Genomic DNA, 57671 nt, shown 5'->3' with positions numbered 1-57671 from the left:
CCGCCCAGCAGGAGGGGGCGGTTCATCCGGTCCGTCAGCCAGCCCGCCAGAATCATCCCAGCCAGATTGACCGCCGAGAGCAGACCGAAAGCCGTGGCGGCGGGCAGCGGCGCAAAACCGCAGAACGAGGCGTAGGGAAGAAAATGTGTCTCGACGACGCCCGTCGTCGTGTAGCCGCACAGAACATAGCTCCACAGCAGGATGTGAAAAGCGGGACGCTTGACGATGAAAGCAACGTCGTGAGCCAGACTCGCCGATGGCTTCGGGGTCGGGGCCCGCTTCGGATGGATGCGTCTCGCGGCTGGTAGCAGCCGCAGGACGCCCAGAGAAAAACCCAGACAGGCGAGCCCAAGAAGCAGGAAGGACCAGCGCCAGCTCGTATCAGCCAGCAAGTAAGCGAGCAACGGCACCACCACGAATTGTCCACCGGTTGAGCCCGAGGTCGCGATGCCCATCGCGAGACCCTGGTGACGGGCGAAGCGCTGCTCCACGGCTGTCGCGACCACATGCGTCGCCACCAGGCCAAAACCGATCGCGGCAAGCAAGGCGAACGCCAGCATGAAGACCACTTGGCTCGATGTCGCCGAGATCACGAAGCAGCCGGCCGCCACGGCCATCAATCCGACCGCCAGCACATTCCGGGGGCCGTGCAGATCGACCAGCCGGCCACCCAGCGGCGCGATGCAGGCCATCACGGCCAGCGCTGCAGCAGCGGTGGCGGAAATGAAGCTGCGTGACCAGCCGAGATCCGTCACCCAGGTCATCATCATGAGTCCAAGGGCGGCCCGGGCCGAATAAGCAAGGGCGAGGGCGAGGAAGCCCAGGAGGACAACGAGCCATGGCGCTGTCTGCAGCCTCGTCGTTTCGTCGGCCATTGCCGTTATCCAGCCCCCGCCCGGTGGAGGCCTAGTCTAGGGATGGCGCGCATGGCATAAATGACGACATGTCCTCCTTTTCTGCCAATCGGCTGAAGCTGGGCCGCCGGCGCCGGGTCGCGATCATTGTCTATCCGGGAGTCACGCTGCTCGACGCGACCGGCCCGGCCCAGGTGTTCGCGGAAGTCGCTTAGATCGTCGACACGGCCGTCTCATCCTATGAGCTTGTCCTGGCATCGCGCACCGGCGGTCCCGTGACGAGCGATACTGGCATCGTCCTGGAAACATGCTCGCTGAAGCAGGCGGCGGCGCGGCCGATCGATACGCTTCTGGTCGCGGGCGGCCTCGGCGTGTTCGATGCCGTCTCGGACAACAAGTTGGTCGCCTGGCTCCGCGTGCAGGCACCACAGGCGCGGCGGGTGGGCTCGACCTGTATGGGCACCTTTTTGTCGGGGGCCGCAGGCTGGCTCCATGGCCGGCGCGCCGTGACACACTGGCGCTGGTGCGATGCGCTGCAGGATCGGTACCCGGAAGCGATCGTCGAGCGCGACCCCATCTTCCTGCGCGATGGCCCGGTCTGGTCGTCGGCCGGCGTGACCGCCGGCATCGATCTCGCTCTGGCCATGGTCGAGGAAGATCATGGCCATGAGGCGGCGCTGAGCGTCGCGCAGCGGCTGGTCGTCTATCTGAAACGCCCCGGCGGACAGGCGCAGTTCAGCGCGGCGCTGATTGCGCAATCGGGCGACCGGACCGGCAGTTTCGATGCGCTGCATGCCTGGATCGCCGACAATCTTCAGGTGGATCTACGCGTGGAGCGGTTGGCCGAGTATGCCGGCATGAGCCCGCGCAATTTTGCTCGGGTCTATGCGGCTCGCATCGGACAGACACCGGCCGAAACGGTGGAAGCCATGCGGGTCGAATCCGCGCGCCGAATGCTCGAGAGCGACCACGCCACGATCAAGGCGATCGCGGGACGCTGTGGATTCGGCGACTACGAACGGATGCGCCGCGCCTTTCTCCGGCGTATCGGCGTCTCTCCCAACGATTACCGGAATCGGTTCTCTGCTGGATACACGGCCTGATCAAGACAGAGTGTCTTCACCGAATGCCACGCGGGGTTTGGGCCGGGTAACCGCAATCCCCTGCCGGGGATCATGCGAACCGGCGGGTTCGCCTCGATCTGGCCCTCTGCCTGGACCGCCGCAGCCGGGACAGCCCTCGCGCCGGCGCAGCCGGATCTTGCGGAACACCGTCGAGAGCGCGTCATAGAGCAGCAACTGGCCCGACAGGCTGTCGCCCAGACCCAGCAGCTCCTTGAGCACCTCGGTCGCCTGCAAAGTCCCCATCGTCCCGGCCGCCGAGCCCAGCACGCCCGCCTGCTCGCAGCGCGGCACGGCGTCCTCGTCGGGCATCTCCGGATGGAGACAGCGCAGGCAGGGATGGGGCGCGCCCAGATAGGGCTTGAAGGTGGTGAGCTGCCCGTCGAAGCGCACCACGGCCGCCGAGACCAGCGGCTTCCTCGCCTTGTGGCAGGCATCGGCCAGGAGGAACCGCGTCTCGAAATTGTCGCTGCCGTCGGCGACGAGGTCATAATTCTCGATCACGCCCATGACGTTCGTCGCATCGAGGCGCAGATGATGGCGCGTGAAGGTGATGTCCGGGTTGATGCGTGCGATCGCGGCGGCCGCGCTGTCGGTCTTGGTCCGCCCGACATCCGCCGTGCCATGCAGCACCTGGCGCTGGAGGTTCGAGAGATCGACATCGTCATGATCGACGACGCCGAGCCCGCCGATGCCCGCACCGGCGAGATAAAGCAGCAGCGGCGAGCCCAGCCCGCCCGCTCCCAGCACCAGCACCCTGCTCGAGAGCAGCTTCGCCTGCCCCTCCTCGCCGATCTCGTCGAGGATCAGGTTGCGGGCATAGCGTTCGATCTGGGTATCGGAGAGGTCCATGAGCGGTTCCATGAGCGAATTCACATCGCTCGATGCCCACACGGTCGTCACCCCCGCGAAGGCGGGGGTCCATGAACACCCTCAGGAGCAAGGATGGGCGCGGTCGGTGTTCATGGATGCCGGCCTTCGCCGGCATGACAGAAAGAAAGGCTTCGCCAACCTTCCTTCGATCGTTAATCCAGACCCTCGAACAATGCCGTCGAGAGATAGCGTTCCGCGAAGGAGGGCAGGATCACGATGATGCGTTTGCCTTCCATGCCGGGCCGGATGCCGACCTCGATGGCGGCGGCCAGCGCCGCACCGGAGGAGATGCCGACCGGCACGCCTTCGAGCTTGGCGACGCGCCGCGCGGTGCGGAAGGCGGTCTCGTTGCCAATCCGCACCACCTCGTCGATCAATTCGCGATTGAGGATCGACGGCACGAAGCCGGCGCCGATGCCCTGGATCTTGTGGGGCCCCGGCGTGCCGCCCGACAGCACCGGGCTGTCCTCGGGCTCGACCGCGACCATGCGCAGGCCCGGCCGGCGCGGCTTCAGGACTTCGCCGATGCCGGTCAGGGTGCCGCCGGTGCCCACACCGCTGACGATCACATCGACCTTGCCGTCGGTGTCGCGCCAGATCTCCTCAGCCGTGGTGCGGCGATGGATGGCGGGGTTGGCGGGATTGCGGAACTGCTGCGGGATCACCGCATTGCCGATCTGCGCCACCAGCTCCTCGGCGCGGCGGATGGCGCCGTTCATCCCCTGGGCCGCCGGCGTCAGTTCCAGCTCGGCACCCAGCAGCTTCAGCATCTTGCGCCGCTCGACCGACATGCTCTCGGGCATGGTCAGGATCAGGCGATAGCCCTTGGCGGCGGCGACGAAGGCGAGCGCGATGCCGGTATTGCCGGAGGTCGGCTCCACCAGCACCGTGCCCTGGCGGATCTTGCCCTCGGCCTCGAGCGCCTCGATCATCGCCAGGCCGATGCGGTCCTTGACCGAGGCCAGCGGGTTGAAGAACTCGCATTTGCCGATGATCTCGGCCTTCGAGCCGCCTTCGCGCGCCAGCTTGTCGAGCCGGACCAGCGGCGTCGCGCCGATGGTCTCGAGGATGCTGTCATAGATGCGGCCGCGGAATTCCGGCGCGTGGGCGCCCGCCGCAGATTTGGTTGCCGTCATGATCCTTCAGTCTCCTATGCGGATGCCGGCGTCGTCGCGGCCGGATGAATCGATCGTCAGATCGTGAAATCGAGCCGCTCGGCGGCGCTGCTGGGCACGCCCGCCACCTGCGCGCGCTGGCAGAGATCCTCGACCGTGATCTTGTCGAGCTCGAGCAGCATGGAATCCTGGAGCTCGCGCCAGAGCGGACGCACAACCTGCAGCCCGATGATGGAACCGCCGCCGTCGCTCAAGGGATCCGGCACCATGTCGATCTGGCGCATGACGCGAACGATCTCGCCCAGCGTGATGCGCCGGCGCTCGCGCGCCAGGCGGTAGCCGCCGCGGGGTCCGCGCTGGCCTGTGAGGACGCCGCTCTTCACCAGATGCTGCAGCACCTGCTCGAGATAGCGACGCGGGATTTCCTGGCGCTCCGAGATCTCGCCCGACTGCACCGGCCGATTGCCGCTGTGATAGGCGATATCGACGACCGCCTCGATGGCGAAGAGCAGACGCTTGGATAGTCGGAGCATGAAAGGCCCTCCGTATTAACGGCTCGCGGCCGCGGCGGGCGCGGACCCGACCCCGGTCGATCCGAAGCCACCCGCACCGCGGGCGGTCTCGGGCAATGTTGCGGTCTCGGTCCAGCTCACGCGCGTCACCGGCGCCACCACCATCTGCGCGATCCGCGCGCCCCGTTCGACCGTGAAGGGCGCCTGGCCCAGATTGACGAGGATGACGCCGATTTCGCCGCGATAATCGGCATCGATGGTGCCAGGACTGTTGAGAAGCGTGACGCCATGCTTGAGGGCGAGCCCGGAGCGTGGGCGAACCTGCGCTTCGAATCCCGCCGGCAGGGCGATCGCGAGGCCGGTCGGCACCAGGCCGCGCTCGCCCGGCGCCAGGGTCACGGGCTTGGTCACGGCCGCCACCAGATCCATGCCGGCCGCGTTGGCGGTCGCATAGTCGGGCAGCGACAGGCCCGCGCCATGGGGAAGGCGCTGCAGCGCCACGTTGACCGGCGCTGTCATGAGGCCCTCTTCAATTCGGCCGCGATGCGGTCGGCGAGCTGCTCGGCCACCTGCTGCTTCGACATGCGCGGCCAATCCTCGACGCCATGGGCGCTGACGAGATGGACCGTGTTGTCGCTGCCGCCGAAGGTGCCGGTGTCGGGCGACACGTCATTGGCGAGAATCCAATCGCAGCCCTTGCTGCGGCGCTTGGCGGTCGCGTTCTCGACCAGATTCTCGGTCTCGGCGGCGAAGCCGATCACGAGACGCGGGCGTTCGTTCCCGGCCGCGGAGAGGCCCGCGAGGATGTCGGGATTCTCGGCCAGCGCGATCGAGGGTGCGGTCTTGCCCTTGGCCTTCTTGATCTTCTCGCCGGCGGCCATGGCCGGGCGCCAATCGGCGACGGCGGCGGCGCAGACGGCGACGTCGGCCGGCAGCGCGCTACGGCAGGCGGCCCACATCTCCGCCGCCGTCTCGATATGACGGACCTCGACGCCGGCGGGATCGGGTTCGGCCGTGGGACCTGAGACCAGCAGCGTCGTGGCACCGCGCCGGGCGAGCGCCGCCGCGATCGCATGACCCTGGCGACCGGAGGAACGGTTCGCGATGTAGCGCACCGGGTCGATGGGCTCATGCGTCGGACCGCTGGTGACGAGCGCACGCAAGCCGGCGAGCGGTGCGGAGATTCCGAAATAGCGCTCGATCGCTTCCAGGATCTCGTGCGGCTCGGCCATGCGTCCCGAACCGACCTCGCCGCAAGCGAGATCGCCGGCATTGGGACCGACCTGGCGCACGCCGCGCAGCTTGAGGGTGGCGATGTTGGCTTGCGTCGCCGCATGGCCCCACATCTCGACATTCATCGCCGGCGCCACCAGCACCGGCTTGTCGGTGGCGAGGAGGGCGGTGGCGGCGAGATCGTCGGCCAGCCCATGCGCCATCTTGGCCAGGAGGTCCGCGGTCGCGGGCGCCACCACCACCAGATCGGCTTCGCGGCTGAGACGGATATGGCCCATCTCGCTCTCGTCGATGAGCGAGAACAGGTCGCCATAGACTTTCTCGCCGCTGAGCGCCGCCACCGAGAGCGGGGTCACGAATTGCGTGCCGCCCTTGGTGAGAATGACTCTCACCGTAGCCCCCCGATCCTTAAGGCGCCGGATCAGCTCGAGGCTCTTATAGGCGGCGATTCCGCCAGCAATGACGAGAAGGATGCGCTTACCCGCCAGCATTGTCGCAATTCCCAAAAATTTCACGGTTCGCTGCTGCAGTTAACCTAGGCGCGACCCGCCTCCAGCACAAGTCTCGACCACGCCGAGACACTGGGGTGCGCCCCGGCCCCATTTCTCTCTAAATATTTGAAAAGACTTCCAAATAGAGGCAGCAGACCTGTCCGCCAGGGAGGGTTGGATCAAACCCCGGGCTTAACGGAAAAGGACCGCCCCGAGGGCCAGCGCCAGGGCCGCCCAGGCCCACCAGGGCGTGCCCAGCGGGGCCGCCAGGGAAGAGGGCGGCTTGGGGTCCGCCAATCGATCGGCGGCCTTCTCCAGGGCTGTCAGGAGCCGTGGCAGGCGGCGCATCAGGGCCACCCCGCTCTCGACGGCTTCGGCGACCCGGGCTTCGGGGCCCCGGTTCTCGCGCATCCATTCCTCGATCAGAGGCTGCGCCAGGGTCCAGATATTGAGGTCGGGGTTGAGCTGCCGGCTCACGCCCTCGGCCATCAGCATGTTCTTCTGCAGCAGCAGGAGATGGGGCGGCACCTGCATGTCGAAGGTCTCGGCCAGCTGAAACAGCTGGCCCAGCAGCCGCGCGAAGGAGATTTCGTTGAGCGGCCGGCCGAACACCGGCTCGGCGATCGCGCGCAGGGCCTGGGCCAGCATGTCACGCGATTCCGTCTCCGGAACGATCCCGGCCGCGATATGGATCTGGGCGAGGCGGCGATAGTCGCGCTCGAGCAAGCCCAAGAGCATGTCGGCGAGATAGATGCGGGTCTGCTTGTCGAGCCGGCCCATGATGCCGAAATCGACCGCGCCGATGCGGCCCTCCTCATCGACCACCATGTTGCCGGGATGCTGGTCGCCATGGAAGAAGCCGTCGCGGAAGGCCTGCTTGAAGAAGATCGCGGCGGCGCGCGTCAGCACCTGGTCGATATCCTGCCCCGCCACGAGCAGGGCCGCGCGATCGTCCATGCGGATGCCGGTGAGGCGCTCCTGCGTCAGCACGCGCCGCGCGCTGCGCGGCCAGTCGATCCTCGGCACGCGATAGGTCGGGTCGTTTGCGAAATTATGCGCGAGCTCGTCGGCGGCCGCGGCCTCGAGCCGCAGATCCATCTCGAACTCGACCTGGCGCGCGAAGCTCTCGATTGCCTCGATAGGGCGGAAGCGGCGCAACCGCGGCTGGGTCTTCTCGACGATCTCGGCCAGCCAGCGCAGCAGGTCGACATCGCGCCGGAACGCATGCTCGATGCCGGGGCGCAGGATCTTGACCGCGACCTCGCCGGTGACCCTCGCTCCTTCGACCGGCTCGCCCTCGATCGAAGGCTGCACGGGCAGCACCGCGAAATGCACCTGGGCGATCGAGGCGGCCGAGACCGGGCGATCATCGAAGCTCGCAAAGAGCACCGAGATCGGTCGGCCCAGCTCGGCCTCGATGGTGGCCCGCGCGATGCTGGAGGAGAAGGGCGGCAGGCGGTCCTGCAGGGTCGAGAGATCGGCCGCGGCCTGGGCGCCCAGGAGATCGGTGCGGGTCGAGAGCATCTGGCCCAGCTTGATGAAGGCGGGACCGAGCTCGGCCAGGGCCGCGGCCAGCCTTTCGCCCGGCCGCCCCGAGCCGCGGCCGCGACCGAACAGCAGCTTGGCGAAATCGAGGAAGGTCGAGCGCGCGCCGACGGCTTCGAGCGCGTTGGCCAACGGCTCCAGCGCGCCATGGCGGGCCAGGATATGGGCCACGCGCAGGAGCCGGATCAGATTGCGCAGACTGCGGATCAAGGGCGAGGGAGCTCCCGGGATTGCGGCGTCAGATGCGCCAGGCCGAATGCAGCGCCGCGATCCCGCCGCTCAGATTGCGATAGCGCACCTGCGCCAACCCCGCCGCCTCGATCATCGCCACCAGATCCTCCTGGCGCGGGAAGCGACGGATGCTCTCCGCGAGATAGCGATAGGAGGCCTCGTCCTTGGCGACGACCCGGCCCAAGGTCGGCAGCACCGAGAAGGAGTAGATGTCATAGAGCCGGTCGAGCATCGGCAGCACGACATGGCTGAATTCGAGACAGAGGAAGCGTCCGCCGGGCTTGAGTACGCGCCGCGCCTCGGCCAACGCGCGGTCGATATGGGTGACGTTCCGCAGGCCGAAGGCGATGGTGTAGGCATCGACGCTCATCGATTCCAGCGGCAGCGCCTCGGCATTGCCGGCGATCCATTCGATCCCGCCGAGATGGCCACGGTCGACGCCGCGGTCGCGGCCCTTGGCGAGCATCGCCGGAGTCAGGTCGCAGACCAGGATGCGGCCGCCGCTGGCTGCCGCTTTCTCGGCTCCGCCCCAGCGCTCGAGGATGCGGAGCGCGATGTCGCCGGTGCCGCCGGCCACGTCGAGCATGGTCTGGCCGAGGCGCGGATCGAGCCAGTCGATCATCGCCTTCTTCCAGAGCCGATGGATCCCGCCCGACATCAGGTCGTTCATCAGGTCGTAGCGGTCGGCGACGCTGTCGAAGACGCCGCGCACCAGGCCCGCCTTCTCCTCGGCCGCCACGGTGCGGAAGCCGAAGGAGACCTGCTCCGCCTCCGGCGTGGGGCTGTCGGTGGTGGCAGAGGGAGGGCCCTGTTCGGCCGGATGGCGGGGTTCGGCGGGTTGCATGGCGGCGAACATAGCGTGGCGCTCCCAGCCGCGCTACGCTCCCGCCCCGATCCCGAGCTACCCTCCCAACCGCCCGAGTTGTTCCGCTTTGCCTGAACTCCCCGAAGTCGAGACCGTTTGTCGCGGCCTGGCCCTGCGCCTCGAAGGGCGTCGGCTCGCCCGCGTGCAGCAGCGCCGCAAGGATCTGCGCTTTCCCCTGCCGCGCGGCTTCGTCGGCCGGCTCGAGGGACGGCGCGTGGTCAAGATTGACCGGCGCGCCAAATACATCCTGATCCATCTCGACAGCGACGAGATCCTGCTCTGCCATCTCGGCATGAGCGGGCGGATGCTGATCGGCATCGGGCCCGTGCTCGAGCCCGAGCCTCATGACCACATCATCCTCGAGACCGACGATGGCGGGCATGTGCGCTTCAACGATGCGCGCCGCTTCGGGATGATGGATCTGGTGAGCGAGGCGAGCTTCGCGCGTCACAAGCTGATCAAGGGGCTGGGGCCCGAGCCGCTCGACGAGGCCTTCACCGGCGCCGTGCTGGCCGCGCGGATCGAAGGCAAGGCCACCTCGATCAAGGCCGCGATCCTCGATCAGCGCGTGGTCGCGGGCATCGGCAATATCTACGCCTCCGAGGCGCTGTTCCGCGCCGGCCTCTCGCCCAAGCGCAAGGCGGGCACGGTGCAGGGCGGCAGGGCCGACAAGCTGGTCGACGCCATCAAGGCGGTCTTGAGCGAGGCGATTGCGGCCGGCGGCTCGTCGCTGCGCGATTATGTCCAGACCGACGGCGAGCTGGGCTATTTCCAGCATCGCTGGGCCGTCTATGAGCGTGAGACCAAGGCCTGCCCCGGCTGCGACTGCGACTTCACCGCCACGGGCGGCATCCGTCGATTGACCCAAGGCGGCCGTTCCACTTTCTACTGTCCCCGTCGCCAGCGCTGAGGTAAGGAACCGGATCATGGTTCATCGCCAGACGCCTTCCCGTTCGCCGCGACGCCGGGCCCGCTGGGTTCGGGCCTCGTTGCTGGCCCTGACGATCGCCGCCGGCATCGCGATGGGAAGTGCCGCGCCGCCGCTGGCTTCCGCTGCCGCGGCCGACAATGGCGGCTTCGTCGCCGGCGTCGAAGACCTGCCGCTGATGCCGGGCCTCACCGAGCTCTCCGGCTCCGGCTACGCGTTCGATTCTTCCACGGGGCGCATCGTCGAGGCCTATGCGGCCGGCGATCTCAGCCAGCAGCAGGTTCTCGATTTCTACAGCTCGACCTTGCCGCAATTGGGATGGGAGGCCGCGACCAGCCACAGCTATCGCCGCCAGGGCGAACGGCTCGCCATCGAGTTCGTCAAGGGCAGCGGTCCCTTGACCGTCCACTTCACCGTCACGCCGGAATAATCCCAGGGCCGGGAAGGATCCCTCGACCGGGGTCCCATCCGGCAGAACATCCGCTCCTATCGGGCGAAGGAAAAATCATGGGCTATCAGAACATCATCGTCGAGAAAAAGGGCCGCGTCGGCCTTATCACCTTGAACCGGCCCAAGGCCCTGAACGCGCTCTGCGACGCATTGGTGCAGGAGTTGGGCAAGGCCCTCGACGAGTTCGAGAGTGACGCGCATGTCGGCGCCATCGTCATCACCGGCAGCGAGAAGGCCTTCGCCGCCGGCGCCGACATCAAGGAGATGAAGGACCGCAACTTCGTCGACGTCTATGTCTCCGACTTCATCACCAAGGGCTGGGAGCGCGTGGCGCAATGCCGCAAGCCCGTGATCGCGGCGGTCGCCGGCTACGCGCTGGGCGGGGGTTGCGAGCTCGCGATGATGTGCGATGTCATCCTCGCCGCGGAAAACGCCAAATTCGGCCAGCCCGAGATCACGCTGGGCGTGCTGCCCGGTGCCGGAGGGACACAGCGCCTGACGCGCTTGGTCGGCAAGGCCAAGGCGATGGAGATGTGCCTGTCGGGACGCATGATGGATGCGGCCGAAGCGGAACGGTCGGGCCTGGTCAGTCGCGTTCTGCCCGCTGAACAGCTGATGGATGAGGCCATGAAGCTGGCCGACCGGATCGCGTCGATGTCCACGCCCGTGGTGATGATGGTGAAGGAATCCGTCAACCGCGCTTATGAATCCACGCTGGCCGAGGGACTGCGCTTCGAGCGCCGGCTGTTCCATGCGGCCTTCGCCACCGAGGACCAGAAGGAAGGCATGGCGGCCTTCGTCGAGAAGCGCCAGCCGGACTTCAAGGATCGCTGAACGCAGGGCTTAGAAAGCCTTGTGGCAGGCCCTGTTTTCGGGCCTTTCGCGAGCCTTGACGGAGCCTGGGGCAGGGGCTATAACCCGCCGCCCCCGAAGATGAGGGGGAGCCCCTTCCCGCATGTAAGAGAGCAGGCACTATGGCCCAGCACAAGTCGGCGAAGAAGCGTATCCGCCAGACCGAGCGTCGCACGGCAGTGAACCGCGCGCGCGTGAGCCGTGTGCGCAACTTCATCAAGAAGCTCGAGACCGCAATCGCCACCGGCGACAAGACCGCCGCCCAGGCCGCCTTCAAGGAAGCGCAGCCGGAAATTCAGCGCGGCGTCCGTACCGGCGTCCTCGAGCGCAATACCGCCTCGCGCAAGCTGTCGCGTCTGAACGCGCGCATCAAGGCGCTCTGAACCATCTATCGTGTTGAAGGCAACGCGCGCCACCATCGGTGGCGCGCGTTGTCGTTTTGCGCGTCCGGATCCGTGCTTCTCTGCCGCGCCTGCGAGAACCGTGCGGCGTCGCAGGCGCGAAGGATCGCGAGCGCCGATGCCGACTGTCGCCTCATGCCGGATATTGCCCCTGCGTCATTTTTCAAGCGCCGCCATCGCGCGAAACCGCAGCCGTGCCGATGTGCAACGCAAGCGTTTTTTTTCTCGCGTCACCTATCGGACATATTGCGTGGCCCATACCCACTGAGTAGAGTCGGCGCCCGGTGGTCGACGGGGAGGCTCAGCGGGTTCGAGCGTGCGGTAAAAAAAATTCCACGAGACCGCACTTCGACACTCGGCGAAAACGAACAATCCTCTGGCGCAGAATTACAAGAACGCAGGGAAAGTTCGGGTCGTATCCACTGATCGGTTTCGGAACATCGCTCCGCTCGTCGTAACGGGGATGTGTTCAAGATTTCGGTGACTCTGACGCTACAGGGGGCGTCGAGCCAAGGTCGGGGCGACAAAAAATGAGCTACGCCGGAGACGTCTCCCCATCGCAAGCATGGCAGATGCTGAGCCAGGACAAGCCTGCGCGGCTGGTCGATGTCCGCACGCGGCCCGAATGGGGCTTTGTCGGCGTGCCGGATCTGTCGGGCCTGGGTAAGAAGACCATGTTCCTATCCTGGCAGGACTATCCCGCCATGCAGATCAATGCCGCCTTCGTCGCCGAGGTCGCCAAGGCGATCCCCGACAAGGACGCACCCATTCTCTTTCTGTGCCGGAGTGGCGCCCGTTCGAAGGCAGCCGCCATGGCCCTGACGGCCGCCGGCTATAGCCATTGCTTTAATGTCAGCGAGGGGTTCGAGGGGGCCCTCGACGCTGAGCACCATCGTGGTCGCGCGGGCGGATGGAAAGCCGCAGGACTGCCCTGGGTGCAGGAATGAGAACGGTTTTGAGTGGGGGCAGCATGAAGGCTAGCGGGCTCGACAGCCAGCTCAATGCGAAATGGGCGCGTGTGCGCGGGCGGCTGCGCTCGGAATATGGCGAGCAGGCCTATCGCAGCTGGTTGAAGCCCCTGACCCTGGTGGGCCACACCAATGGCGAGTTCCGCATCGCGGTGCCGACCCGCTTCATCCGCGACTGGGTGATGCAGCATTATTCCGACCGGCTGCGCCAGCTCCTGGCCGGCGAGGTCAACGAGTTCCGCGCCGTCGAGATCGTGGTCGACAGCGCCCGCGCCCCGGCCGATACCGAGGCGAACCAGCCGATCTATGTCCAGGCGCCACCGGCGGCGGTGGCCGAGATCCATTCGCCGGGTCCGGGCGCCGACGATGTCAGCGCGCCGCTCGATCCGCGTTTCACCTTCGAGAATTTCGTCGTCGGCAAGTCGAACGAGCTGGCCTATGCGGCCGCCCGGCGCGTCGCCGAGAGCAAGACCGTGCCCTTCAACCCGCTCTTCCTCTATGGCGGGGTCGGGCTCGGCAAGACGCACCTGATGCATGCCATCGCCTGGCATATCAAGAAGGCCCAGCCCGAGCGGCGCGTGATCTATCTCTCGGCCGAGAAGTTCATGTACCAGTTCATCCGGGCGCTCCGGCACAAGAACACCATGGCCTTCAAGGAGCAGTTCCGCTCGGTCGACGTGCTGATGATCGACGATGTCCAGTTCATCAGCGGCAAGGATTCGACCCAGGAAGAGTTCTTCCACACCTTCAACGCGCTGGTCGACCAGAACCGCCAGGTGGTGATCTCGGCCGACAAATCGCCCTCCGATCTCGAAGGCCTCGAGGAGCGGATGCGCTCGCGCCTCGGCTGGGGGCTGGTGGCCGACATCCATCCGACCACCTACGAGCTCCGGCTCGGCATCCTGCAGAACAAGGGCGAGCAGCTGGGCGCGGAGATTCCGCCCAAGGTGCTGGAGTTCCTCGCCCACAAGATCCTCTCGAACGTGCGCGAGCTCGAGGGCGCGCTCAACCGCATCGTCGCCCACGCGACCTTGGTCGGCCGCCCGGTCACGCTCGAGACCACCCAGGAAGTGCTGCACGATCTCCTGCGCGCCAACGACCGGCGCGTCACGATCGAGGAGATCCAGCGCAAGGTGGCCGAGCATTTCAACATCAAGATCTCGGAGATGCAGTCGGCCCGGCGCGCGCGCGCCGTGGCGCGGCCGCGCCAGGTGGCGATGTATCTCGCCAAGCAGCTGACCTCGCGCTCGCTGCCGGAGATCGGCCGCAAGTTCGGCGGGCGCGACCACACCACGGTCATGCATGCCGTGCGCAAGGTGGAGGAGCTGCGCTCGACCGACAGCTCCTTCTCCGAGGATGTCGACCTGCTGCGCCGGATGCTCGAAGCCTGAGCTGCTTTCCGGCGCCCGCCCGGGTGCCGCCCCGCGGATCCGCTCTTTCGCGACTCGGAGGCCTGAAAACCGTCCCCGCGGCGGGTGTTTTCGGCCCGCCGCGGGCTGTCGCTTCGGGCAGCTTCCGGAACACCGCCGGGAGGCCCTGATATCAGGGGCTTTTTCGGCCCCGGGCGGCCCCCGGTAAAACCGGGAAATCGCTTCCCAAAACAAGGGCTTGTGATAGTATATCCAACCGTCCTGCCGCGCCCGCGGCGAGGCCCGGCTTGGGCGCATTTCGCCCGTTGGCGCCGGCCCGCCCCGAAGCCTCATTTCCGGCCGTTGCCGGACGGTCGTGAAGAAGACGGCGCAAACGGAAATCCCAAGAAACAAACCATGAAACTGACCATCGAACGTGGTGCCCTTCTCCGGTCCCTCGGCCATGTGCAGAGCGTCGTCGAACGGCGCAACACCATCCCGATCCTCTCGAATATTTTGATCGAGGGCGCGAAGGATGCGCTGCATGTGACGGCGACCGACATGGATCTCAGCATCGTCGAGCGCACCCCGGCCTCGGTCGGGCAGTCGGGCGCCACCACGGTGCCGGCCCATACGCTTTACGACATCGTCCGCAAGCTGCCCGAAGGGGCGCAGGTCGAGATCGACGGCTCCAGCGATGCGGGCCAACTGGCGTTGCGCGCGGGCCGCGCCCGCTTCTCGCTCGCGACCCTGCCGCGCGAGGATTATCCCGCGGTCAATGTCGGCGAGCTGCCGCATCGCTTCCATATTCCGGCCGAGGAGATGCGCACCCTCATCGATCGCACCAGCTTCGCGATCTCGACCGAGGAGACGCGCTATTACCTCAACGGCATCTATATGCACGCCCATACGCAGGGCAAGACCAAGTCGCTGCGCGCCGTCGCGACCGACGGCCATCGCCTGGCGCGGGTCGAGCTCGGCCTGCCGCAGGGCGCAGGGGAGATGCCGGGCGTGATCGTGCCGCGCAAGGCCGTGGCCGAGCTGCGCAAGCTGATCGAGGAGATCGATGGTGCCGTCGAAGTGGCGCTGTCGGACACACGCATCAGCTTCGCCTTCGCCGATGTGCTCCTCACCTCGAAGCTGATCGATGGCAGCTTCCCCGACTATCACCGCGTGATCCCGACCGGCAACGACAAGATGCTCACGGTCGACCGCAAGAGCTTCATGGAGGCGGTCGATCTGGTCGCCACCATCTCGAGCGAGAAATCGCGCGCGGTGAAGCTGGCGCTGAAGGAAGGCCATTTGACGCTCTCGGCCTCGAGCCCGGAGAACGGCACGGCGACCGAGGAGCTCGAGGCGGCCTATGGGGGCCAGCCGATCGAGATCGGCTTCAATTCGCGCTACCTGATCGACATCCTCCGCCAGATCCAGGGCGACAGCGCCGAGATCGCGCTGGCCGACGCGGCCTCGCCCACGCTCATGAAGGATCCGGCCAACGGCACGGCGCTCTATGTGCTGATGCCGATGCGCGTCTGAGTGAGCGTTCCACGAGGCAACGAACCCTGACTGTACTGGCTAAAACCGATCCGACCGTCCTCGCAGAGCCGCTCACGGCCCGACCGGTGGCGGCGCATCTGACGCGCATCGCGCTGGCCGAGTTCCGCTGCTATCGCGAGGCCGTGCTGGAGATCGACGCGCGGCCGGTGGTGCTGGCGGGTCCCAACGGCGCCGGCAAGACCAACCTGCTCGAGGCGATCTCGTTCCTGGCGCCGGGCCGGGGCCTGCGCCGCGCGAAGCTGACCGAGATCGAACGCCGTCCCGTGGACGCGACCTCAATAGCGGCGCCCACCGCCTGGGCCGTGGCGGCGCGACTGATGAGCGGGGCGGGCCCCGAGACCGAGATCGGCACAGGCCGCGATCCCGCGGCGGCCGAGGGTGTTTCCGAACGCCGGGTCGTGAAGATCGACGGCACCTTCCAGAAGAGCCAGGGCGCGCTGGCCGAACGGCTGGCGCTGGTCTGGCTGACGCCGCAGATGGATCGCCTGTTCCTCGACGGCGCCGGCGATCGTCGGCGCTTTCTCGACCGGTTGGTCTATGGCTTCGATCCGGCCCATGCCAGTCGCGTCTCGGCCTATGAGCAGGCGATGCGCGAACGCGCGCGGCTGCTGACGAACGGCGCCTGGTCCGGACAGGGCGCCTGGCTCGACGGGCTCGAGGCGCAGATGGCCGAGCTCGGGGTCGCGGTGGCGGCGGCCCGGGGCGATCTGGTGGCGCGGTTGCGCGCCGCGGCGGCCGATGGTTTCGGGCCTTTCCCCGGCGCGGCTCTCGCTCTCGTCGGGCTCGTCGACGAGGCCCTCGCGGCCATGCCGGCCCTCGCGGCCGAGGACAGCCTCAAGGCGCGCCTCGCCGAGACCCGGGCCCTCGACGCGCAGAGCGGCGGGGCCTCGGTCGGCCCGCATAAGAGCGATCTCGCCGTGACCCATCTCGGCCGCGGCCGGCGTGCGGGCGACTGCTCGACCGGCGAGCAGAAGGCGCTGCTGCTGGCGATCGTGCTGGCCTATGCGCGGGCGCTGACCGACGCGCGCGGCCATGCGCCGCTGATCCTGCTGGACGAGGTCGCGGCCCATCTCGACCGCGCCCGCCGGCAGGCTTTGTTCGAGGCGATCCTGGCGACCGGCGCGCAAGCCTGGCTGACCGGCACCGATCTCGAGACTTTTGCCGAGCTGGGCGATGCCGCCCGGTTCGTCGCGGTCGAGGAGGGGCGACTGCGGCCCCTCTCGGGCGCGAACCCGATGTGACGAACCCATGAGAGACGGGGCGCGACCGTAATCCCGAGGCTCCGCGCCCGCTCGATCACCGAACTCGATTTGAAAGACACGAAGATCATGACCCCTGAAGCCCAGAAGATCACCAACCCCAGCCCCGAGATTCCGACGGCCGCCTATGACGCGGACTCGATCAAGGTGCTGAAGGGCCTCGATGCCGTGCGCAAGCGGCCGGGCATGTATATCGGCGACACCGATGACGGCTCGGGCCTGCATCACATGGTCTATGAGGTCGTCGACAACGCCATCGACGAGGCACTGGCCGGCTATTGCGACCAGATCTTCGTGAAGCTCAACGGCAACGGCTCGGTCACGGTCTCGGACAATGGCCGCGGCATCCCCGTCGACATCCACAAGGAAGAGGGCGTCTCGGCGGCCGAGGTCATCATGACCCAGCTCCATGCCGGCGGAAAATTCGACCAGAACTCCTACAAGGTCTCGGGCGGCCTGCATGGCGTCGGCGTGTCGGTGGTGAATGCACTCTCCTCGATCCTCGATCTGCGGATCTGGCGCGACGGCAAGGAATACTCCATGCGCTTCCGCGACGGCGACCCGGAAGCGCCGCTTGCGGTCGTCGGCGAGGCCAAGGGCAAGCGCGGCACCGAGATCACCTTCACCCCCTCGACCGGGACCTTCACCAAGACCGCGTTCGATATCGCGACGCTCGAGCATCGCCTGCGCGAGCTGGCCTTCCTCAATTCCGGCGTGCGCCTCACCCTGGTCGATGCGCGCGGCGTCGAGCCCAAGACGGTCGAGCTCCATTACGAGGGCGGCATCGAGGCCTTCGTGCATTATCTCGACCGCAGCAAGACGGCGCTCCATACGCCCGCCATCGTCATGAAGGGCGAGCGCGAGGGCATCACGGTCGAAGTGGCCATGGAATGGACCGACAGCTATCACGAGACCATGCTCTGCTTCACCAACAACATCCCGCAGCGCGACGGCGGCACGCATCTCGCCGGCTTCCGCGGCGCGCTCACGCGCCAGATCAACCAATATGCGGGCGACAGCGGCATCGCGAAGAAGGAGAAGGTGGCGCTGACGGGCGAGGATGCGCGCGAGGGCCTCACCTGCGTCCTCTCGGTCAAGGTGCCCGACCCGAAGTTCTCCTCGCAGACCAAGGACAAACTGGTCTCCTCCGAGGTCCGGCCGGTGGTCGAGAACATCATCAACGAGAAGCTGAACCAGTGGTTCGAGGAGCATCCGGGCGAGGCCAAGCGCATCGTCGCCAAGGTGGTCGAGGCCGCGGCCGCGCGCGAGGCGGCGCGCAAGGCCCGCGAGCTGACGCGGCGCAAAGGCGCTCTCGACATGGCTTCGCTGCCGGGCAAGCTCGCCGACTGCCAGGAGCGCGATCCGGCGCTGGCCGAGCTCTTCATCGTCGAGGGCGATTCGGCCGGCGGCTCGGCCAAGCAGGGCCGTAACCGCAAGTCGCAGGCGATCCTGCCCTTGCGCGGCAAGATCCTCAATGTCGAGCGCGCGCGCTTCGACAAGATGCTGGGCTCGCAGGAGATCGGCACGCTGATCGCGGCCTTGGGGACCGGCATCGGCAGCGAGGAGTTCGATCTCGACAAGATCCGCTATCACAAGATCATCATCATGACCGACGCGGATGTGGACGGCTCGCATATCCGCACGCTGCTCCTGACCTTCTTCTACCGGCAGATGCCGACGCTGATCGAAAAGGGCTATCTCTATATCGCCCAGCCGCCGCTTTACCGTGCGAAACGCGGCAACTCGCAGCGCTATCTGAAGGACGATCGCGAGCTCGAGGCCTATCTGATCGATGGCGGGCTCGACGGCGCGATCCTGAAGCTCGCCGATGGCAGCCAGGTGGCTGGCACGGACCTGCGCGAGCGGGTCGAGCGCGCCAGCGTCGGGCGCAACCTGATGCAGCCGCTGATCCGGAAAGTCGGCAGCAGCGCGGTGGTGGAGCAGGCGGCGATCGTCGGCGCGCTCAATCCGCAGCTCATCCCCGACCAGGCCAAGGCGGCCCAGGCTGCCGAGGCGATCGCGCACCGGCTCGACGGGCTCTCGCCGGTGACGGAGCGCGGCTGGACCGGCAAGGCCGAGCCCGATGGCGGGCTCTCCTTCTCGCGGCGCCTGCGCGGCGTCACCGAGTATCATCTCATCGACGGTCCGCTGATCCGCAGTGCCGAGGCCCATCGCCTCGACAGCATGGCTGGCGAGTTCCAGGCAAGCTTCCAAAAGCCTGCTGTCCTCATTGCCAAGGACAAGGAGACGCCGATCGCGGGCCCGATCGAGCTGATCGAGGCGATCATGGAGCTCGGCAAGCGCAATGTCGCGATCCAGCGCTATAAAGGGCTGGGCGAGATGAACCCGGAGCAACTCTGGGAGACGACGCTCGACCCCAACAGCCGCGCCATGCTGCAGGTCCGCGTCAGCCATGTCGACGAGGCCGAGGAGGTGTTCTCGACCCTGATGGGCGACCTGGTCGAACCGCGCCGCGACTTCATCCAGCAGAATGCGCTTTCGGTGGCGAACCTGGACGTGTAGAGCGGGGTACCGCGACAGTGCTGCTTCGCCCGGCGTCTCGCGTCAGCGCCGGTCGGCGGGCTTGGAAGGCCGGTGCGAGGTCCAATTGTGGATCTCGTCCGTCGCGTCGCGGCACCATCGATAGAACGCGTCATAGAGCAGCATTCCCGCTTCGAGCTGCTCCAGATCATCCGCATACATGCGCGACAGCCCCAGCGATGCGGCCAGCAGGCCCGGCGCTTCGGGCGCGAGATCGAGACGGCCGGTGTCGGCGCTGCGGACGATGACCGCGAGCCGGGCGAGAGCTTCGATCGAAGCGAGCCCGAATTCCTCGACCATCACGTCGAAGGTGCAGCGCTCGCCACGGTGACTCCAGAAGGTATCCGGACTCTCGATATCGAACGGCGTGGCATTGAACCGATCGGCGACGCCCTGCACTTCAGACGGCGTCACGAAAAGGAACACGGCGCTCGGATCGACAAAGCGGCGGATGAGCCAGGGGCAGGCGATGCGGTCGATCTTGGGGCGCGCGCGGGTGACCCACAGGGTCCGATTCTGGCGATCGCGCGCGGGCAGCCGGACCGCGGGCACCATGGGAAGCCCCGCTTCCCGCCAGGCGATCGCCCCGCCCTCGAGCGATTCTGCCGGTACGCCCGCATGCCGCAGCCAGGCGGCGACACCATGGCTCAGCTTCAGACCCTTCTGGCAGACGATGACGGCGTTGCGCGCCCGGAATTCCGCGGCCCAATCGGCAACGCTGGCAAAGGGGCGCCGGACGGCACCCGGAATCAAGTGGGGATCCGCCTCGAAATCCTCATCCGTCTGGACGTCGATGATGGCGGGACAATTGGGCGTCCCGATCAGGCGTACAAGTTTCTCGACGGGAATGCTGTTGAGCGTGGGCATGCTGCGTCCTCATGAAAAACGGGACGCGATACTTCAGCATGTCGCCTCATGGGGAGATCGCAGGGTCCCCATAGGCTTAATCATCTCGCGGGCATGCCCGACCTGTCAACCGGGCTTGCATCGTCCCAGAAAACCGCCCGATGTGGCTCTCGCCACCCCGTATTCGCGACGCAGGTGCAGCGCGGTAAGGAGATCATCTGGCGGCGCCCAGCTTCGACCACCGGCCGCCCTCCCCTGGCGCGCGCGGCCGAGGAACATTCCGGCACCCATGAACCGTGGTTCTGGCGGGGCGAAAGGCAGGGCGGCGGTGTGCTTTCCGATTTGATGGACCCACAATGTCGAGATGCCCGCCACCTTCTGACGGACCCCGGTGCGCCGCTTCGGTCCTCACTTAAGTAAGATGACCAATCAACCTTGCCGACGCGGCCGACATGGCGGATTTCCTTGATGCCAATTTAATCGCTTGCCTACAATCGATGCCGTCAAAAAAGGCAGGGAGGAAGAAATGTTGCGTCTCACCAGGCTTGCGCTTTCGTCCGTCGCCGCATTGGCGATATCGGCGTTTTCAGCCAGCGCCGACGACTTCAAGATCGGCCTTTCGAATGGCTGGGTTGGCTCCGAATGGCGCACCCAGATGATCGAGGAGGCCCAGGCGGCGGCGGCGGCATGGAAGGCAAAGGGCCAAAATGTCGAAGTCGTGGTTCAGAGCGCCAATGTCGACGTGCCCGGCCAGATCGCCCAGGTCCGCAATTTCATCAATGAAGGCGTCAACGCCATCATCATCAATCCGAACAGCCCGACGGCCTTCGACCCCGTCTTCGCCCAGGCCAAGGAAGCCGGCATCCTCGTCATCGCGACAGACGCCGAAGTCTCATCGCCGGATGCGATCTATGTCGGGATCGATCAGAAGGCCTGGGCCGCCGCCAGCGCCAAATGGCTCGCCGAAACGCTTGGCGGGAAGGGCAACGTTGTGGCGATCAACGGCGTGGCCGGCCATCCCGCGAATGAAATGCGCGTCGCTGGCTACCGGGACGTGTTCAGCCAGTATCCGGGCATCAAGATCCTGAACGAGGTCAATGCCAATTGGGATCAGGCGCAGGGTCAGCAAGCCATGCAGAACCTGCTCGCCACCTATCCGGACATCAACGGCGTGTGGGTGCAAGACGGCATGGCAGCGGGCGCTTGGAAATCGATCATGGACGCGGGGAAGACCGCAGACATCGCGGCGACGGGCGAGATCCGCAAGGACTTCATCGACATCTGGAACAAGGACAAACTGAATTCCGGCGCTTCGGTCAACCCTCCCGGCGTCATGGCCTCGGCATTGAACGTCGCGGTCCTGATGCTGCAGGGCAAGGCGCTCAAGCAGCCCGCCACGGCCGGCCAGTACAAGAACGCCCTGTATCTGCCGATTCCGTTCATCGACGGCAAGAACCTTCCGCAAGTGACCGCCGCTCTGGAGGGCAAGCCGGGCTATTATTCCTACACCAGCCAGCTTTCGATCGAGGACGCCGAGGCGCTCTTCAAATAACATCCTCCCGGCCGGGAGCGCGGTTCCGGTCCGCGCTCCCGAATCCGCGGACCAGGGAGGCTTCATGTCCAGGCTGAAGCTCAGCGGCGTGAGCAAGGCTTACGGCGCCACCGTGGCGCTGAGCCGCGGTGACCTCGAGATCGAGGCCGGCGAGGTCCATGTGCTGATCGGCTCGAACGGTTCGGGCAAGAGCACGCTCAGCAAAATCGTGGCCGGCAGTGTTCGGCCTGATGCCGGTCGGATGCTGCTCGACGAGAAGCCTGTAGACATTTCGGGGCCCCAGGCCGCGCGAGCGCTGGGCATCGGCATCTTCTACCAGGAACTCAGCCTCGCCGCGCATCGCACGGTCGAGGAAAACATCTGCCTCCCCGACTTGCCGAGGAAGGCCGGTTTTTTCGTCGATCGTGCGGCGCTGTCGCGGAAGGCCGCGCGCTACATCGCCATGTTCGAGGGAGTCGCCGGCGAGGGTTTTACGGCCGAATCGACCATGGAAGGCCTTCGCGCCGATCAGCGCCAGCTTGTCGAGATCATGAAGGCGCTCGCCAGCGAAGCGCGCATCCTCATCTTCGATGAGCCGACGTCGGCCCTCGACAGGTCGCAAGTCGATCGCTTCTTCGAGATTCTGCGCCGGCTCAAGGGTGAAGGCCGCGCTGTCGTCTTCATTTCGCACCGCATGGATGAGATTTTCGCTATCGGCGACCGGGTGACGGTGATTCGCGATGGCCGCACCGTCGGCACCTCGCGCATTCCCGACACCACGCCGGCAGCCATCATCCGGCTGATGGTCGGCGAGCAGGAGGAGCTCGTCGCGACAGCGCCCGCTGCGGTGGGCATCGGCGAAACCCTGCTTTCGGTCCGCGACCTGGCGGGTCCGGGCTTCTCCCATGTCGGTTTCGAGGTCGGCAGGGGCGAGATTCTGGGCCTCGGCGGATTGCACGGGCAGGGCCAGTCGTCTGTCTTGCGCGCCATCTTCGGGGCCTTGCCGCCGGCGTCGGGCGAAATCGCGCTGAAGGGCGAACGGCTGGCGGCAAAGACGCCGCGCGATGCGATCCGCCGCGGCGTCGCCTATGTCTCCGGCGATCGCAGCCGGGACGGCGTCATCCAAGGCCGCTCCATCATCGAGAACCTCATGCCGATCCATTATCTGCGCGGCAGACAGTTCATCGCCCGGCCCGCGGACCTGTATGCCAGGGCAAAGCCGGCGGTCGAGGCCCTGCACACCAAGCTCGCCCACTTGGGCGATTCCATCAACGCGCTGTCAGGCGGAAACCAACAGAAGATCGTCATCGCGCGCTGGTTGATCGATCGGCCGGACGTGCTTCTTCTCGACGATCCGACCAAGGGCATCGACCTGTCGACCAAGGCCGATCTCTATGCGCTGGTCCGCAGCCTCGCCGCCAACGGCCTCGGCATCCTGCTTTACTCGTCGGAAGATGCCGAGCTCCTCGCCAACGCCGACCGCATCCTGGTCTTCAATGGCGGGCGGGTGACCCGCGAGTTGGCCGGTGCGGAACGCACCCGCTACAACCTGTATCAAGCCGCGTACGAGGCTGCATGATGGCCGTCGTTGCGGCAGCGCCTTCGCACGGGGTCCGTCACGTAAAGCGCGCTTTCCAGCGCTTCCCGTTCCTGCCGGCGCTGATCATCCTCATCGTCCTGCTCCTCCTCAATGGCCTGTATCAGCCACGTAGCGTCGGCCTTATCGGCATAACGGGACTGGTGAAGACTTATCTGGCCCTCATGCTGCTGGCGGTCGCGCAGACCTATGTCGTCTATGCGGGAGATATCGACCTGTCGGCCGGCTCGATCGTCTCGCTGGTCAATGTCGTTATCGTCGTTCTCATGGAGCAGTGGGGCGGCGGCGGGATTGCGGTGCTGGGAGCGACCGGCATCGGGCTTTGCGTCGGACTCGCCTGCGGCATCGCGAACGGCATCGTCGTAGCGGCTTTCCGTTTGCAGGCGATCGTCGCCACCTTCGCGACTTCGATCTTCTTCGCCGGATTGGCGCTGTATGTGCTTCCGGTCGCCGGCACGCCGGCCCCGGCGGCCTTCTGGCGTACCTTTGGTGGCAGAGTCTTCGAGATACCGTTCGTGTTCTACGCCGTGGTCGCCCTGGCTCTCGTGCTTTACGGACTCGCGCGGACGCGCCTGTCGACGCAGCTGCTCGCCGTCGGCGACGATCGGCAAGCCGCTTATCAGAGCGGATTGCCGGTGACCGCGATCCGCATCAAGGGCTATGCACTCTGCGGATTGTTCGCAGCCCTCGCCGCTTTCTGCGTGACGGGCGACACGGCGAGCGCCGATCCGCTCGTCGGCGGCAAGATGACGCTATTTTCCATCGCGGCCGTGGTGCTTGGCGGCAGCGCGCTGTCGGGTGGATTCGGGACGGTCGCAGGGTCGGTCGTGGGGGCGCTGATCATCGGCCTGATCAACTCGCTGGTCTATTTCGTCGGCACGCCATCGGAGTGGCAGAATCTTGTGCAAGGCCTGGCCATCCTGATCGCATTGATGGCCGGCGTGATCGTCGGGCGAAAGGCGCGGGCATGACGGCGGCCATGGACCTCGCGAAACGGCCGCTCCTGGTCGCGTCGGCGCTGATCGTGGCGCTCCTCGTCGTCGGCGAGGCGATCTCGCCGGGCTTCGCCGCGCCTCAGCAGATCCTGCGGCTGCTCATTGTCGCGGCACTCCTCGGCATCGTCGCCGCAGGCCAGAACCTCGTCGTTCTCGGCGGGCGCGAAGGCATCGATCTCTCCGTTGGCGGCGTCGTGTCGCTGTCGGCGATCATCGCCGGCAATGTCATGAACGGCGCCGATGCGGGCATCCCCCTTGCGCTCGTCGCTTGCGTGGCGACAGGGGCGCTGTTCGGTCTCGTCAGTGGGCTCGGCGTGACACTGCTTCGGATCCCGCCCTTGGTGATGACGCTCGGCATGCTGGGCGTGTTGCAGGGTCTGCTGGTTGTGATCCGCCAGGGCATTCCATCAGGCCGCGCGGCACCGGGATTGTCGGAATTCGTCACACGGTCGCTTGTCCTCGGTGTTCCCGGCATCATCTGGCTCTGGCTGCTGATCGGCATCCTCATGGTGCTGCTTCTGACGCGCACGGTTTTCGGTCATCGCATCTATGCGATCGGCTCCAACGAGCGGGTGGCCTATATGGCGGGCGTGCCCGTCAAGCGCGTACGCATCGCGCTGTTCATGCTGTCGGGCATGTTCGCAGCGATCGCCGGCCTCTGTCTGCTCGGCTATTCGGGTTCGTCCTTCGCCAATGTCGGCGAGCTGTACATCCTTCCGTCCATCATCGCGGTGGTCCTCGGCGGGACACCCTTGTCCGGCGGCAAAGGCGGCTATCCCGGCACCATGGCGGGCGCCTTGCTGCTCGTCATATTGCAGAGCATCCTGACAACCGTGAACATCGCTGAATCCGGCCGCCAGATGGTGTTCGGTGCGACGCTTCTGGTGCTGATGCTCTTCTACGGGCGCGGGAGGGCGATGCGCGCATGAGCGGCGCGGCCCAAAGTCCAATGGTTTCGAGAACGGAGGTTTCATCATGAAGGATTTCCCGAAAGACAGGCTGCGGGTCGGCTTCGTCGGCAGCGGCTTCATCGCCCATTTCCATCTGAAGGCCATGCTGGGCGTGCGCCATGTCGAGGTGACCGGCGTCCATAGCCGCAAGCCGGAGAACCGGGCGCGCATCATCGCGGCAGTGGCCGAGCTGGGGCTCGGGAATTGTCGCGGCCATGACAGCCTTGAATCGCTGTTCCGGGCCGACGATGTCGATGCGATCTGGATCCTGTCGCCGAATTATACGCGGCTCGATGTGATGCGCGCGCTCCACGCGGAGATCAAGGCCGGGCGGTCGAAGGTGTTCGCCGTGGCCTGCGAGAAGCCGCTCGCGCGGACCGTGGCGGAGGCTCGCGAAATGCTGCATCTCGCGGAGGATGCCGGGCTCAACCATGGCTATCTCGAGAACCAGGTGTTCGCGACGCCGGTGCAGCGCGGCAAGGAGATCATCTGGCGGCGTGCGGCCTCGGCAACCGGCCGCCCCTACCTGGCGCGCGCGGCCGAGGAGCATTCCGGCCCGCACGAGCCCTGGTTCTGGCAGGGCGACAAGCAAGGCGGCGGCGTGCTGTCCGACATGATGTGCCATAGCGTCGAGGTCGCCCGCCACCTGCTGACGGAGCCCGGCGCGCCGCGCGGGTCGCTCAAGGTCAAATCCGTCAACGGAACCGTCGCCCATCTCAAATGGACCCGGCCGCACTATGCGAGCGATTTGAAGAAGCGTTTCGGCGCCGAGGTGGATTACCGCAACCGCCCGGCGGAGGATTTCGCGCGCGCCACCGTGTCGCTCGAGGATGCCGAGGGCAACGCCTTGATGATCGAGGCCACGACCTCCTGGGCCTATGTCGGCGCGGGCCTGCGCATCCAGCTCGAGCTGCTGGGGCCCGAATATGCGATGGAGTTCAACTCGCTGGCGACGGGTTTGAAGATCTTCATGTCGCGCGCGGTGACTGGCTCGGAAGGCGAGGATCTGGTCGAGAAGCAGAATGCTGAGCAGGGTCTGATGCCGGTGCTGGAGGACGAGGCGGGCGTCTATGGCTATACCGACGAGAACCGGCACATGGTCGAATGCTTCCGCAAGGGGAAGACGCCGCTCGAGACCTTCCATGACGGGCTGGCCGTGGTCGAGATGCTCATGGGTCTCTACCGGTCGGCCGAGACTGGCCGGACTGTCACCTTCCCCGATCCGGAACTGGAGACCTACATCCCCGTGGTCGCGCGGCGGTCGTCCCCGTCCTGAGTCTCAGACCCGATTGGTCAGGACGTTCAGCACGGTCTGACGGGTGAGGAGCCCGATGACGCCGCCCTGCCCGTCAATGACGGCGGCGTCGCCGCCGCTGTCGATCAGGGCGGCAGCGACCCCTTCGATCTTGTCGGAATCTTTGACCCGAGCCGTCGGAAGAGCACCGCCCTGTGCCGGCCGCATCACCGCGCGGACGCTCAAGACCTTCGCTCTCGGCACGTTCCGGGTGAACTCGCGCACATAGTCCGTCGCGGGCCGCATCACCAGCTCCTCAGGGGTCCCGGTCTGGACCACGACGCCGTCGCGCATGATGGCGATCCGGTCGGCCAGTCGAATCGCCTCCTCGAAATCGTGGGTGATGAAGACGATCGTCTTGCGCAGGACGGCCTGCAGGCGCATGAGCTCGTCCTGCATCTCGCGCCGGATCAGCGGGTCGAGCGCTGAGAACGGCTCGTCGAGGAACAGCACTTCCGGATCGATCGCCAGCGCCCGCGCGATTCCGACGCGCTGCTGCTGTCCGCCCGAAAGCTCGCGCGGATAGAAGCTCTCCTTCCCGGAAAGCCCGACCAGCTCGATCATTTCCATCGCGCGCGCTTCGCGCTTGGCCCGGGCGACACCCTGGATCTCCAGGGGGAAAGCGACATTGCCCCGGATGGTCTCATGCGGCAGCAGGGCGAAATGCTGGAACACCATCGCCATCTTGTGGCGGCGAATGTCGTTCAGCGCCGCATCCGGCAGTGTCAAGAGATCCTGGCCGTCGAGCAGCACGCGCCCCGCCGTCGGCTCGATCAGGCGCGACAGGCAGCGCACCAGGGTCGATTTCCCGGAGCCCGACAGGCCCATGATGACAAAGATCTCGCCGCGCCGGACCGTCAGCGACACATCGCGCACCGCGGCGACAAAGCCGGCGGCCAGGATTTGCTCCGCGGTCGGGGGCGAGGTCCGATGTTTCAGGAACGGCGCCGCGTCGCTGCCGAACAGTTTCCAGACGCCTTCGCAGACGATCTTGACGGGTTCGGCCGCATTCATTCGGCGGCACTCTGCGGCATGGCGGCACCCGCATCGTCGGCGGTCTGCAGAACCTCGAGGCCTGTCGAGGCGAAGCGGCTCAAGGTCTCGTCGTCGCGGCAATCGGTAATCAGAAGATCGATATCGCCGGCGCGAAGCGCCGTGATGCGGTCGCGCTGGCGCAGCTTGCGCGCGGTCGCCAGCACGGCCGTCTTCCGCGAGCGGTCGTGCATCAACCGGGCCAGGGTCGCGTCGGTCTCGTAGGAATAAGTCAACCCGTCCTCGACGGTGAAGCCTTCTGCCGCGATCAACGCCAGATCGGCATTGAAGGCGGCCAGCATCTGCTCGGCAAAGGCGCCCGAGGTGCCGAGCGTCCGGTGCCGGAGATTGCCGCCCAGCAGATAGACGCTGACGCCGGGACTCTCCGACAGAATCGTCGCCACATTGACGCCCGGCGTGACCACGGTGAGCCGCATCCGCGCCGCCGCGATCTCGCGCGCGACCGCCAGCATGGTCGAGCCGTCATTCATCAGGATCGTGGTGTCGGGTTCGATCTGGCGCATCGCCATATGCGCGATCGCGCGCTTGGCATCGGTGTCGACCTGCTCGCGCAAGGCGAATTCCTGATCGGCGCCGCGGGGCGCCTCGACGATGGCACCGCCATGGGTGCGCCGGATCAGGCCTTCTTCCTCGAGCAGGGTGAGATCGCGCCGGATGGTCGCGACCGACGCGCCCAGCATGCGCGACAGGGCCTCGACCGAGACCGCCCCGGCCGTCGTCAATTGGCGCTGGATCTCCATGCGCCGGGCCGCCGGATTATGGATGCGTTCGCTCATGGCCTCAGTCTATGCGACGTTTTTCGAGTCGAAAACAAGCAAATTCGATCATTATAATGTCATTTTATGATTGATTTTGAGCGCTCGCTGGAGAATCCTCCTCTGGCATGGGACGGCCGCAAAACGGGCGCCCCGCTGGGAGACCACAAGAAAGAAGCGAGGGAGACAGGCCATGAAGAGGGGGAAGCGAGCGATGCTGACCGCTTGCGCGATCGCAACGGCGATCGCCTGGGGCGCCATGAGCGTGCCGGCGCGCGCGGCGGTGCCGGAGTCGGATCAGCCGATCAAAATCGTGATGATGGGTTACTCCGGTGACAACATCATCATGTACATCTACGGCAAGATCATCGAGAAGCTCGGCTACCGCATTGAATACACGCCGGCGGATTATCTCGGCCAGTTCGCCGGCATCGAGACCGGCGATCTGGATATCGGCTCGCCGGGCTGGGACACCACCGCCAAGGCCGCACTGAAGGCGGCCTTCGACACCGGCAAGGTCCTGAACATGGGGGATATGGGAATCCCGGTTCAGGAGGACTGGTGGTATCCGCTCTATGTAAAGGATGTCTGTCCGGGTCTGCCGGATTGGAAGGCGTTGCTGAAGCCCGACTGTGTCAAAGCCCTGTCGGTGGCGGAGACGGCACCCAAGGCTCGATTCCTGTCGGGCCCGATCGAGTGGGGCGGACATGATGCCGAGCGCATCGAAGCCATGGGATTGCCCTTCGACGTTATCCATGCCGGCAGCGATGGCGCCCTGACGGCCGAGATCGTCGCGTCGATCAAGCGCAAGCAGCCGATCATCGCCTGGACCTGGGAGCCGTTCTGGGTTCCCGCGCAGTATCCCGGCGAGTTCGTGAAATGGCCGGACTATGAGGATGCCTGCTACGACGATCCGAAATGGGGGATGAATCCCGACAAGGCCTTCGATTGCGGCCGGCCGAAGGGGAAAATGTGGAAGACGGCCTGGGCGGGTGGCGAGACCATCTGGCCGAAGGCCTACGACGTGTGGCGCAAGATGCAGCTCGATACCAAGACCATGGGCGAGCTCGTCTATAAGAGCGACGTCGAGGGCGTGCCGACGGAGCAGGTCGCGGAGCAGTGGATCGAGCAGAACGAAGCGGTCTGGAAGCCCTGGGTCCAGTGAAACAGGCAGGCGCGAAACGGTTGGCGTGAGGCCGCCGTTTCGCGCCGGCATTTTTCACGGATGGCAGGCAATCGGGATGACTTCCGCATGATCGGCGTCGCGGGGCGCAAGCCCTCCTCCGCGGGCGGAATGCTGCCCGCTTTCACATTGCTGACGCTGTCCCTGAAGGGCGCGCTGCCTTTGCTGCTGGCCGTGGCTGTGACGCTGATCCTGATGCTGGCGGCGTCGCGTCTCCCCTGGGCGGTCGCCTATCCCAAGGACTGGATCATTCCCTTCGACCGCTGGCTCGGGGCGGCGATCAACTGGCTGCTGCGCAAGGCCGACCTGGGACCCTTCATGGTCAAGGATGTGACGCGAGCCTTCGGCGCCATGCTGGATTTGCCGACCTTGCTGCTGAAGGGCCTTCTCGCCAAGGGATTCGAGATCCGGTTGGGCGACAGCGTGTTGCGCATCCCGCCCTTGTCCTGGGTCGGCGTCACGGCGGTCTTCGTCGCCATCGCGATGAGTCTCAAGGATCGGCGGCTCACGCTGATCACCTTGGGCTCCTTTCTTTACGTCGCGGTGATCGGACTATGGCGCAGCACCATGGAGACTTTCGCCACGGTCATCGTCGCCGTCATCATCGGCATCGCCGTTGGCTTGCTGCTCGGTATCGCCGCCTATCGGTGGCGCAAGGTCGATCGCGTCCTGACCCCGATCCTCGACTTCATGCAGACCGTGCCGGTCTTCGCCTATCTCGTGCCGGCGCTGATGCTGTTCGGGTATGGTCCGGCGGCCGCCCTCGTCATCACGCTCATCTACGCCATGCCGCCGATGACGCGCATCACCACGAACGCCCTCGCTCAGGTCGATCGGGAGATTCTCGAGCTGGGACGCATGACAGGCTGCTCGCGTCGCCAATTGATGTGGCGCGTCCTGCTGCCTTCGACCCGCTCTCGCCTGATGGTCGGTGTCAACCAGGTCATCATGCTGACGCTCAATATGGTGATCATCGCCTCGATGATCGGCGCCGGCGGGCTCGGCTACGACGTCTGGCAGGCGTTGAAATCGCTGCGGATCGGGCAGGGCGCGGAAGCGGGTATCGCCATCACGCTTCTTGCGATCGTTCTCGACCGCCTGAGCCAGCGCTATGCGTCGCGCTGGCCGCTTCACACCGAACGCCGCGGCTCCTTTCTCGCACGCCATGGCATCCTGGTGGCGGGTCTGCTGGTGGCTCTCGTCACCACCATCGGCGGCATCTGGCTGCCCTGGCTCGAGCATTATCCCGAGACCGCGACGCTCTCCACCGGGCGGTTCTGGGACGACATCGTCGACTGGGTGAACATCAATCTCTTCACCTATATCAGCGCGGTTCGCGACTTCCTCTTCATCTATCTGCTGCGGCCGACCAAGGATTTCCTGCTGGCCCTGCCCTGGCCGGGCGTTCTGGCGCTCCTCGGCGCTTTCGGTTGGCGTCTGGGCGGCCTGAGGCTGGCGCTGCAAGTCGTGATGCTGGCACTCTTCATCGCCGTCGTCGGTCTCTGGGAACAGGCGATGACGGCGGTCTATCTGGTCGGCGTCTCGGTCCTGATCGCCGCCGCCATCGGCCTGCCGATCGGCGCCGCCGCGGCGGCCAATGACAGGCTGCACCGGGTGCTGCAGGTGGTGCTCGATACGCTCCAGACCTTGCCGACCTTTGTTTACCTCATTCCGGTCATCATGCTCTTCAGCGTTGGAGACTTCTCCGCCATGGTCGCGGTCGTTCTCTACGCGATCGTGCCGGCGATCCGCTATACCGACGCGGCTATCCGGCAGGTGCCATCGCATGTCGTGGAGGCAGGCCGCAGCTTCGGCTGTTCGCGCCGGCAGCTGCGGCGGCGGATCATTATTCCGCTGGCACTCCCCGACATCGTGCTCGGTCTCAACCAGACGCTGATGCTGGGCATCAGCATGCTGGTGATCACGGCCCTCGTCGGCACGCGCGACCTGGGGCAGGAAACCTTGATCGCGCTCTCCAAGGTCGATCCCGGGCGCGGCGTCATCGCCGGTGTTTGCGTCGCCTTCATTGCGATCATCGCCGACCGGCTGCTGCGCGCCTGGGCGGAGAAGCGCCGCCGGGAACTGGGGCTCGATGACGCCGCGCGCTGAAACCAGGGCCGGCGATCATGCGCCCGCGGTCGCCGTCATCGGCGGGGGCGCCACCGGCTGCGCAGTGGCGCGCGATCTGGCCTTGCGGGGCCTGCGCGTGACGCTGATCGAAGCCGGCGATCTCGGAACCGGCACCAGCAGCCGCTTCCACGGGATGCTCCAGAGCGGCGCCCGTTACGCCGTCAGCGATACGGTCTATGCGGCCGAATGCATGCGCGAGCGCCGGACCGTGGCGGCCTTGATTCCCGGAGCGGTCGAGGCCGTCGGCGGGCTGTTCGTGGCGCTGCGCGAGGATCCGCCGGAGTTTCCAGATCGTTTCGTCAAAGGATGTCAGGCGGCGGCGATTCCGGTCGAGGAGATCGATCCCGCGTTGGTAATGCGTGAGGAGCCGCATCTGAGCCGCGACATCCGGCGCGCCTTCACGGTTCCCGACGCAACCATCAATCCCTGGCGGCTCTTGAACGCGCTTGCGGCCGATATCGAAGCGCATGGCGGCCGCGTGTTGCGCCGCCATCGGCTGCTGGCGGTCATGACCCAGGGCGGCCGGGTCAGGGGCGTCGAGCTGGAAAGCGTCGAGGGCCGCCGCGTCATTCCCGTGGATGCCGTCGTCAATGCCGCGGGCCCCTGGGCGGGGCGGATCGCGACACTCGCGGAACAATCGATCGGGCTTCAATTGACCAAGGGCTCGATCCTGGTTCTCGCCCATCGGATGGTCGGCAGGATCGTCAATCGATGCCGGCCGCCGAGCAGCCATGACATCATCGTGCCGACGGGCACCGTCGGGCTGTTCGGGACGACATCGGAGGTCGTCGAGGATCCGGGAACAACCTATGTGCGGCCGGAGGAAGTGCAGGCGCTTCTCGACGGTGCCGCGCCGCTCATTCCGGAGATCCGCTCCTTTCGTGCCTTGCGCGTCTGGGCGGGGGTGCGGCCCCTGGTGAAACCGGAAGCCTGGCCGGAGAACCAGCCGCTGCCGCGCCGTCATCAGGTGATCGATCACAGCGCCCAGGGCCTCGGCGGCTTCTTCACCGTCTGCGGTGGTTCGCTGACGACCCATCGTTCGATGGCGGCGGATGCGGGCGATCATCTCTGCCGCCAGCTCGGCTGGAATGCGCCCTCATCGAGCGCGACGACGCCGTTGCACGGCGCCGGGACCGAAGCCTGGCACCCGGTCGCCGGCCATGCCCAGTCGGAAAAGGCGCAGGCCTTCTCGCGCCAGCTTTGCGAATGTGAGGCGGTCCAGGCCGGGGAGGTCGACCGCCTGCTCGGCGAGAATCCGGACATCACGCTCGACGATCTGCGCCGGCGCTTGCGGGTCGGCTTCGGTCCCTGCCAGGGCACCTTCTGCGCCCCTCGCGCTGCGGATCTGCTGGCCGCCTTGCGCCCCGATGCCGACGCGGCCGGCGAGCTCCATGGTTTCTGGCAGGAACGGCTCAAGGGAATCGCGCCCGTCGCCTGGGGCCCGCAGGCGCGCCAGCTGCTGCTGAATGACAGCGTCTATGAACGGACCCTGGGTCTGCGTCTACCCGACAGGATGCCGACGTGAGAGAGACGGACGCGATCGTTATCGGTGCCGAGCTGGAGGCGCTGTTGGCAACCCTGCGCCTGCTGCAGCAGGGTGCGAGCGTGCGGTTGCTCGCAACCGGCGGCGGCTCACTGCCCTATGCGCCGGGTGGCCTGCAATTGCTCGGCCGGGATCCGCAAGATCCGGTCCGCGCGATCGCGAACCCATTCGAAGCGGTGGAGCGCCTTCCGCTGCAGCATCCCTTGCGTCATGTCGGTCGCGAGCGCATTGGGCCAGCCCTCGACTGGTTCCTCGATCTGATGGAACGGCTTGGCGCCGCATGGCAGAGGGAGCCGCAGAATCGGCCTGTCATCGCCATGGCGGGAGAAACCCGCAGCGTTCTCGCCAGGCCGCAATCCCAGGCCTCGCTCGACGCGCTCACCGGGCATCGCATCGCGGTCCTGGCCTTCGAACGCTTCAGGGATTTTCCCGCCGCTCTCATCGTTGCCGGCTTGCGTCGACAGGGCCTCGACGCGATCACGGTACGGGTCGATCCCAAGCTCGACTGTCCGGACAGCGTGAGATTCGGTCAGGCGCTCGATCGTCCGGGAGAAGCGGCCGCCTTGCTCGAAACCGTGCGCAAGGCACTTCCGGCCGGCCGGGATCTGGTGCTGTTTCCGGCCATTCTCGGCATCGCCCGGCATCGGCAGATCTTCGATCTGGCGCGGCAAGTCCTGGACGCGCCGGTGTTCGAAGGCGCCACCCTGCCGCCCTGTCTGTTCGGCGTCCGGTTGCATCACCTGCTCATGCGTGAGATCTCGCGCCTCGGCGGCCTGGTTCAGCCCGGCATGAGAAGCTTGCGGGGGCTGATCGAGGCGGGTCGCTGCCAGGGCATCGGCGACGGCGAAGGCCGGCATCATCGAGCGTCGCACTATATTGCGGGCAGCGGCGGCGTACTCATGGGCGGGCTGGAGGTCGATTCCCGGGGTCACATCGCCGAGACGATTTTCGGCCTGCCCATTCATCAGACCGATCCGCTCGGGCGGCGCTCGCCCGCGGAGACCATCGACGCCTTGCATCGGGCGGGCGTCGAGACCGATTCCTCGTTCCGGCCGACCGGCGGCGACGGGGCCGTCGTTGAAAATCTTCGGGTGATCGGCGCGACCTTGGCTCATTGGAACCCGACGCTCGAAGAATCATCCGAAGGTGTCGCGATCGGCACGGCCTGGGCGGCCACCGGGAATGCAGCGGGAGCTTCGCACTGATGGCCGGTCTCGTCCTCGGTATCGATCATGGCGGCAGCACCACGACGGCGATGCTGCTCGAGCCGGGCCGCGGCCCTCTCGGCAGCGCCTCCGTGCCGATGCCGAAACGCACGCCCTGTCCCGATCATGTCGAGCATGACGCGCAGGATTTCCTGACCAGCAGCCTGGCCGCGGCGCATCGGGTGCTCGATCAGGCCAACCGAAGCTGGAGCGATGTCTCCGCCATCGGAATCGCCAACCAGGGCGAAACCAGCATGGCCTGGTCCAGTTCGAGCGACGGGGTCTTCGGCCCGGCGCTTTCCTGGGAGGACCGCCGGACCGCGGCGCTCTGCAGGAACCTCGCAGCGCATGGCGTCGATCGGCTCGTCCGCGATCGCACTGGAATCATCCTCGATCCCTATTTCTCGGCGTCGAAATTCCACTGGCTCACTCATGATGTCGCGGCGGCCAAGGCTGCGCGCAGTGCAGGAACCCTGCGGCTGGGCGGTACCGACAGCTTTGTCATCGACCGGCTCACCGGTAGCCAGACCCACGCGACGGATCCCGCGACCGCGTCACGCACCGCCCTCTTCGACATCCGGAAGCGATGCTGGGACGAGGATCTGCTCGCGGCTTTCGACATCGACCGGGACGCCATGCCCGAGATACGGGACACCACCGCGGATTACGGCCGGGTTCGGCATCCGGACGTTTCCGCGCCCGAGGCAAGGATCACGGCCGACGCCGTCGATGCCCATGCGGCGCTGTTCGCGCAAGGCTGCTGGGACCGCTCCAGCGTCAAGGCGACTTACGGCACCGGCGCCTTCATCGAGGTCAATAGTGGCGAGGAGATTATCGAGCCCGACGGAAAGCTTCCAGTGTTTGTCGCCTGGCAGATCGATGGCAGGGCTAACTACACGATCGAGGGGAGCGTCTTCTCGGTCGGTTCGGCGATCGACTGGGCGGTCCGCACCGGCCTGATGCCATCGGCAGCTGAATCGGCCGCACTCGCAGCCAGCGTCTCCGACACCGCCGGCGTGGTGCTGGTGCCGAGCTTCACGGGCATCGCGGCGCCGCACTGGATTCCAACGGCGCGCGCCTGCCTGCTCGGATTGGGCCTCGACACGACCCGTGCGCATATCGCGCGGGCGCTGTTGGACGGAATCGCGTTCAGTTGCGCCGAGGTGATCCGGGCCCTCGACGAACGTCTGGGCGGCAGCCTGAGGCTGGTGAAGGCCGATGGTGGGCCCAGCCGCAATGGCTATCTGATGCAGCGCCAGGCGGATCTGCTCGGCATGCCGGTCACGGTCGCCGAGGAAGCCGACATGACGGTGCTGGGCGCGGCCTTGCTGGCGGCGATCGGCGCCGGCGCCCTGACGATGGCGGATGTCCGGGACATGCCGCGGCGCGGCCACAGCTATGAGCCCCGGATATCGACGGATGAGCGCGAGGCGGCCTGGGCCGGTTGGCGCAAGTCAATGGCACCTCTGCTGGAAGGAACCGCCTCATGACGGCGCCAATGACGACATCGTTCATTCGCGAGAATGAAGCCGGCGGACCTCTGGCGATCCTCGCCACCATGGACAACTGCACCAAATGCGGAATCTGCCAGACCTATTGCCCGGTCGCGGCGGTGACGAGCGAATTTCCGGGACCCAAGGTGGTGGGACCGCAGGCGCAGCGCTTCCGCGCGATCGAAGCGATTGCGGAAAGCGCGATCGGGCTTTGCAGCGGTTGCGGCGTCTGCACCAGCGTCTGCCCGAACGGCGTGGCGATCACCGACATCATCGCGATTGCGAAGGCGGCATCGGTCGAGAACGGAAACAAGCCGGCCCTCGGCTTGCGTCTGCTCAATCGCCCCGATCTGGTCGGGCACCTTGCGGGCTCCCTGCCTTGGCTCGCCAATTCGCTGTTCGCGAGCCGACCCTTGCGCCGTCTCGCGGAGAAGGTTCTGGGCATCAGCGCCGACGCAGCCCTGCCACATATCGAAGGCGGGGCTTTCAGGCGCTGGTTCTCCCAGCAGGAGCAACCGAACGGGCCGGCCATCGCCTATTTCACGGGGTGCACTGTCGAAAACTATGAGGCCAATGTCGGCAAATCCGTGGTGCTGCTCCTCAATCATCTGGGTTTCCGCGTCGAGCTGCCGACGGATCTTTGCTGCGGGCTTCCCCTGCTTTCGAACGGCGAATGGCCACCCGCTCGCGAAAGGGCACAGCATCTGACGAAGGCGCTGGCGCCATCGGCAAGAACGGCCCAGGCGATCGTTTCGAGCTCGACGAGCTGCAGCCTGACCCTGCGCAAGAAATATGCCGCCTATCTCGACATGAAGGATGGCGAGAGTTCCGAGGTCGCCACGGCGACGATCGATATCTGCGGCTTCTTACGCGACCTGCCGGCGGAGCCGCTGGAGTCGCGTCTGAAGTCAATGCGCCATACGGCGCTTTATCATGGCCCCTGCCAGCTGCGCGGCCATCAGATGGGCTGGCCTGCCGTCGAGCTTCTGTCCCTGATTCCGGGTCTCCAGCTGCAGCTGTCGTCGGCCGTGTGTTGCGGAACCGCCGGAACTTACGGCTTCGATCGCGACAAGCGCGCCGTGACCGATGCCGTTGCGGTCACGCTCTTGGATCAAATCCGCGTGTCGAAACCCGATTTCATCATCTGCGACAGCGAGACCTGTCGCTGGCATATCGCCGCGGAAAGCGGCCTGCCCTGCTTCCACCCCGTCGAGATTCTGCTGGCATCCATCGAGGGAAGGGGCCCGCTTGCGGATTGAGGGCCGTTTGGGCTCCTCGCAAGGAACCGCAGCCGTCAATCCTAACCCGCGATCGCGATGATCTCCGGGCTCGTGGCCGTCGCGGGCGAGCGGTCCCAATTGCCGTACCAGGCGATGTCCCGGAATCCCGCCTCGGCGAGGAAGCCCGCGAATTCCCTATGGCTCATGAAGCGCAGCGTGTGCGGCGCCACCACGATGTCGTCGGGGCCGAAGCGGAAATGGGTTTCGAAGGTCACGAGCTGGCCCACCTCCGACCGGATGTCGTAATGCACCTCGACCTTGCCGATGCCGGGGACCTCGAGCGTCTCGCGGGTCTGGCCGGGCTTCCAGCTGTCCCAATCCCGCAGCTCGGGGTTCCGCGTCTCCCCTCCGGCCCCGGGGAGCTTGGGCGCCGGGTTCCCGGGGCGTCAAGTTCCCGGACGAGAAGGGGGTCGATTGCTACCGTCCGGCCCGAGACCGACCCTATCGGGCGAAGACTTGCGGGCCGGTGCCGCCGAGCCAGCCTTCGAGCAGCTGGAGACGGTCATTGCCGAAGAAGAGCTTGCCGCGGCAGATGACGGTGGGGACGCCGAAGACGCCATGGCCGATCGCCTCGCTCGTGTTCGCTTCCAATCGCTGGCGATAGGCGTCGTCGGCGACGGCGTGGGAGATCTCGGCACCGTCGAGGCCGCAGGCGGCGCCGATCCGGGCCAGCTCCTCGAGGCTCGAGATGTCGCGCTCCTCCGACCAATAGGCGCGGAAGACGGCGAGCGTGAATCCCTTCGCCTGGCCCAGCTCGTCGGCGCGCAATACGGCGCGCAGAGCCCGGGCGGGCCGCAGCGGATAGTTCGGGTGATAGCGCAGCGAGAGGCCGTAGAGCGCGGCCCAGTCCTGGAGGTCCTGCTTGTACCAGGCGAGGAAGGCCGCGTTCTCTTCCAGCGGCCGCCTTCCGTCGATCGCCTCGATCAGGCGGGGCAGATGCAAGGGGCGCCAGCGCACCGCCATGCCATGGCGCGCGGCCAGCGCCTCGATCTGGGTCGCGGCCAGATAGGCCCAGGGGCTGTGGAAGTCGAACCAGAAATCGAGGGTCTCGGCTGCCATCAGCGGGCGTCCTTGGGAGGGAGCCGTGCTCATGTCATCGGCTCCAGCTTGCCGGCCAGCGCCAGCTCGCGCAGTGCGGTCTTGCGGATCTTGCCGCTCGCCGTCATGGGGAAGGTCGCGACGCGAAAGAAGCGGCTCGGGATCTTGAAGCGCGCGATGCGCCCATCGCAGAACTTCGCGAGGCTCTCCGGATCGACAGGCGCGCGCGCCTGCACCGCCGCGACGACGACCTCGCCGTAATAGGAGTCGGGCATGCCGAACACCGCGATCTCGGCCACGGCGTCGTGGCCGCGCATCAGATTCTCGATTTCGACCGGATAGATGTTCTCCCCGCCGCGGATGATCATGTCGCGCAGCCGCCCGCCGGCGATAGCGAGGCGACCTTCCGGCGTCAGATACCCCAGATCGCCCGTCTGGAGCCAGCCGTCGGCGTCGATGGTTTCCGCCGTCTCCGCCGGCTTCTTGTAATAGCCGCGCATGACCATGCCGCCCCGAGCCTGGATCTGCCCCACACCGCCGGTATCGAGAACGATGCCGGTCTGCGTGTCGGCGATGCGAACATCATAGCCGGGCAGGGGCCGGCCCGCCGTGGCGAGACGATCCTCGTCGTCGAACTCGGGACAGGCGATGAGCGTGCTCGATTCCGTCTGGCCATAGACCTGCGCCAGGCGCGGCATCGGATATTCCGCGACGCAGCGTTCCAGGACTGCGGGATCGACATCGGCGCCGCCGCAGGTGCCGGCCTTGAGCGAGGAGAGATCGAATTCGCGCCGCCGCGGATGATCGAGCATGCCGGCATAGGAGGTCGGCACGCCCGATAGGAGGGTGCAGCGTTCCTGCTCGATGACCTCGAACATCGCCACCGGATCGAAGGCCGGCACGCCGACATAGGCACCGCCGCATTGCAGACTGCCCAGCAGATTCATGATGCAGCCGGCGCAATGGAACAGCGGGATGATCGAGGTCCAGCGGTCCCCGGCAACAACGCCCAGCCGGTTCGCCGTGCCCCAGCTGTTGCCGAGCATGCCGAGATGGGTGAGAAGCGCGCCCTTGGGAAAACCGGTCGTACCCGAGGTGTAGAGCAGCGCCGCGACGTCGCTCGAATTGACCGCCGGCAGATCGCCGCCGACGTCGCGGCCTTGCGCGATCAGCGCGTCGAAGCCGACAGCGCTGCCCTCGGTACCATCGAAGCAAACGACATGGCGCAGCAGCGGCAGGCGCGGACGCAGGCCCTCCACCATCTCGAGATAGGGGTTGGAGCGGAAGCTGCGCGACAGCAACAGCGCGCGGCTGTCGGACTGATCCAGCGCATAAGCCAGGTCGTCTTTGCGCGAATGGCTGTTGATCGGCACCATGACCAGGCCCGCCAGCGCCAGAGCGAGCTGAGTCACGGGCCATTCGAGGCGATTCTCTGCCAGCAGCGCCACATGCTGGCCCGGCTCCAACCCCTGCGCCAGAAGTCCGCGCGCCAGGCTTTCCGCCTGGTCGAGCCAGCCGGCGAAACTCAGCCGCGCGCCCGCCAAGGGAAAGCACAGCGCCCCGGCATCGGGACGCCGCGCCGCATGATGGCGCAGCGCCGCACCGGGGGTCTCGAAAGGGCTGGGATAGGAATCGGTCATGGCGGGCATCGGTGCCCGCCACTTTATGTGATGGGTTTTGCCCGGTGCAATGCGGCAGTCGCGGCCGCCGTCTTGCCCGACGGCCGTTACGGCAGCCCCAACACCTTCTCCATCCGGTAATTGATGAAGCGCTGGCCGCGTATCGACACGGTCTGCGGGGCGAGGAGATGGAAGCCGCGGCGCTCGAAGAAGGGTTTCGCCGTGATGCTGGCCTCGGTATGGAGGCAGTCGATGCCCTGATGGCGGGCCGAGCTTTCGACTTCGGCGAGGAGGGCGCTGGCGACGCCACGGCCCTGATGGTCCGGATGGACGAACATCATGTCCAGATGGCCGTCCGGCTCGAGGTCGCTGAAGCCGACCAGCGCGCCGTCGATCTCCGCCACCCAGGCGGGCCGGCCCGCATATTGCTCGGCCCAGTCTGTCCGATCGATCTCGTCGGGCGCCCAGGCCAGGACCTGTTCCTGCGAATAGTCGCGCCGCGCCACCTGGCGGACCGAGGCGCGGAAGATGTCGATCAGCGCGTCGACATCGCCCGGGCGATAAAGGCGGATATGGCCCCGGAAGGCCGGCCGTTGGCTCAAGACTGTCAATGTCCCCCGCGTCGGGCTGCGGCCCTATTGCCCGCCGACACATTGCTCCGCGATCATCCGGCCGATGGGAATTGCCGAAGTCGCGGCCGGCGACGGGGCATTGCAGACATGTAGCATCCGGTCGCTCTTCAGGAACATGAAATCATGGGATAGGCCGCCATTGCGCATGACGGTCTGGGCCCGGATCCCGGCTTCGATGGGACGCAAATCCGCGGCTGTCAGGCTCGGGCAATATTTCCGGCATTCCGCCAGATAGGCGGATTTGACCAGCGAGTTGGTCAGCTCGGTGACGCCCGATTTCAGGTTCTTGCCGATCAGGCGCCAGAAGCCGGGGAAGGACATGAACTCCGCGACATCTGCGCCATTGAAGGAAAATTTTCGGTAACCCTCGCGCGCGAAGCCCAGCACCGCGTTGGGACCCACGGTCACGCTGCCATCGATCATCCGGGTCAGGTGGATGCCGAGGAAGGGCAGGCCCGGATCGGGGATCGGGTAGATCAGATGCTTGACGATGTCGGACTTGGCCGCCGGCAGCTCGAAATACTCGCCCCGGAAGGGCACGATCTGATGCTCGATCTTGAGGCCGGCCAGCCGCGCCAGCCGGTCCGACTGGAGGCCGGCGCAGGCCACGAGCTGGCGCACCTGCCATTGCTTCTCACCGGCGCGGATCGAGACCTCCGATCCCGTCTCGCCGATTGCCGTGACCGCGGCGCCCGTCTCGATCCGGCCGCCCGCCTGGCGGATCCGGCGCCCCATCGCCTCGCAGACCTGCTTGTAGTCGACGATGCCGGTGGTATCGACATAGAGGGCGCCGATGCCGACGATATGCGGCTCGCGCCGCCGCAGCTCCTGCGCGTCGAGACGTTCGAATTTGATGCCATGGGTCACGGAGCGTTCGGCCAGCGCCGCCATGCGTTGCAGCTCGAGCGCATTGGTCGCCACCAGCAGTTTGCCGCAGATCTCGAACGGGATGCGTTCCTCGGTGCAGAACTCCTTGACCGCCAAGGCGCCTTCCTTGCAGAGCTTCGCCTTGAGGCTGCCGGGCGCGTAGTAGATTCCGGAATGGATGACGCCGCTGTTATGGCCGGTCTGATGGCGGCCCAGCGCCGTCTCCTTCTCGATCAGGACGATGCCGGCACCCGGGCGAAGCGAAGCCAGACTCATGGCGGTGGCCAAGCCGACAATGCCGCCGCCAATGACGCCGAAGTCATAAATCATCGGATAACTACCGCTGTGGAAGGGATGAGGGACGCGCCGGTCAGGGCGCCGGGTGAGGGCTGAAACGCGGGGCGTCGGTGAGCAGGCGGCGGGTCTCCTCCGCCTGCGGTTGCTCGAGAACCGCGCGCACCGAGCCGAGCTCGACGATGCGCCCGCTCTGCATCACCGCGACCTGCTGCGCGATGCTGCGGACGAGCGCCAGATTGTGGGTGACGAAGAGCATCGTCAGTCCCTGCTCCTGCTGCAGCTGACCCAAGAGCTCCACGATCACGGCCTGGACCGAGACGTCGAGCGCCGAGGTCACCTCGTCGCAGACCAGCAGCAGCGGCTCGGCGATGAGCGCGCGCGCGATCGCGGCACGCTGGCGCTGACCGCCGGAGAGCTGATGCGGGAATCGTTCCGCCGTGCGCGTCGGCAGGGCGACGCGTTCCAGCGCCTGCGCCACGCGCTCCTGCGCGGTGCGGCTCGAGACGGGCTCGAACTCGTGCAGCGCGATCGCGATGGAATCGCCGACGCTGCGGCGCGGATTGAGCGAGGCATAGGGATTCTGGAAGATATACTGGATTCGCCGGCGCGCCTCGGCGCTGCGGCGCCGGGCGCCTGCCGCGATCGGGGCGCCCTGGAATTCCATGACGCCGTCGAGCTCGCGATGAAGCCCCGCGATGCAGCGCGCGAGCGTGGTCTTGCCCGATCCGGATTCGCCCACCAGTGCCAGACAGCTGCGCGCGGGCAGATCGAGCGTGATGCCATGGAGGACTTCCTTGGCACCGTGGAACGCGCGGAGATTTCCAATCCGGAAGAGCGGTGCCGCCGTCGAGCCCGGGGACTCCAGGAGCGAGGCGGCAGACGAGGGAGAACATTCCTGCTCGCCGCTGCGGATGCAACGGACCTCGTGGCCGGCGGCGATCGGCGTGAAGGGCGGGGGTGCCGCACGGCAGGCCTCGATCGCCAGCGGACAACGGGGCGCGAAGCTGCAGCCGGCCGGCCGCCGGCCGGGATCGGGCGCCTGGCCCGGAATGCCCTGGAGCCGCAGGCTGCCATCGAGATCGGGCACGGCGCGGATCAGTGCCCGCGTATAAGGATGGACGGGACGGTGCAGCACCTGCGCGGTCGGGCCCATCTCGACGATGCGGCCGGCATACATGACCGCGACCCGCGTCGCCAGCGAGGCGATGACGGCCAGATCGTGGCTGACATAGACGGCGGCGACGCCATGGCGCGCGCAAAGCTGGCGCACCGTCTCCAGCACATGCGCCTGGGTGGTCACGTCGAGGCCGGTGGTGGGCTCATCCATCACGATCAGCCGCGGCCGGTTCGCGAAGGCCATGGCGATGGCGATGCGCTGCTGCTGCCCGCCCGACATCTGGTGCGGATAGGCGTCGAGGAACGCCGGCGTTGCCGGCAGCTTGACCTCGGCCAGGAGATTGAGAAGCGCCGCCTCCCGGCCCGTGGCTGGTCCCTTCAGGCATTCGCTCATCTGGGTACGAATGCGCAGGCCCGGATTGAGCGCCGTGCCCGGATCCTGCGGCACATAGCAGACCAGCTCGCCCCGGAGGTCGTTCACGGCCGCCTCGGGCAGCCTCAGCAGGTCCTGGCCGGCGATCAGCACCGAGCCGCCCGCGATGGCAAGACCGCGGCGGCAATGTTTCAGCAACGCCAGCCCGACCGTCGTCTTGCCCGATCCGGATTCGCCGACCAGCCCCAGGATCTCGCCCGGCACCAGATCGAAGCCGACCTCGTCCACCACGTCGGCAGCCGAACTGGCGATGACGACGCGCAAGTCTCGCACCGCGATACTCTCAGGCACGCCGGCATCGATGGGGCTGGTGGCGAGCACGGATGTCATGCGGTCGGCTCCGCCGGCGCGATCGGCGAGGTCGCCGCCGCCGGTTCCTCGACCTCGCCGCCGGAGAAGCCCATGGCGGCGCGGGCGAGCGCGTCGGTGAAGAGATTCATGCCGATGGTCAGAAGCGCGATCAGCAGGATCGGCACCACCACGGGCCAGGGGTTCTGGCCCATGCCAATGCGATTCTCGTTGATCATCAAACCCCAGTCGGCGGCCGGCGGTTGCTGGCCGAATCCGAGGAAGCTCAAGCCGGCGATGAGCGCGATCGAGTAGGTGAAGCGCAGGCCGAACTCGACCATCAGCGGATTGACGATGTTGGGGAAGATCTCGCGGGTCATAATCTTCCAGCCCGACATGCCGATCACCTCGGCGAAGCGGACGAAATCCTCCTCCACCACCCACAAGGTCGCGGCGCGGGCGACGCGTGCCACCTGCGGCGCATGGATGACCGCGACCAGCAGCGTGATCAGCCAGAGCTTGGGCCCGATGATGCTGACGAAGAGCAGCGCCAGGATGGTCTGGGGGAAGGCCATCGCCACGTCGAGCAGGCGCATGGTGATCTCGTCGAGCAGGCCCTTGAGATAGCCCGCCATCATGCCGAGGAGGGCACCGCCCATCACGCCGAGCATGGTGGCGATCGCCGCCAGCGCCAGGATCTTGTAGCCGCCATCGAGCACGCGCGAGAGCGTGTCGCGCCCGAGGATGTCGGCGCCCAGGAGCAGGCCCGGGGCCGGCGGCTGGAACGGGATGCCGACGAACTCGGTCGGCGTGTAAGGCATGACGAAGGGGCCGATCAGAGCGAGGCCGGCGACCGCGAGAACGAGGATGAGGCCGACCGAGCCCAGCCCGCCCGAGCTCGCGCGGCGCAGCAGGCGCAGCAACTCGCTGCGCCTGGGGGCCTGGGGCGCCGGGGTCACGACCGCTGCCATGTGCCGGTTCTCAGGCGCGGTGTCACCAGCACCGCGATCAGGTCCGCCAGGATGTTGATCGCGACATAGAAGGCCGCGAGCAGCACCACGACGCATTGGATGGTCGGCACGTCGCGCGAGGTGACGGCGTTGATCAGCCCCTGGCCGATGCCGGGAAAGCCGAACACATACTCGACCACCACCACGCCGCCGGCGAGATAGGCGAAGGTGAGGGCGATGACCTGGACCGTTGGGGCGATGGCGTTCGGCAGCGCGTGCAGGAGAATGACGCGCCGGCGCGAGATGCCCTTGAGCTTGGCCATCTCGATATAGTCGCTCTCCAGCACCTCGATCATCGAGGCCCGCATCATGCGGAAGATGTAGGGGAAGCAGACGATCACCAGGGTCAGGACCGGCAGCACCAGGATCTGGGGCCGCGCCAGCACCGATCGTCCGGGCGGCACCATCGAGACCGGCGGCAGCCAATGGAACACCACCGTCGAGAGCAGCACGATCAGTCCGATGCCGATGACGAATTCCGGTGCTGCCGCCATGGCGAGCGCCACCACCGAGGTCGTGGTATCGAGCCGCCGGCCGCGCCGGATCGCCGCGGCGATCCCGAGCGCGATCGAGGGCGGAATGCCGAAGGCGCCCACCAGCAGCAGCAAGGTGGCGGAGTTGGCGATGCGCGGCACCACCTGGTCCGCGACCGGCTTGTTGTTGACCAGCGAGGTGCCGAGATCGCCCGACAGCGCCTGGGTCAGCCAGAGCCAGTACTGAGTCACGGCCGGGCGGTCGAGATGGAGCTGGGCGCGCAACTGCTCCAGCCGCTCCGGCGTCGCCGAGCGGCCGAGGATCGCGTTGGCCGCGTCGCCCGGCAGGACCTGCGTCGCGGCGAAGACCACGATCGAGACCAGGAACAGCGTCAGCAGCCCCAGAAGGACACGCCGGACCAGGAGCCGGGCGATCACGCTGCGTCCGAGGAATCTCATGGGCATCGCTGCTCGTCGATGATGTCCCGTGGGGGAGCCCGGCGATGCAATCGCGTCAGCGGCCCCCTTGTCGTCACGGAACGAAGGTTGCAGACCAAACCGGCGCGGGGCGATGCCGGTTTCCGACATCGCCCGCACCGGCCGTTTGCCGCCGAACCCCCCGGAACGGCGGCAAGGCTGGGTTCACGCCAGCCAAGCCTTGTTGAAGCCGTAATTGCCCATCGAGAAACCGGTGGCGCTCTGGCCCAGGCCCTGCACGTTCTCGGTCAGGAGGTCGATGCTCTGGTTGTAGGACCAGATGATGTAGCCGCCCTGCTCGAAATCGATCTTCTGCATCTGCTTGATGATCTCGCAGCGCTTGCCGTCGTCGATCGTCGCCAGCGCCTCGTTATAGAGCTTGTTGTAGTTGGCATCGTCCCAGTGGGTTTCGTTATAGGCAGCGCCGGCCTGATAGCCCTGCGCGACCTGGCTGAGATAGGGGTTGTAGTTCCAGAAATCCTGGGCGAACGGCCATTTCAGATACTGGTCGCCATAGAAGATGTCGCCCGTCACCTGGCGGACATTCACCTTCACCCCGGCCTTGGTCGCCTGCTGCGCGAAGACCTGGGCCGCCAGCAGCACGCCCGCGGCGAAGTCCGAGGTCACCAGCTCGACCTCGAGATTTTCCTTGCCCGCCTTCTTCAGCAGGAACTTCGCCTGGTCGATGTCCTGGTCGCGCAGCAGCGACTTGTCATAACAAGGATCCCATTGCGAGAAGACGTCGTTGCCGATGGCGCCATAGCCGCTCAGCGCCAGATTGATCATCTGCTTGCGATCGACCAGCAGACGGAAAGCCTGGCGGACATTGACGTCGTCGAACGGGGCCTGGTCGACGCGCATGGTGAAGGGCGTCCATTGGCCGGGCTTGGAGACCAGCGCCTGGATCGGCCCGCCCTCCGTGACCTGCTTGGCCAGCGCCAGCGGCGCGAAGGCGAAGGCGTCGACCTCGCCGCCCTGGAGCGCGTTGAAGGCGGCGGTGTCGTTGGCGAAGGAATCGATCACCGTGACCGAATCCAGATAGGGCAGCCCGTCCTCCCAATAATCGTCGAAGCGGGTAAAGACGCTCTGCTGGCCCGGCGTGAAGCTCTCGAACTTGAAGGGGCCCGTGCCCACCGGCTTGGCCGGGTCGTAATCGGCCGGCACGATGGCGAAGAAATAGATCGGCGCGATGGCCTCGGGGAAGGTCGCGAAGGGCGCGTTCATCGGAATCCGCAAGGTGCGGTCGTCGAGCGCCTTCATGTTCTTGAGATCGACGCGGGCGAGCGTGCCGGCGCCGAAGAGCGGCTTGTCCGGACTGCCGATGCGGTTGAAGGTGAAGGCGACGTCGGCCGCGGTGACTGATTTGCCGTTGTGGAACTTCGCGTTCTTGCGCAGCCGCACGGTCCATTCCGTGGCGGTGGCATTCGGCTCCAGCGATTCCGCGAGCGCGTTGACCAGCTTGGCATCGTTGTCGAGCTGCACCAGGCCGTTATAGAGCAGCGCGTTGCGGCAAAAATCCGGCGGAACCACGCCGACATGCGCATCGAGCGTGTCCGAGGAGCTGCCGCCCAGCATGGCGACGCGCAGATTGCCGCCCTTCTTCGGGGCCGCGGCAAAGGCGCTTTTGCTGCGGCCCGCGAGCCATGACGCGCCGAGCGCGCCGGCGCCGGCGATCATGCTGCGTTTGAGCAAGTCGCGTCGGCCCAGCTGGTGCTTCAAGAGCAGCCGGTCGAGAATCTCGTCGTCGTTACGCTGACCCATGATCCGTCATCCTCCCTGTTCGTCCCGCCTTCGGCGGGCGGATTGGCTTCGAGCCGGTCGCGCGCGCGGTTCTCCCACGTTCGTGCGCCGGCCGATCTTTTCTTGAGCGCGCCAGAGACGGGCGCCATGGCGCCGCAACTCTCCTGTACCCGAAAGAACTGGAGGTCATGTTGACATAATCAAAAAACAGATGCTACTTTTTTGATAGAGAAATAATCCTGTGCCGTTCCTCCTCGCCCGCGCCGGCCCCGCCGGCGGGACGGATCGGCCCATGAAGCCTTGCGTCTTCTGTCAGAGAGATCGGGTGCGATGACGATGACCGCGTTCAAGAACATCTTTCAGCCGCTCACCATTCGCGGCTGCACCATCAAGAATCGAATCCTCTCGACCGGCCATGACACGACCCTGCCGACCGAGGCGGCCGTCAACGAGCCGCTGATCGCCTATCAGGAGGCGCGTGCGCGGGGCGGCGTCGGGCTGATCGTGGTGCAGGTGGCGGGCGTGCATGAGACCGCGCGCTACACCAACCATATCCTGATGGCGACCGACGACAGCGCGATCGACGGCTACCGGCGCCTGGCCGAACGCGTCCATCACTACGGCACCAAGATCTTCGGCCAGCTCTTCCATCCCGGCCGCGAGATCCTGGAATCCCATGGCGGGCTGCTGGCGGTTGCCTATGCGCCCTCCGCCGTTCCCAACGAGCGGTTCCATGTGATGCCGCGGCCGATGAGCCGGGCGATGATCGCGGAGATCGTCGCCGGCTATGGCGACGCGGCGCGGCGTATGCGCAAGGCCGGGCTCGACGGCGCGGAAATCGTCGCCAGCCACGGTTATCTGCCGTCGCAATTCCTCAATCCGCGCGTCAATCAGCGCACCGACAACTATGGCGGCGATCTGGATGACCGCCTGCGCTTCCTGAGGGAGGTGATCGCCGATATCCGGGCCAAGACCGACGACCGGTTCGTGGTGGGCTTGCGCATCTCGGGCGGCGAGATGGACCATGAGGGGTTGACGGGCGACGAGGCGCTGGAGGCGATCGTGCGGCTCGAATCGTCGCTCGATTATGTGAGCGCGGTCGGCGGCACCTCGGCCACCTCGGGCGGTGCCGTCCATATCGTCCCGCCCATGACCATCGCCAACGGCTATATGGCGTCCTTCACCGCGCAGGTGAAGAAGCGGGTGAAAATCCCGGTCTTCCTCGCCGGCCGCATCAACCAGCCGCAGATCGCCGACAAGCTGATCGGCAATGGCGAAGCGGATGTCTGCGGCATGACCCGCGCGCTGATCTGCGATCCGGAGATGCCGCGCAAGGCCCAGGAAGGCCGCAGCGAGGACATCCGCGCCTGCATCGGCTGCAACCAGGCCTGCATCGGTCATTTCCATAAAGGCCAGCCGATCTCCTGCATCCAGCATCCGGTCACGGGCCGTGAGCTCGAGCTTGGGAAACTGGCGCCGGCCGGCAAGCGCAAGAAGGTGATGATCGCGGGCGGCGGGCCGGCCGGCATGAAGGCCGCTGTGATCGCGGCCCAGCGGGGCCATGACGTCACCCTCTTCGAGGGCAGCGCGCGGCTGGGCGGGCAGGCGCTCCTGGCGCAGCTGCTGCCCCATCGCGCCGAGTTCGGCGGGCTGGTGACCAACCTGCGGCGCGAGCTGGAGCTGGCCCAGGTCACGATCAAGCGGAACACCAGGGTCGACCGCAAGCTGGTCGAGCAGTTCAAGCCGGACGCCGTGGTGGTGGCCACAGGTGCCTTGCCCTTCCGACCGGACTTCACCAATGACGGTGATCTTCAGATCGTCGATGCCTGGGATGTCCTGACCGAGAAGGCGAAGATCGGAACCTCGGTCGTGGTGGTGGATTGGCGCTGCGACTGGATCGGCATCGGCATCGCGGTGCGGCTCGCCAAGGCCGGCTGCCGGGTCCGCATGGCGGTCAACGGCACCCTGCCGGGTGAGATGATCCCGCTTTACGTGCGCGATCAGTCGAACGCGGAGCTGCAGGATCTCGGCGTCGAGGTCACGTCCTATGCGCGGTTGTTCGGCTGCGACAGCAGCAGCGTCTATCTCCAGAACACGGTCAGCGGCAAGCCGATCGTGATGGAAGGGGTCGATACGCTCGTCCTCTGCACCGGCCACAGCCCGATGACCGAGCTGACCGAGGCGCTCGCCGATTACGAGGGCGAGGTCCAGGTGGTCGGCGATTGCATGGCGCCGCGTACCGCCGAAGAGGCAATCTACGAGGGATTCAAGGCCGGCGCCGCGATCTGACGGCGGCAGGGCTTCAAGAGATCGGACAGCAGGGAGATTGAGGGACCATGACCATCGATGTGCGAGACCCGCGATTTGAAAGCTTGATCGACAAGACGGCGAAGCTCGAGACCGTCGCCAACGGCTTTCGCTTCACCGAGGGGCCGGTCTGGTATGCGGAACAGCGCAAGCTGGTCTTCAGCGACATCCCGGGCGATCAGATGCATTGCTGGGAGCCCGGCGCCGGCGTCAACAGCTATCGGCGCCCGAGCCATATGGCCAACGGCAATTATCGCGACCGCAAGGGCCGGCTGCTGACCTGCGAGCATGCGACCTGCATGGTGACGCGCGAGGAGCTTGACGGGTCGCGTACGGTCCTGGCGACGCATTATGACGGCAAGCAGCTCAACAGCCCCAACGACATCATCGAACGGCGCGACGGCAAGATCTTCTTCACCGATCCCACCTATGGCCGGGTCGCCGAATATGGCGTCGAGCGGCCTCCGGAACTGACCTATCGGGGCGTTTACCGGGTCGATCCCGACGGCAACCATTTGACGCTGCTCGCGGATGATTTCATCCAGCCCAACGGCCTCTGTTTCTCGCTCGACGAGAAGAAGATCTTCGTCAATGACAGCGAGCGCTACCATATCCGCCTGTTCGACCTGACGCCCCAGGGCGACTTGCGCAATGGACGGGTCTGGGCGGAGACGAAGGGCGAGGGGCTCGGCAGCCCCGACGGGCTCAAGATCGACAGCCAGGGCAATGTCTATTGCGCCTCGCAGGGCGGCGTCCATGTGTTCGATCCCGACGCCAAATGCCTGGGCGTGATCCGGGTGCCCGAGGAGACCGCGAACTTCGCCTTCGGCGAGGACGACAAAAAGACGCTCTTCATCACGGCCTCGACCTCGCTCTACAAGATCCGGCTGCGGGTTCCCGGCCTCTGAAACCCGGGCCTGCCCTTGCCGGTTACAGGGTAGATACCAGGCGAGATGCGGGCCGGCGGGGCTGCGGCGAAGCATCCCTGCCCGGTCCTTGAGGATTCGTGGTATCCGCTAGAATATCTCCGCGAATCCTCAAGCGAGTCGAACCGCCGATGCCGCAAAAGCCGAAAAAGAAGAAAACCCGGGGCCGAATCCAGGTGGCGATGGCGGCTCCCCGGGCGGCGCCGGCGGCCGGCAATGGCGGCGTCCATGTGCTGCGCGGCGGCAAGCGGCCGCTGGCCGGCAATGACCGCTCGGTCTTCATCGGCTCGCGCATCCGCGAGATGCGCAAGGCGCAGTCCCTGACGCTGCAGCAGCTGGCCGACCGCAGCAACCTGTCGCCGGGTCACCTGAGTCAGCTCGAGCGCGACCAGGCCAGCCCCTCGATCACGGCGCTGGCGGCGATCGCGGAGGGGCTCAAGGTCAATCTCCACTGGTTCTTCGCCAGCGAGAGCCTGGTGCGCGAGGACAGCGAGATCAATTATGTGGTCCGCAAGCATGAGCGCCGGCGGCTGGTCTATCACGGCGACATCATCGATGAATTGCTGAGCCCCAATCTCGCGCGCAAGATCGAGTTCCTGCATTGCATCATGCCGCCCGGCACCGGGACCGATGACGACGCCTATTCGCATAATGGCGAAGAGGCCGGCTATGTGCTGGAGGGCAAGCTCGAGCTCTGGGTCGGCGCCCGTCATTTCCTGCTGAACGAGGGCGACAGCTTCGCCTATTCCAGCGACGAGCCGCACCGCTACCGCAATCCGGGCCCCGGCCAGACCATCATCCTCTGGGTGATCACGCCGCCCACTTATTGAGCGGTTTCGGAGTGGGTGCAAACCGCTTCGCCGTCCCGTCTCGATCAGTTGCTCTTCGCAAATAGCTTGCGAAACAGTCGCTCCGCTTCACGCAATCCGTCGTCGGAGAACTCGACCGATTTCGCCTTGCTTGCGGGGTTCGAGATGTAGCCTTTCTGGTGAAGGCGATCCATCGCGGTCCAGTCGAGTCCCTTCCAGGCGCGAAATTGCTGGTGTAGCCCGAGATAGAGCAGCGCCAGAACCGCTTCGTCGACCCGATCTTCATCGATATCCATCGATCCCTCTGTCTGAAGGCCCGGTCAGCGATGCCGCAGCGCCGCCGTCATCACCCCGGCGCCGATCAGGATCGAGCCGCCGATCCGGTTGAACAGCTTGAGCGCCCGGGGCGTCGCCGCGATCCGGCGCGTACGCAGGGACAGCAGCACGAAGCCCGCCAGCATCGCCTGCGACAGCAAGAGGAAGGTTACGCCCAGGATCAGCATCTGCGGCACCGCAGGCTCGCTGCCGACGATGAATTGCGGCATGAAGGCGGTGAAGAACAGGATGCCCTTCGGATTGAGGAAGGTCACCAGGAAGGCCTTGCCGATCAGGCCGCGCGTGGGCGGCAGGACGGCACTTTCGCGCAGCGGCGTCACCGGCGCGCGCCACAGCTTGATGCCGAGATAGAAGAGATAAAGCGCGCCCGCGAATTTCAGGACCATGAAGAGCTCGGCGGAGAGGGCGAGCAAGGCACCCACGCCCAGGAAGGACAGCGTGATCGCGGCGATATCGCCCAGCGCCACGCCGATCATGCTGAGGAAGGCGGCCCGCGTGCCGGCGGAGAATCCGAACCCCACCACCAGCAGGACGGTCGGGCCGGGGATCATGATCAGGCCGGCCGCGGCCAGGGTGAAGGCAAGCCAGAGCTCGAGGGTCATGCGGGGTCTCGCTTTTCGGCCGTCGTCGGACGATGCCAGTAAAGCAAGCCATGGCCGGACTGGGGCTGTAAAGCCTCGTTCTGACACCGGCCTAATCCCGTGTTTCGGCCTGTTCGGTGACGAAGCGTTCGAGATCGGCGATCGGGCCGGGGTCGTCATAGACCGCGGTCCGGCGCGCCTCGATCTTCCCGCGCAGATGACGGCGGTGCTCGGCATCCCTGCCCAGCGCCACGGCGAGCGCGACATAGCCGTCGGCATCGGCCGCCACCGTCTCCTCGAGCCCCATCATGCCGAGGAACGCCAGCGCGTGGCGCCCGCGCATCTCGGGGCCAGGCCAAGTGACGATCGGCAGGCCGCAGGCGATCGCTTCATGCGCGGTGTTGTTGCCCGACCAGAGGATGCCGTCGAGGAAGACGTCGCTGTCGAGATTGAGACGGAAGAATCCGGCCGGCCGCAGCGTCCCGTGGAAGCGCAGATGCCGCGCGGGATCGAGCCCGAGGCTCGCGAAGGCGAGGCCGAGGCGCTGCCGCAGCCTTTCGATGCGTCCGGCGTTCTCGCCCAGGAAATGGAACTCGGCGGCGGGCAGCTCGGCGGCGATACGGGCCAGCAGCAGGTCATGCTGCGGCAGGTATTTGGAGAGATTCTGGGCGCAGAGGAATCGCACCCGCGACGGATCGCGTTCCTCGCGCGCCGGCGGCGTCGCCTCGAGCTGACGGGCGAGGCGGGCCCAGCCATAGGCCGAGGCGCTGCCCGAGAGCCGCACCAGTTTCTCGCTGTAGTGACGATCGCCGTCCGCGGGCTCCATGCGGGCGCTGGTCAGCGCATGGCTGAAGCTCGGCATGCCCGAGGTGATCGGATGACCCAGCCCGTTCGCCTGCACCGGCGCCAGCGGTAGCGCCGCCACCAGCTGCAGATCCAGCACCATGCCGTGATCGAGATAAATGAGGACGTCGAGCCGGTCGTCGGCGATCAGCGGCGCCAGTTTTGCGGGGTTCAACTCGTGGCGCCAATGATCGGCCGCCGCGCGCACGAGATCCGTATAGCCGGCTTCGTCGCGCCGGCCGGCGTAATAGACATACTTCTCGATCTCGCGGCTGCTGGCCGTTATCCAGGCCGAGTGGGTCTTCCAGATCGAATGCTCGTGGAAATAGGCGGAGATGAAGCCGACCCGGGGCCGACGCCCGCCGGCGCGGGGGCTGCCGTCACGCTCCGGCCGTTGCGCCAGCGCCGGCCAGCGCGCCGCCGCGATCCGCGTGAGCACGCCGCCATAGAGCTCCTGCTCGCGGCGATTCTCGACGCCGCGATAATGCAGGTGGAAGTTCGAGGTCTCCTGGGCCGCGGCGGCCGCTTCGTTGATGCGCTCGGGCGTGTCGAGCCTGAGATCGGCCGCGAAGGCCGTGACTGCCTCGCGCCAGCGCGCGCGCTCCGGCTCCACATCGGCTTCGCGCTCCAAAACCGGCGCCAGCAGATTGGCGGCGAACCATCTTGTCCGGAAGCTCGCTGGCTTGAGCGCCACCGCCGCCTTGCCGAGGGCGACCGCCGCCGCGATATCGCCGCGCTGGGCCGCGATGCGCGCCGCCAGAAGCTCGGCCTCGCCGCCGCTGCCGGGGCGCTTGGCCGCGGCTTGCGCATCGGCGAAGGCCGGCTCCAGATTTTCCTGCCGGAACCGGGCCCGGGCGCGCCAGATCAGCGTTTCGGCACTGGTCTCGCCGGCATCGATCGCGCGGGTGAAGTCGCGCTCCGCATCGGCATAGCGCGCCTCGTTCATCGCCGCCTGGCCCAGCATGAAGTTCGCCTTGCCGGCCGCGCGCGGCTCGATCCGCATCGCCTCCTTCGCCAGCTTGGTGGCCTCTTCGCTCCGGTTCTGCTGAACCCGCACGCGGGCCAGCCGCAGCATGGTGCCGGCCCGCTTCGGCGCGCGGCGCAGCACGGCCTCATATTCCCGGGCTCCTTCCTCGAGCTGCTCGAGGCAGCAGAGCGCGGTGCCGAGATCTTCCCGTTCGGACAGGGCCGCCGGGTCGATCGCGAGCGCGCGGCGAAAGCTCGCCGCCGCATCGGAGAAGGCGCCCTGCGCCGCCTGGACCCGGCCGAGATCGCCGAAGATCACGACGTTCTGCGGTGCGCGCCGCGAGGCCATCTCGAGCGTCGCGACCGCGGCCGCGCCATAGCCGCGCTTGAATTCCAGGAGGCCCTTGAGATGGAGCGTCGCCGCATCCTGCGGCGCCGTGCGCAGCCGGGCCTCGATCAGGTTGGCCGCATCCGCCAACCGTCCGGCGGCCAGCGCTTGCTGCGCGGTGAGGAGCGGATTAGCGGCCATGGCGGATCGCAGGGTGCGGGTTCATGAAGGCAGCACCGGTGCCGACGCCGCCAGCCGCTGGAAGGCCTCGCCATCCATCGTGCAGTAGAGCGCCTCGGGGTCCTCGGTCGCGAAGCGCGCATAATAGTGCCGTGCGCGCTCGTTCGATTTGAGCATCGGCCACCAGAGCCCGCCGGCGCCGCGACGCCGCCCGCAGCGCGCGACCTCGCCCATCAGTGCGGTGCCGATCCCGCCGCCGCGTCCCTCCGGCAGCACATAGAGGTCGGAGAGCGCGATGACGGATTCCGCCTCCTGCGTTTCATAGGTGAGCCACGACATGGCATAGCCGAGCGCATGGCCGCCGCGCTTCGCGATCAGGATCTCGAAGAAAGGCTCCGGCCCGAAACCGTCGCGCGCCAGCCGCGGCGCGATCTCGGGCGGCGGCGGCTCGTCCATGTCGGCAAAGAGGTTTTTCAGAAAGCGCGTCAGCAGCGGTACATCCGCGAGCGCTCCTTCGCGCATCGTGACGCCCATGGGCAGGGGCTGGCGGCAAAGCCGGTCGAAGCCCTCGTCATCGACGCCCCAGAGGCTCATGGCGGTGTTCTCGACGCCGCCGATACCGCGATAAAACGCGCGGGCCAGGGGGTTGCCTTGCAACACCCCCCAATAAGCCAAGGTTGCGCCATAAACCCTACCGGCCGCCGCAGCCGAGGCCATCAGGGCCCGACCGATGCCACTGCCGCGCGCCGTGTTTTCGACAAAAAGATCGAGCACATGGACGCAGCGTTCCAACCGATCGGTATCGTAGTCCCGCTTATGCAGCGCATAGCCCACCGGCCGGCCCTCCTGCTCCGCGATCAATCCTGCGAAGAGGGCATCGGGCCCGCAAGCCCGGCGACGGAAATCCTCGCCCGTGAAGGCCGGCGGCGGCGCGCCCTCATGGGCGGAGAGGGCGGCGCAAAGCCGCGCCACCGTGTCGCCGTCCTGCGGGCCCGCCGCGCGGATATGAAAGCGCCGATTCGTCATGACGGGCGCGATCATGCCGGGCGCCCCGGCGGCTGGCAATTCCCGCAGTTTCCCGGACTTTGCGGCCCCAGGCTGGCCCTCGACTCGCGAATCACTTAGAGAGTGACCATGGCCGGTCGCGGGAAAAAGAAGGACAACGGACGCAAGCCGAAGCGCAAGGGCGGCGGGTCCTGGCGCCAGCGCCACGGGCTGCTGCTGGACGTTGCCAAATGGGGCCTGGTGGCGACGGTCTGGAGTTTCTTCCTCGGTCTCTGCTTCGTCGGTTGGCTCGCCTATGACCTGCCCGACGTGTCCCGCCTCAACGAGATCGAGCATAAGCCCAGCGTCACGCTCCTCGCCGCCGATGGCTCGATCCTCGCTTCCTATGGCGATCTCTACGGCAAGACGGTCACGCTGCAGGAGCTGCCGGGCTATCTGCCCCAGGCCGTGATCGCGACCGAGGACCGGCGCTTCTACAGCCATTTCGGATTGGATCTGCGCGGTCTCGCGCGCGCGGTCTATGTGAATCTGCGATCGGGCGGCTGGGTGCAGGGCGGCAGCACCATCACCCAGCAGCTCGCCAAGAACGTCTTCCTCACGCCGGCGCGCACCCTGCGGCGCAAGGGCCAGGAGGTGCTGCTCGCCTTGTGGCTCGAGCATAATTTCACCAAGGACCAGCTGCTCGAGCTCTATCTCAACCGCGTTTATTTCGGCGCCGGCACCTATGGCGTCGATGCCGCGTCGCACCGCTATTTCGGCAAACCGGCCTCCGAGGTGACACGTTACGAGGCAGCCTTGCTGGCGGGCCTGCTGAAGGCGCCCTCGCGCTACAGCCCGTTCAACGATCGCGACCTGGCCGAGGCGCGCGCCAAGCTCGTGCTCGGCAACATGGTCGCGGCCGACTATATGACGAAGGACGAGGCCGACGCGGTGGCGGCCGAGGGCTTCGGCCACAACACCCCGGCGCGCAGCGGCCCGCTCGGCCAGTATTTCGCCGACTGGGTGCTCGACCAGCTGCCGGGCTTCGTCGGCTATTCCGATCGCGATCTGGTGGTGACCACGACGCTCGATCCGGTGCTGCAGCGCCAGGCCGAGGCCAAGCTCACCGAGATCTTCATGAAGGAAGGACCGCCGCAGGATGCGAGCGAGGCGGCGCTGGTTTCGATGACGCCCGAAGGGGCGGTCAAGGCCATGGTGGGCGGGCTCGATTACGGCAACAGCCAGTTCAACCGCGCGACCCAGGCGCAGCGCCAGCCGGGCTCCGCCTTCAAGCCGTTCCTGTTCCTCACCGCCTTCGAGAACGGCTTCGATCCCGACAGCCATTTCACCGACGCGCCGATCTCGATCGGCAATTGGAAGCCGGACAATTACAACGACCGCTATTACGGCGACGTGACGCTGCGCGAGGCCTTCGCGCGCTCGCTCAACAGCGTGGCGGCGCAGCTGATCCAGCGGGTGGGGCCCAAGCGCGTGGCGCAGACGGCCGAGCGTCTCGGCATCAACAGCAAGCTCATGGCGACGCCGAGCCTGGCGCTTGGGACCAGCGAGGTGAATCTCCTGGAGATGACGGGCGCCTATGCGGTCTTCGCCAATCGCGGCGAGGGGGTGTGGCCCTATGCGATCGCCGAGGTGCGCGACCGGGAAGGCACACTGCTCTATGCGCGCGAGGGATCGGGCCCGGGCCGCATCGTCGCGCCGCGCTATGTGCTCGAGATGCAGGACATCATGTCGTCGGTGATCGAGTGGGGCACCGGCAAGGCGGCCCAGATCGGGCGGCCGGAAGCGGGCAAGACCGGCACCACGCAGGATTATCGCGATGCCTGGTTCATCGGCTACACCGCCGAGCTCGTCACCGGCGTCTGGGTCGGTAATGACGACGGCCATCCGATGAAGAAGGTCGCCGGCAGCGGCCTGCCGGTCAAAATCTGGCAGGGCTTCATGGCGGCCGCTCTGGACAAGGAACTGCCGCGGCCCTTGCCCTGGCCCGGCGGCAACGAGCCCCTGGTCGCCGGCGTGCCCGACGGCACGGCCGATACCGCCTCGAACGACGCGTCATCGGGAACCATCGTGGCCCCCGATCCGGTGACGGCGGCCAAGGAAACCGGCAACGATTCCTTCGCCAACTTCATCGAGCGGCTGGTGAATCAGCGGGACAACAAGAAATGACGGTGTAACGCAGATCGGACGCCGATCTGCGCTATACCGTCACCCCGGCCCGAGGCTAAACTCCGGCCGGGGGTCCATGAACACCCATTGAGAAGAATTGAGAACGGTCTGTGTTCATGGATGCCGGCCGTAGCTTGTCCTCGTGCGCGCCTACGGCGCGACACGGGGGCCGGCATGACGAGTAACGTCGCCTACCCGTCCTGCTTCTGCCAGGGCCGCACCAGCGTCCAGTAG

At 66.6% G+C, this 57671-nt stretch carries 50 protein-coding genes (1 of these 50 running past the window's edge); 26 read left to right on the top strand and 24 right to left on the bottom strand.

Annotated features, from left to right (window positions below):
* Positions 1-875, bottom strand: the 5' portion of a protein-coding gene (locus ACREE8_RS05135) for an MFS transporter (protein ID WP_431571903.1). It extends 361 nt beyond the left edge of the window; 875 of the gene's 1236 nt are visible here — the first part of the coding sequence; it begins with the start codon at positions 873-875; its stop codon lies off the left edge, out of view.
* A gap of 68 nt (positions 876-943) precedes the next feature.
* Between ACREE8_RS05135 and ACREE8_RS05130 the strand changes: the two genes are divergently transcribed.
* The gene (locus ACREE8_RS05130; RefSeq protein WP_431571902.1) at positions 944-1069 is read left to right on the top strand and encodes a hypothetical protein; all 126 of its coding nucleotides are present in this window, start codon (positions 944-946) and stop codon (positions 1067-1069) included.
* Positions 1070-1957 carry a GlxA family transcriptional regulator gene (locus ACREE8_RS05125; protein WP_431571906.1) on the top strand — a complete coding sequence of 296 codons (888 nt, stop codon included), beginning with the start codon at positions 1070-1072 and terminating at the stop codon, positions 1955-1957. It begins immediately after the preceding gene.
* Here ACREE8_RS05125 and ACREE8_RS05120 read toward each other — a convergent pair whose 3' ends face one another.
* From ACREE8_RS05120 to ACREE8_RS05090, 7 genes are all read right to left on the bottom strand, one after another.
* Complete coding sequence (locus ACREE8_RS05120) at positions 1958-2827, bottom strand: HesA/MoeB/ThiF family protein (protein ID WP_431571901.1); 870 nt, start codon at positions 2825-2827, stop codon at positions 1958-1960. It lies immediately after the preceding gene.
* 173 nt (positions 2828-3000) lie between these two features.
* Entirely contained in the window at positions 3001-3984 is a 984-nt protein-coding gene (gene cysK / locus ACREE8_RS05115) for a cysteine synthase A (RefSeq protein WP_431571900.1), read from the bottom strand.
* A 56-nt stretch (positions 3985-4040) separates the two neighbouring features.
* On the bottom strand, positions 4041-4496 hold the full coding sequence (locus ACREE8_RS05110; protein WP_431571899.1) for an RrF2 family transcriptional regulator: 456 nt from the start codon (positions 4494-4496) through the stop codon (positions 4041-4043).
* Positions 4497-4511: 15 nt separating this feature from the next.
* Positions 4512-4994 carry a dUTP diphosphatase gene (gene dut, locus ACREE8_RS05105; protein ID WP_431571898.1) on the bottom strand — a complete coding sequence of 161 codons (483 nt, stop codon included), beginning with the start codon at positions 4992-4994 and terminating at the stop codon, positions 4512-4514.
* Positions 4991-6199 (bottom strand): bifunctional phosphopantothenoylcysteine decarboxylase/phosphopantothenate--cysteine ligase CoaBC, encoded by a 1209-nt coding sequence (coaBC, locus tag ACREE8_RS05100; protein WP_431571897.1) that lies wholly within the window; start codon positions 6197-6199, stop codon positions 4991-4993. Before coaBC ends, dut begins: the two co-directional genes overlap by 4 nt.
* A 192-nt stretch (positions 6200-6391) precedes the next feature.
* A complete protein-coding gene (ubiB, locus tag ACREE8_RS05095; RefSeq protein WP_431571896.1) occupies positions 6392-7954 on the bottom strand; it encodes a 2-polyprenylphenol 6-hydroxylase in 1563 nt (520 codons plus the stop codon).
* Positions 7955-7982: 28 nt separating this feature from the next.
* Positions 7983-8831, bottom strand: coding sequence for a class I SAM-dependent methyltransferase (locus tag ACREE8_RS05090; RefSeq protein WP_431571895.1), 849 nt, complete (start codon positions 8829-8831; stop codon positions 7983-7985).
* Between the two features lie 76 nt (positions 8832-8907).
* Here ACREE8_RS05090 and mutM point away from each other — a divergent pair, with 76 nt between their 5' ends.
* The 9 genes from mutM (at position 8908) to gyrB (ending at position 19127) form a co-directional block, all read left to right on the top strand.
* Positions 8908-9750 carry a bifunctional DNA-formamidopyrimidine glycosylase/DNA-(apurinic or apyrimidinic site) lyase gene (gene mutM, locus ACREE8_RS05085; protein ID WP_431571894.1) on the top strand — a complete coding sequence of 281 codons (843 nt, stop codon included), beginning with the start codon at positions 8908-8910 and terminating at the stop codon, positions 9748-9750.
* A 16-nt stretch (positions 9751-9766) separates the two neighbouring features.
* Complete coding sequence (locus ACREE8_RS05080; protein ID WP_431571893.1) at positions 9767-10198, top strand: hypothetical protein; 432 nt, start codon at positions 9767-9769, stop codon at positions 10196-10198.
* A gap of 77 nt (positions 10199-10275) precedes the next feature.
* A complete protein-coding gene (locus ACREE8_RS05075) occupies positions 10276-11052 on the top strand; it encodes an enoyl-CoA hydratase (protein ID WP_151180083.1) in 777 nt (258 codons plus the stop codon).
* A gap of 140 nt (positions 11053-11192) precedes the next feature.
* The gene (gene rpsT / locus ACREE8_RS05070) at positions 11193-11453 is read left to right on the top strand and encodes a 30S ribosomal protein S20 (protein WP_151180084.1); all 261 of its coding nucleotides are present in this window, start codon (positions 11193-11195) and stop codon (positions 11451-11453) included.
* A 548-nt stretch (positions 11454-12001) separates the two neighbouring features.
* Positions 12002-12418, top strand: coding sequence for a rhodanese-like domain-containing protein (locus tag ACREE8_RS05065; protein WP_431571892.1), 417 nt, complete (start codon positions 12002-12004; stop codon positions 12416-12418).
* Positions 12419-12441: 23 nt separating this feature from the next.
* Positions 12442-13830: a chromosomal replication initiator protein DnaA gene (gene dnaA, locus ACREE8_RS05060; protein ID WP_431571891.1), complete on the top strand. Its 1389-nt coding sequence runs from the start codon at positions 12442-12444 to the stop codon at positions 13828-13830.
* 375 nt (positions 13831-14205) lie between these two features.
* On the top strand, positions 14206-15324 hold the full coding sequence (gene dnaN, locus ACREE8_RS05055) for a DNA polymerase III subunit beta (protein ID WP_431571890.1): 1119 nt from the start codon (positions 14206-14208) through the stop codon (positions 15322-15324).
* Positions 15325-15410: 86 nt separating this feature from the next.
* Positions 15411-16586 (top strand): DNA replication/repair protein RecF, encoded by a 1176-nt coding sequence (gene recF, locus ACREE8_RS05050; RefSeq protein WP_431571889.1) that lies wholly within the window; start codon positions 15411-15413, stop codon positions 16584-16586.
* 87 nt (positions 16587-16673) lie between these two features.
* Positions 16674-19127 (top strand): DNA topoisomerase (ATP-hydrolyzing) subunit B, encoded by a 2454-nt coding sequence (gyrB, locus tag ACREE8_RS05045; RefSeq protein ID WP_431571888.1) that lies wholly within the window; start codon positions 16674-16676, stop codon positions 19125-19127.
* A gap of 42 nt (positions 19128-19169) precedes the next feature.
* Here the strand turns inward: gyrB and ACREE8_RS05040 are convergent, their stop codons facing one another.
* The gene (locus ACREE8_RS05040) at positions 19170-20012 is read right to left on the bottom strand and encodes a chromate resistance protein ChrB domain-containing protein (RefSeq protein ID WP_431571887.1); all 843 of its coding nucleotides are present in this window, start codon (positions 20010-20012) and stop codon (positions 19170-19172) included.
* A gap of 505 nt (positions 20013-20517) precedes the next feature.
* Here ACREE8_RS05040 and ACREE8_RS05035 point away from each other — a divergent pair.
* From ACREE8_RS05035 to ACREE8_RS05015, 5 genes are all read left to right on the top strand, one after another.
* Complete coding sequence (locus tag ACREE8_RS05035) at positions 20518-21543, top strand: substrate-binding domain-containing protein (RefSeq protein ID WP_431571886.1); 1026 nt, start codon at positions 20518-20520, stop codon at positions 21541-21543.
* Positions 21544-21607: 64 nt separating this feature from the next.
* The gene (locus ACREE8_RS05030) at positions 21608-23101 is read left to right on the top strand and encodes a sugar ABC transporter ATP-binding protein (RefSeq protein ID WP_431571885.1); all 1494 of its coding nucleotides are present in this window, start codon (positions 21608-21610) and stop codon (positions 23099-23101) included.
* A complete protein-coding gene (locus ACREE8_RS05025) occupies positions 23098-24090 on the top strand; it encodes an ABC transporter permease (RefSeq protein ID WP_431571884.1) in 993 nt (330 codons plus the stop codon). Before ACREE8_RS05030 ends, ACREE8_RS05025 begins: the two co-directional genes overlap by 4 nt.
* Positions 24087-25043, top strand: a complete 957-nt coding sequence (locus ACREE8_RS05020; protein WP_431571883.1) for an ABC transporter permease — start codon at positions 24087-24089, stop codon at positions 25041-25043. The genes ACREE8_RS05025 and ACREE8_RS05020 overlap by 4 nt, the downstream gene beginning before the upstream one ends.
* 46 nt (positions 25044-25089) lie before the next feature.
* Positions 25090-26340 (top strand): Gfo/Idh/MocA family protein, encoded by a 1251-nt coding sequence (locus ACREE8_RS05015; RefSeq protein ID WP_431571882.1) that lies wholly within the window; start codon positions 25090-25092, stop codon positions 26338-26340.
* Between the two features lie 3 nt (positions 26341-26343).
* On the opposite strand, the gene ACREE8_RS05010 is transcribed toward ACREE8_RS05015, so the two are convergent.
* Both ACREE8_RS05010 and ACREE8_RS05005 read right to left on the bottom strand, forming a co-directional pair.
* Positions 26344-27372 (bottom strand): quaternary amine ABC transporter ATP-binding protein, encoded by a 1029-nt coding sequence (locus tag ACREE8_RS05010; RefSeq protein ID WP_431571881.1) that lies wholly within the window; start codon positions 27370-27372, stop codon positions 26344-26346.
* A complete protein-coding gene (locus tag ACREE8_RS05005; protein WP_431571880.1) occupies positions 27369-28187 on the bottom strand; it encodes a DeoR/GlpR family DNA-binding transcription regulator in 819 nt (272 codons plus the stop codon). Before ACREE8_RS05005 ends, ACREE8_RS05010 begins: the two co-directional genes overlap by 4 nt.
* A 193-nt stretch (positions 28188-28380) precedes the next feature.
* On the opposite strand from ACREE8_RS05005, the gene ACREE8_RS05000 reads away from it, so the two are divergent.
* The 6 genes from ACREE8_RS05000 (at position 28381) to ACREE8_RS04975 (ending at position 36979) form a co-directional block, all read left to right on the top strand.
* Positions 28381-29331 (top strand): ABC transporter substrate-binding protein, encoded by a 951-nt coding sequence (locus tag ACREE8_RS05000; protein WP_431571879.1) that lies wholly within the window; start codon positions 28381-28383, stop codon positions 29329-29331.
* Positions 29332-29418: 87 nt separating this feature from the next.
* The gene (locus ACREE8_RS04995; RefSeq protein ID WP_431571878.1) at positions 29419-31458 is read left to right on the top strand and encodes an ABC transporter permease; all 2040 of its coding nucleotides are present in this window, start codon (positions 29419-29421) and stop codon (positions 31456-31458) included.
* Entirely contained in the window at positions 31442-33004 is a 1563-nt protein-coding gene (locus ACREE8_RS04990; RefSeq protein WP_431571877.1) for an FAD-dependent oxidoreductase, read from the top strand. The genes ACREE8_RS04995 and ACREE8_RS04990 overlap by 17 nt, the downstream gene beginning before the upstream one ends.
* Complete coding sequence (locus ACREE8_RS04985) at positions 33001-34227, top strand: FAD-binding protein (RefSeq protein WP_431571876.1); 1227 nt, start codon at positions 33001-33003, stop codon at positions 34225-34227. Before ACREE8_RS04990 ends, ACREE8_RS04985 begins: the two co-directional genes overlap by 4 nt.
* Positions 34227-35717, top strand: a complete 1491-nt coding sequence (locus ACREE8_RS04980) for an FGGY family carbohydrate kinase (protein WP_431571875.1) — start codon at positions 34227-34229, stop codon at positions 35715-35717. Before ACREE8_RS04985 ends, ACREE8_RS04980 begins: the two co-directional genes overlap by 1 nt.
* Complete coding sequence (locus ACREE8_RS04975) at positions 35714-36979, top strand: anaerobic glycerol-3-phosphate dehydrogenase subunit C (RefSeq protein WP_431571874.1); 1266 nt, start codon at positions 35714-35716, stop codon at positions 36977-36979. The genes ACREE8_RS04980 and ACREE8_RS04975 overlap by 4 nt, the downstream gene beginning before the upstream one ends.
* A 41-nt stretch (positions 36980-37020) precedes the next feature.
* Here the strand turns inward: ACREE8_RS04975 and ACREE8_RS04970 are convergent, their stop codons facing one another.
* The 9 genes from ACREE8_RS04970 to ACREE8_RS04930 form a co-directional block, all read right to left on the bottom strand.
* Positions 37021-37251 carry a hypothetical protein gene (locus ACREE8_RS04970; RefSeq protein WP_431571873.1) on the bottom strand — a complete coding sequence of 77 codons (231 nt, stop codon included), beginning with the start codon at positions 37249-37251 and terminating at the stop codon, positions 37021-37023.
* Positions 37252-37441: 190 nt separating this feature from the next.
* A complete protein-coding gene (locus ACREE8_RS04965; protein ID WP_431571872.1) occupies positions 37442-38059 on the bottom strand; it encodes a 2-hydroxychromene-2-carboxylate isomerase in 618 nt (205 codons plus the stop codon).
* Between the two features lie 29 nt (positions 38060-38088).
* Positions 38089-39678: an AMP-binding protein gene (locus ACREE8_RS04960; RefSeq protein ID WP_431571871.1), complete on the bottom strand. Its 1590-nt coding sequence runs from the start codon at positions 39676-39678 to the stop codon at positions 38089-38091.
* An 86-nt stretch (positions 39679-39764) separates the two neighbouring features.
* Positions 39765-40259 carry a GNAT family N-acetyltransferase gene (locus ACREE8_RS04955; protein WP_431571870.1) on the bottom strand — a complete coding sequence of 165 codons (495 nt, stop codon included), beginning with the start codon at positions 40257-40259 and terminating at the stop codon, positions 39765-39767.
* Positions 40260-40292: 33 nt separating this feature from the next.
* Complete coding sequence (gene lhgO / locus ACREE8_RS04950; RefSeq protein WP_431571869.1) at positions 40293-41486, bottom strand: L-2-hydroxyglutarate oxidase; 1194 nt, start codon at positions 41484-41486, stop codon at positions 40293-40295.
* Positions 41487-41526: 40 nt separating this feature from the next.
* A complete protein-coding gene (locus tag ACREE8_RS04945; protein WP_431571868.1) occupies positions 41527-43332 on the bottom strand; it encodes a dipeptide ABC transporter ATP-binding protein in 1806 nt (601 codons plus the stop codon).
* On the bottom strand, positions 43329-44261 hold the full coding sequence (locus ACREE8_RS04940; RefSeq protein WP_431571867.1) for an ABC transporter permease: 933 nt from the start codon (positions 44259-44261) through the stop codon (positions 43329-43331). The genes ACREE8_RS04945 and ACREE8_RS04940 overlap by 4 nt, the downstream gene beginning before the upstream one ends.
* Complete coding sequence (locus ACREE8_RS04935; RefSeq protein WP_431571866.1) at positions 44246-45232, bottom strand: ABC transporter permease; 987 nt, start codon at positions 45230-45232, stop codon at positions 44246-44248. The genes ACREE8_RS04940 and ACREE8_RS04935 overlap by 16 nt, the downstream gene beginning before the upstream one ends.
* 183 nt (positions 45233-45415) lie before the next feature.
* Positions 45416-47011, bottom strand: coding sequence for an ABC transporter substrate-binding protein (locus ACREE8_RS04930; protein ID WP_431571865.1), 1596 nt, complete (start codon positions 47009-47011; stop codon positions 45416-45418).
* 309 nt (positions 47012-47320) lie between these two features.
* Between ACREE8_RS04930 and ACREE8_RS04925 the strand changes: the two genes are divergently transcribed.
* The 3 genes from ACREE8_RS04925 to ACREE8_RS04915 all read left to right on the top strand — a co-directional run bounded on the left by ACREE8_RS04925 (position 47321) and on the right by ACREE8_RS04915 (position 51053).
* Positions 47321-49279, top strand: a complete 1959-nt coding sequence (locus ACREE8_RS04925) for an FAD-dependent oxidoreductase (protein ID WP_431571864.1) — start codon at positions 47321-47323, stop codon at positions 49277-49279.
* A 47-nt stretch (positions 49280-49326) separates the two neighbouring features.
* Positions 49327-50205, top strand: coding sequence for an SMP-30/gluconolactonase/LRE family protein (locus ACREE8_RS04920; RefSeq protein WP_431571863.1), 879 nt, complete (start codon positions 49327-49329; stop codon positions 50203-50205).
* A gap of 200 nt (positions 50206-50405) precedes the next feature.
* Positions 50406-51053 carry a cupin domain-containing protein gene (locus tag ACREE8_RS04915; protein ID WP_431571862.1) on the top strand — a complete coding sequence of 216 codons (648 nt, stop codon included), beginning with the start codon at positions 50406-50408 and terminating at the stop codon, positions 51051-51053.
* Between the two features lie 44 nt (positions 51054-51097).
* Here the strand turns inward: ACREE8_RS04915 and ACREE8_RS04910 are convergent, their stop codons facing one another.
* The 4 genes from ACREE8_RS04910 to ACREE8_RS04895 all read right to left on the bottom strand — a co-directional run bounded on the left by ACREE8_RS04910 (position 51098) and on the right by ACREE8_RS04895 (position 55292).
* Entirely contained in the window at positions 51098-51328 is a 231-nt protein-coding gene (locus tag ACREE8_RS04910) for a DUF6429 family protein (RefSeq protein WP_431571861.1), read from the bottom strand.
* 24 nt (positions 51329-51352) lie between these two features.
* Positions 51353-51970, bottom strand: coding sequence for a LysE family translocator (locus ACREE8_RS04905; protein WP_431571860.1), 618 nt, complete (start codon positions 51968-51970; stop codon positions 51353-51355).
* Between the two features lie 91 nt (positions 51971-52061).
* Positions 52062-54287: a tetratricopeptide repeat protein gene (locus ACREE8_RS04900; protein ID WP_431571859.1), complete on the bottom strand. Its 2226-nt coding sequence runs from the start codon at positions 54285-54287 to the stop codon at positions 52062-52064.
* Positions 54288-54308: 21 nt separating this feature from the next.
* Positions 54309-55292, bottom strand: a complete 984-nt coding sequence (locus ACREE8_RS04895; protein ID WP_431571858.1) for an N-acetyltransferase family protein — start codon at positions 55290-55292, stop codon at positions 54309-54311.
* Between the two features lie 108 nt (positions 55293-55400).
* On the opposite strand from ACREE8_RS04895, the gene ACREE8_RS04890 reads away from it, so the two are divergent.
* The gene (locus tag ACREE8_RS04890; RefSeq protein ID WP_431571857.1) at positions 55401-57437 is read left to right on the top strand and encodes a transglycosylase domain-containing protein; all 2037 of its coding nucleotides are present in this window, start codon (positions 55401-55403) and stop codon (positions 57435-57437) included.
* Positions 57438-57671: the final 234 nt, after the last annotated feature.

This window comes from Hypericibacter sp. (assembly GCF_050729195.1).
Classification (GTDB): domain Bacteria; phylum Pseudomonadota; class Alphaproteobacteria; order Dongiales; family Dongiaceae; genus Hypericibacter.
The sequence above is the reverse complement of the archived record's forward strand: the minus strand, read 5'-3'. Positions and strand labels throughout refer to the sequence as shown.

Bases quoted from the DNA above. Each gene is read 5' to 3' on its own strand.
- ACREE8_RS05130 (WP_431571902.1), top strand. From the start codon at position 944: ATGTCCTCCTTTTCTGCCAATCGGCTGAAGCTGGGCCGCCGGCGCCGG.
- ACREE8_RS05120 (WP_431571901.1), bottom strand. From the start codon at position 2,827: ATGGACCTCTCCGATACCCAGATCGAACGCTATGCCCGCAACCTGATC.
- cysK (WP_431571900.1), bottom strand. From the start codon at position 3,984: ATGACGGCAACCAAATCTGCGGCGGGCGCCCACGCGCCGGAATTCCGC.
- ACREE8_RS05110 (WP_431571899.1), bottom strand. From the start codon at position 4,496: ATGCTCCGACTATCCAAGCGTCTGCTCTTCGCCATCGAGGCGGTCGTC.
- dut (WP_431571898.1), bottom strand. From the start codon at position 4,994: ATGACAGCGCCGGTCAACGTGGCGCTGCAGCGCCTTCCCCATGGCGCG.
- coaBC (WP_431571897.1), bottom strand. From the start codon at position 6,199: ATGCTGGCGGGTAAGCGCATCCTTCTCGTCATTGCTGGCGGAATCGCC.
- ACREE8_RS05090 (WP_431571895.1), bottom strand. From the start codon at position 8,831: ATGTTCGCCGCCATGCAACCCGCCGAACCCCGCCATCCGGCCGAACAG.
- ACREE8_RS05080 (WP_431571893.1), top strand. From the start codon at position 9,767: ATGGTTCATCGCCAGACGCCTTCCCGTTCGCCGCGACGCCGGGCCCGC.
- ACREE8_RS05075 (WP_151180083.1), top strand. From the start codon at position 10,276: ATGGGCTATCAGAACATCATCGTCGAGAAAAAGGGCCGCGTCGGCCTT.
- rpsT (WP_151180084.1), top strand. From the start codon at position 11,193: ATGGCCCAGCACAAGTCGGCGAAGAAGCGTATCCGCCAGACCGAGCGT.
- ACREE8_RS05065 (WP_431571892.1), top strand. From the start codon at position 12,002: ATGAGCTACGCCGGAGACGTCTCCCCATCGCAAGCATGGCAGATGCTG.
- dnaA (WP_431571891.1), top strand. From the start codon at position 12,442: ATGAAGGCTAGCGGGCTCGACAGCCAGCTCAATGCGAAATGGGCGCGT.
- dnaN (WP_431571890.1), top strand. From the start codon at position 14,206: ATGAAACTGACCATCGAACGTGGTGCCCTTCTCCGGTCCCTCGGCCAT.
- gyrB (WP_431571888.1), top strand. From the start codon at position 16,674: ATGACCCCTGAAGCCCAGAAGATCACCAACCCCAGCCCCGAGATTCCG.
- ACREE8_RS05040 (WP_431571887.1), bottom strand. From the start codon at position 20,012: ATGCCCACGCTCAACAGCATTCCCGTCGAGAAACTTGTACGCCTGATC.
- ACREE8_RS05035 (WP_431571886.1), top strand. From the start codon at position 20,518: ATGTTGCGTCTCACCAGGCTTGCGCTTTCGTCCGTCGCCGCATTGGCG.
- ACREE8_RS05030 (WP_431571885.1), top strand. From the start codon at position 21,608: ATGTCCAGGCTGAAGCTCAGCGGCGTGAGCAAGGCTTACGGCGCCACC.
- ACREE8_RS05025 (WP_431571884.1), top strand. From the start codon at position 23,098: ATGATGGCCGTCGTTGCGGCAGCGCCTTCGCACGGGGTCCGTCACGTA.
- ACREE8_RS05020 (WP_431571883.1), top strand. From the start codon at position 24,087: ATGACGGCGGCCATGGACCTCGCGAAACGGCCGCTCCTGGTCGCGTCG.
- ACREE8_RS05015 (WP_431571882.1), top strand. From the start codon at position 25,090: ATGAAGGATTTCCCGAAAGACAGGCTGCGGGTCGGCTTCGTCGGCAGC.
- ACREE8_RS05010 (WP_431571881.1), bottom strand. From the start codon at position 27,372: ATGAATGCGGCCGAACCCGTCAAGATCGTCTGCGAAGGCGTCTGGAAA.
- ACREE8_RS05005 (WP_431571880.1), bottom strand. From the start codon at position 28,187: ATGAGCGAACGCATCCATAATCCGGCGGCCCGGCGCATGGAGATCCAG.
- ACREE8_RS05000 (WP_431571879.1), top strand. From the start codon at position 28,381: ATGCTGACCGCTTGCGCGATCGCAACGGCGATCGCCTGGGGCGCCATG.
- ACREE8_RS04995 (WP_431571878.1), top strand. From the start codon at position 29,419: ATGATCGGCGTCGCGGGGCGCAAGCCCTCCTCCGCGGGCGGAATGCTG.
- ACREE8_RS04990 (WP_431571877.1), top strand. From the start codon at position 31,442: ATGACGCCGCGCGCTGAAACCAGGGCCGGCGATCATGCGCCCGCGGTC.
- ACREE8_RS04980 (WP_431571875.1), top strand. From the start codon at position 34,227: ATGGCCGGTCTCGTCCTCGGTATCGATCATGGCGGCAGCACCACGACG.
- ACREE8_RS04975 (WP_431571874.1), top strand. From the start codon at position 35,714: ATGACGGCGCCAATGACGACATCGTTCATTCGCGAGAATGAAGCCGGC.
- ACREE8_RS04965 (WP_431571872.1), bottom strand. From the start codon at position 38,059: ATGGCAGCCGAGACCCTCGATTTCTGGTTCGACTTCCACAGCCCCTGG.
- ACREE8_RS04960 (WP_431571871.1), bottom strand. From the start codon at position 39,678: ATGACCGATTCCTATCCCAGCCCTTTCGAGACCCCCGGTGCGGCGCTG.
- lhgO (WP_431571869.1), bottom strand. From the start codon at position 41,486: ATGATTTATGACTTCGGCGTCATTGGCGGCGGCATTGTCGGCTTGGCC.
- ACREE8_RS04945 (WP_431571868.1), bottom strand. From the start codon at position 43,332: ATGACATCCGTGCTCGCCACCAGCCCCATCGATGCCGGCGTGCCTGAG.
- ACREE8_RS04940 (WP_431571867.1), bottom strand. From the start codon at position 44,261: ATGGCAGCGGTCGTGACCCCGGCGCCCCAGGCCCCCAGGCGCAGCGAG.
- ACREE8_RS04935 (WP_431571866.1), bottom strand. From the start codon at position 45,232: ATGAGATTCCTCGGACGCAGCGTGATCGCCCGGCTCCTGGTCCGGCGT.
- ACREE8_RS04930 (WP_431571865.1), bottom strand. From the start codon at position 47,011: ATGGGTCAGCGTAACGACGACGAGATTCTCGACCGGCTGCTCTTGAAG.
- ACREE8_RS04925 (WP_431571864.1), top strand. From the start codon at position 47,321: ATGACGATGACCGCGTTCAAGAACATCTTTCAGCCGCTCACCATTCGC.
- ACREE8_RS04920 (WP_431571863.1), top strand. From the start codon at position 49,327: ATGACCATCGATGTGCGAGACCCGCGATTTGAAAGCTTGATCGACAAG.
- ACREE8_RS04915 (WP_431571862.1), top strand. From the start codon at position 50,406: ATGGCGGCTCCCCGGGCGGCGCCGGCGGCCGGCAATGGCGGCGTCCAT.
- ACREE8_RS04910 (WP_431571861.1), bottom strand. From the start codon at position 51,328: ATGGATATCGATGAAGATCGGGTCGACGAAGCGGTTCTGGCGCTGCTC.
- ACREE8_RS04905 (WP_431571860.1), bottom strand. From the start codon at position 51,970: ATGACCCTCGAGCTCTGGCTTGCCTTCACCCTGGCCGCGGCCGGCCTG.
- ACREE8_RS04900 (WP_431571859.1), bottom strand. From the start codon at position 54,287: ATGGCCGCTAATCCGCTCCTCACCGCGCAGCAAGCGCTGGCCGCCGGA.
- ACREE8_RS04895 (WP_431571858.1), bottom strand. From the start codon at position 55,292: ATGACGAATCGGCGCTTTCATATCCGCGCGGCGGGCCCGCAGGACGGC.
- ACREE8_RS04890 (WP_431571857.1), top strand. From the start codon at position 55,401: ATGGCCGGTCGCGGGAAAAAGAAGGACAACGGACGCAAGCCGAAGCGC.